This window comes from Pseudomonas linyingensis (assembly GCF_900109175.1).
Taxonomy (GTDB): Bacteria; Pseudomonadota; Gammaproteobacteria; order Pseudomonadales; family Pseudomonadaceae; genus Geopseudomonas; species Geopseudomonas linyingensis.
The window spans coordinates 109,758-155,537 of the sequence record NZ_FNZE01000012.1 but is presented as its reverse complement, the minus strand read 5'-3'; the positions used below and the strand labels follow the sequence as shown (position 1 = coordinate 155,537).

Here is a 45,780-nt window from a genome sequence, read left to right as displayed (position 1 = left end):
ACATGAACGTGCTGCTCGCCGAGGCCGAGGTGCCCTACGAGCAGGTGTTCGAGATGGACGACATCAACGCCGAGTTCGGCCAGACCGACGTGGTGCTGGTGCTCGGCGCCAACGACGTGGTCAACCCGGCGGCGAAGACCGATCCGCACTCGCCGATCGCCGGCATGCCGATCCTCGAGGCGTACAAGGCGCGCACCGTGATCGTCAACAAGCGCTCGATGGCCAGCGGCTACGCCGGTCTGGACAACGAGCTGTTCTACATGGACAAGTCGATGATGGTGTTCGGCGACGCCAAGAAGGTCATCGAGGACATGCTCAAGGCGGTTGAGTAACCCCGCCGCAAAACCGCGCAACAGACGCCGCCGCCCCCGGGCGGCGGCTTTTTGTGCGGCAAAAGGTCGCGAATGCGGCGAAAAACCGTTCAGCGCATTACGACCTTAGTATTAAAGGCGTAACGATGGCGAATCCTTAGACTCGGAGGACTGTGTTCGTCCCAGGCCGTATCAAAGGAACCGCTCCATGTCTCAGTACTCCGATCGTATTCGTCTGCAATCCCTGACCGACAAGATCACCACTGCAGCCGAAGCTGCCAAGCTGGTCAAGAACGGCATGACCGTCGGCATGAGCGGCTTCACCCGCGCCGGCGAAGCCAAGGCCCTGCCGATCGCCCTGGCCGAGCGCGCCCGCCACGAAGAGCTGAAGATCACCCTGATCACCGGCGCCAGCCTGGGCAACGACATGGACAAGCTGATGGCCGAATCCGGTCTGCTCGCCCGCCGCATGCCGTTCCAGTCCGACGCCGGCCTGCGCAAGGCGATCAACAGCGGCGAAGTGATGTTCATCGACCAGCACCTGTCCGACACCGCCGAGCAACTGCGTGCCGGTAGCCTGCCGAAGGTCAACGTAGCGATCATCGAAGCCTGCGCCATCACCGAAAACGGCGGCATCGTGCCGACCACCTCCGTGGGCAACTCGGCCAGCTTCGCCGAAGCCGACGTGGTCATCGTCGAGCTGAACCTGGCCCACCCTGCCGCCCTGGAAGGCCTGCACGACATCTACCTGCCGCCCAAGCGCCCGGGCCGCACCCCGATCCCGCTGATCAACGGCCAGGACCGCATCGGCACCACCTACATCCCGGTCGACCCGGCGCGCATCGCCGCCATCGTCATCACCGACCAGGAAGACTCCTACTCCGCCGTCCTGCCGTCCGACGACGAAACCCAGGCCATCGCCAACCACCTGATCGCCTTCTTCGAGCAGGAAGTCGAGCGCGGCAACCTGACCGAGAGCCTGCTGCCGCTGCAGGCCGGCGTCGGCACCATCGCCAACGCCGTGATGAGTGGCCTGCTGAAGTCCAACTTCAGCGGCATGACCATGTACTCCGAGGTGCTGCAGGATTCCACCTTCGAGCTGTTCGATGCCGGCAAACTGGCTGCCGCTTCGGGTTGCTCCTTCACCCTGTCCGAGCGCATGTGCCACCACGTGATGGCCAACCTCGACACGTACAAGGACAAGCTGGTGCTGCGCCCGCAGGAAATCTCCAACCATCCGGAGATCGTCCGCCGCATCGGCATCATCGGCATCAACACCGCGCTGGAGTTCGACATCTACGGCAACGTGAACTCCACCCATGTCAACGGCACCCACATGATGAACGGCCTCGGCGGCTCGGGTGACTTCACCCGCAACGCCCACCTGGCCATCTTCGTCACCAAGTCCGTGGCCAAGGGCGGCGCCATCTCCAGCGTCGTGCCGATGACCCCGCACGTCGACCACAACGAACACGACGTCGACATCCTGGTCACCGAGCAGGGTCTGGCCGACCTGCGCGGCCTGGCCCCGCGCGAGCGCGCCCAGGTGATCATCAACCACTGCGTACACCCGGACTTCCGCCCGGCGATGCAGGACTACTTCGATCGCGCCTGCGCCACCGTCGGCGGCCAGACCCCGCACATCCTCAGCGAGGCCTTCTCCTGGCACACCAACATGCAGCAGACCGGCCACATGCTGGGCAAGAAGTAATCGGCTCCGCCTGATTCACTGAACGCTGCACCACTGCGCCGCCTTCGGGCGGCGCAGTCGTTTCCGGGTTCCCGTGCCGCCATGCCTGCCGTTGCCCGCCTGCGCGCGCTGCGGCAATCTGAACGCACACCAACCGCCAGGCCGCGAACCCGGCACGCCTCCAGCTGTCCAACCTACCGACTCACTCTGCACAGGACTTGCCCCCCATGACCCGCCTCCCACTGCTTGCCGGCGCCGCCCTGCTGGCACTCGCCAGCCACGCCTCCGCCACCAGCTTCGTCGCCACCACCGATACCCTCGGCGGCCTGATCGCCAACGCCAGTGAAAGCACCAGCGACATCTCCTCCTCGTTCGATGACGACAAGGTCGTCCTCGCCGCCCGCGACGACGCCGCCAGCTTCGTCGCCAGCGCAGGCAGCATCCGCGGCGCCCGCCTGGAGGCCGCGCTGCGCCACATCCGCACCCAGGCGCCGCAGATCCAGGCCGATGACCAGCAGCTGGCCCGGGCGATCCTCGCCCTGTAAGCGCGCCAGCGCCGTGCAGACGCCACCCAGCTCACGCCGCGGCGCTGCACGTCTGGCACAGAGCCCTGCGAATCAATACATTACGCGCCTCGTCCACGCCCTCAGGAATACCGACATGCGCCGTTCGCTCATCGCCGCCACCCTCGTCCTGCTCGCCGCCGGCAGCGCCCAGGCCCAGACCCTGGTCGCCACCAGCAACATCGTGATCCGCGCCCTCGAGCGCAGCTTCGACTTCACCTCCGACACCACCACCTCGGTTCGCGACATGAAGGTGGTGCAGGCCGCCCGCGACGACGCCGCCAGCTTCGTCGCCAGCGCAGGCAGCATCCGCGGCGCCCAGCTGGAAGCCGCCCTGCAGGTAGTGCGCGAGCGCGTACCCGAGGCCCGCCAGGCCAGCGACGCCGAACTGGCGCAGGCCCTGCTCGCCCTGTGACGAACTGGCGTGCGGCGCTGGGCGGTCTCGCCCTGCTGCTCGCCGGCCTCGCGCCGGCCAGCGCGAGCGCCGCGCCGCCGTCCCTGCAGTTGCAGCTGCACGCTGCCGGCCTGAGCGCCGGCGAACGCCAGGCCAGCCAGGCCCTGCTCGACGAGGCGCTGGTCGCCCTGCCGCCGCGCCTGCGCCGGCAAGTGCCGCGCACGGTCGCGGTGCGCTGGAGCCACAAGCTGCCGACCGAGGTCTACGGCCGCCTGACCCGCCTCGACGCCTTCGAACTCAACGCCCGCCTGCTGCCGGCGCTGGCCGACGGCAGCGCGGCGAGCCAGGCCAGCGGCCGTCCCCACGGCACCCTGCGCCGCGAGCTGCTGGCCACCCTGCTCCACGAACTGACCCACCTGTACGACCGCAGCCGCACCTGGCCGGCCGCCGAGGCGCAGCTGATCCAGCGCTGCCGCCGGCAGCTCGCCAGCCGCGGCGAGGTCGGCCTGCCGGCCGAGTGCCGCGGGCAGACGCAGCGGCGCTTCACCCTCTCCGACGCCCCGCGCCTGCTCGATCTGGCCGGCTGGGCCCAGCGGGTCGGCCAGCGCGGCGCCCGCGAGGCGGACAACCCGCAGTGGCTGCGCAGCCCGGACGCCTACGAGCTGAGCAACCCGCGCGAGTTCCTCGCCGTGAACCTGGAGTACTTCCTGCTCGACCCGCAGTACGCCTGCCGCCGACCGAGCCTGCACCGCTACCTGGCCGAACACTTCGCCTGGACGCCGCCAGGCGCCGCCGACTGCGCCGGCGAACTGGCCTTTCTCAACGCCGGCAGCGACTTCGCCCGTCAACCACTCGGCCGCCTCGACCCCGAGCGGATCTACGCGGTCGACTACCTGTTCGCCGAGGCCAACGACCAGTGGGTCAGCCGCTGGGGCCACAGCATGCTGCGCCTGGTGGTCTGCGCCCCCGGCCGGCCGCGCGGCCCCGACTGCCGGCTGGACCTCGACCAGCACCTGGTGCTGTCCTACCGCGCCTTCGTCGGCGACGTGCAGCTGTCCAGCTGGGACGGCCTGACCGGCGCCTATCCGTCGCGGCTGTTCGTCCTGCCGCTGGGCCAGGTGATCGACGAATACACCAAGGTCGAGCTGCGCAGCCTGGCCTCCATCCCGCTGCGCCTGTCGCACGCGCAGATCCGCGCCCTCGGCCAGCGCGCCGCCGAACTGCACTGGAGCCACGACGGCGACTACTGGTTCATCGGCAACAACTGCGCGGTGGAGACCCTCAAACTGCTCAGAAGTGGCAGCGCCGACCCACGCCTCACCGACCTCGACAGCATCACCCCCAGCGGTCTGCTCGCCCTGCTCGAGGGGCGCGGCCTGGCCGACCGCAGCGTGCTGCGTGATCCGCGCGAGGCGCTGCGCCTGGGCTATCGCTTCGACTCCTTCCGCGAGCGCTACCAGGCGATGTTCACCATCGCCCGCGAGCGCCTGGCGCTGCCGCAGGAAACGGTGGAAGACTGGCTGGGCCGGCCGGCCAGCGAGCGGCGCCGCCATTTCGCCGCCGCCGACCTGCGCGCCAGCGCCGCCCTGCTGCTGCTCGAACAGGCTGCGCGGCGCCGCCAGCTGCAGCTGGCCCAGGACGACCTCAAGCAGGCCTACCTCGGCCGCCGCGAACGCGGCCAGAGCAACGCCAGCGCCGACCGCACCCTCGAACAGCTGCTGGCCCACAGCGGCTTCCTCAGCCGCCCGGCCGAGCTGCTCGACGGCGGCTACGGCCTGCCGCAACCCGGCGAATGGCAGAGCCTGGAGCGCGAGAGCAGCCAGCGCCAGGCGCAGCTGCGCCAGCTCAGCGACCAGCTCGACAGCCAGCTGCTGGCCCTGCTCACCACCGAACGCCGCCGCGAGCTGGACGACGGCGAAGCCAACCTCAGGCAGCTCGGCACCCAGCTGCGCGAACTGCACCGCGCCGGCGGCGGCCTGCAGCTGCCCTGACCGCGGCGTTTGCCGCTAGACTGCCGACTCACATCCCCTCGGACCTGCGGCACCCGCGCCGCCCTGCAACGGAGCTGCCATGTCGCCCCTGCTGCTCGCCCTCTGGCCGCTGTTCGCGCTGATCGTCGCCGGCTACCTGCTGCGTCGCAGCGACTTCCCCGGCGAGGCGTTCTGGCCCGGTGCCGAGCGACTCAACTACTTCGTGCTGTTCCCCGCCCTGCTGCTGAGCAGCCTCGCAACGGCGCCGCTGGACAACCCGGCGCTGCCGCGCCTGGCGCTGGCGGTGCTGCTGGCCCTCGGCCTCGGCTGGCTGGGGCTGCTGGCGCTGCGCCGCCTGCGCGGCTGGCCGGCAGCGCGCTTCGGGGCCATCGTCCAGGGCGCCCTGCGCTTCAACACCTACCTCGGCCTGGCCACCGTGGGCAGCCTGTTCGGCGCAGCGGGGCTGACCCTGGCGGCGCTGATGCTCGCCCTGCTGGTGCCGGCGGTGAACGTGCTGTCGGTGTGGGCGCTGAGCGCCGAGCGCGGGGTCAGCGTGCGCGGCCTGCTGCTGCCGATCGCCAGGAACCCGCTGATCCTCGCCTGCCTGGGCGGCGCGCTGCTCAACCTCTCCGGCCTCGGCCTGCCGGGCGGCAGCGAGCGCCTGCTCGGCCTGCTCGCCGCCGCCAGCCTGCCGCTGGGTCTGCTCTGTGTCGGCGCCGCGCTGCGCCCGGACCAGCTGCGCGGCGAAGGCCCCGCGCTGCTCGCCAACAGCCTGGCGCGCCTGCTGCTGATGCCGCTGCTGGCCTTCGGCGTGGCGCGCGCCCTGGCCCTGCCGGCCATGGAGAGCACCCTGCTGGTGCTGTTCTTCGCCCTGCCCACCGCCCCCACCGCCTACGTGCTGACCCGCCAGCTGGGCGGCGACAGCCACCTGATGGCCGGCATCATCACCCTGCAGACCCTGCTCGCCGCCCTCAGCCTGCCGCTGCTGCTGGGCTGGCTGTCCTGAGCGGGCGGGCTGCTAAACTGCGCCACTCACTCTCGCTACCGTAGTCGCCATGACCCTGCACCCCTGGTCCCACCCTACTTCGGCCGGCTTCACCCTGCGTGGCTGGCACAGCGCGCCCTCGGGCAAGCCGCTGCTGCACTTCCTGCACGGCAACGGCTTCTGCGGGCGTACCTACGAACCGCTGCTGGCGCTGCTGAGCCGGGATTTCGACCTGTGGCTGTGCGACGTCCAGGGCCACGGCGACAGCGACCACGGCGGGCGCTTCCACGGCTGGAACCGCAGCGCCGAGCTGGCGGTGGAAGCTTTCGCCGCCGGCCGCGAACGCTTCGGCGCGGTACCGCGCTTCGCCTGCGGACACAGCTTCGGCGGAGTGCTCAGCGGCCTGATCCTCGCCAGCGAGCCACAACTGTTCCAGCGCGCGGTGCTGCTCGACCCGGTACTGTTTCCACCGGCGATGATCGGCGTGATGGCGCTGTCCGAACTGCTCGGCCTGCAGGAGCGCCGCGCACTGGCACGCCAGGCGCGAGAGCGGCGCAGCCAGTGGCCGGACCGCGCCGCGGCCTGGGCCGGGCTGCACGGGCGGGGGATCTTCCGTGGCTGGAGCGATGCCGCGCTGCACGCCTATGTCGAGCATGCGCTGCAGGCGGTCGGCGACGGGGTCGCGCTGAAGTGCCGGCCGAGCCGCGAGGCGGAGATCTTCGCCTCCTACCCGCGCCGCCTGTGGCGGTCGCTGGCCGCGGTGAGCACGCCGACTCTGGTCGTGCATGGCGGGGACAGTTACCCCTTCGTCGGCAAGGGCGTGGCGCGCTGGTGCGCGCTCAACCACCACGTCAGCGCGCAGCGCATCGCCGGTGGCCACTGCTTCATGCAGGAGCAGCCGGACGAGTGTGCCGTGCGGGTGCGCGACTACCTCCTCGGCGGCTAGCTAGCTGCCGAGCTGGTGGCCTTGCGGGTTTCGTGAGAGTGGCGCGTGCTGGATCGCGGCGCCGGAGGCGTCAGCGCCCCTGCGGCGGATGGCGGCGGCGCCATTCGTCCAGCTTGACCACCCGCTCCGCCTCGCCCTCGGCGGAGTCCGCCGGCTCGCGGAACGGATGCGGTGCCAGCTCGATCTGCGCCGGGCTGCGGCCGAGCAGGACCAGGCGGCCGGGATGACGCTGCTCGCCGGTCACCGTGAACTCGAAGCCGTACTCGCGCGCCAGACGCAGGCGCCCGCTGCGGTCGCGCAGCAGACGCAGGCGGCGGAAGGCCACGTTGTCATCGAGCAGCAGCACGTCCTCGCGCAGGCAGGCCTGGCGCACCAGCTTGAGGGCGTGCTCGTGCACGCCATGGGCATGCCATAGCCAGGCGCAGACGCCGCCGGCCAGCAGCAGCAGGGTCAGTTCGCCGAGCGTCAGCATGCGCCGCCCCGCACGAGCACCAGGCAGCAATACGGGCAGCGCGATACCGGCATAGGAAACCTCAGTCGTGGCCCATGATTGCCTTGTAACGCTCCTCCAGCTCGCGGCGGATCTGCCGGCGCTGCTGGGCTTGGGCGAAGCGGCGTTTTTCGTCGGCGGTCTTCGGATCGAGCGGCGGTACCGGTACCGACTTGCCGTGACCATCGACCGCCACCATGGTGAAGTAGCAGCTGTTGGTGTGACGTACCGACTGGTTGCGGATGTCCTCGGTGATCACCTTGATGCCGATTTCCATCGAGGTGCTGCCGGTGTAGTTGACCGAGGCGAGGAAGGTGACCAGCTCGCCGACATGGATCGGCTGGCGGAAGATCACCTGGTCCACCGACAGGGTCACCACGTAGCGACCGGCATAGCGGCTGGCACAGGCGTAGGCCACTTCATCGAGATACTTGAGCAGCGTGCCACCATGCACATTGCCGGAAAAATTGGCCTTGTCCGGAGTCATCAGGACGGTCATGTTCAGCTGTGCGTTACCGGATTGCATGGGTAGTTCAAGCTCGTCGGCTGGTGGTGAGGTCGCTACTTTAGTCGAATGCACAGCGGCTGTGTCGAGCAATTTCGCCAGCGCGCCGGAGCGCGTCCGCCGCGACTTTGCGGACCTCGCGGGGGCATGTGACGAACGTTGGGACAACGTGCGGCAAACTGCGGCGAATTGTCGCGTTTGCGAAGCCTTGCCAGTTGAGCTATGGCGGCCATGGTGCGCGACTGTCCCGACTTGCGGCAAGGACATTTTACCCCTGGCGCAATAGTGCGCCGCCCTTCTGCCCCGCCGCTCGCCGCGTCTCAGGCATGTCCCAGGTACCAGCGCCAGTCCTGCTCGCCCACCTCGCCCATGAACTGGCGGTACTCCTCCTGCTTGATCGCCAGGTACACGCGGTGGAAGTCCTCGCCCAGCGCCTCGCGCGCCCAGGTCGAGTGCTCCAGCGCGCGCAGTGCGGTGAGCCAGTCGGTGGGCAGGGTCTCACGGGCCTGCGCGTAGCCGTTGCCCGCGATCGGCGCGCCGGGGTCGAGCCGCTCGCGCAGGCCGTGGTGGATGCCGGCCAGCAGCAGGCTGGCGGCCAGATACGGATTGGCGTCGGCGCCGCAGATGCGGTGCTCGATGTGCCGGCTGGCCGCCGGACCGCCCGGTATGCGCAGCGACACGGTGCGGTTGTTGATCCCCCAGCTTTTCGCCAGCGGCGCGTAGCTGTTGGCCTGGAAACGGCGGAACGAGTTGGCGTTGGGACAGAACACCGCCAGGCCGTCCTCGAGGGTGTCGAGCAGGCCGGCGACGGCCTGGCGCAGCAGCGGGGCTCCCGTCCCGGCGGCAGAGACGCCGCCTTCAAGGCCAGAAAGCTCGCTGGCGAACAGGTTGTTGCCCTCCGCGTCGGCCAGGCTGACGTGCATATGCAGGCCGCTGCCGGCCAGCTCGCCAAACGGCTTGGCCATGAAGCAGGCCTGGTAGCCATGCTGGTTGGCCACCCCGCGCACCAGGCGCTTGTAGCGCACCGCCTCGTCCATCGCCTGCAGCGCGTCGCTGCGGTGCTCGAGGGTGATTTCCACCTGGCCGGGCGCGTACTCGGAGATCGCCGTGCGCGCCGGCAGGCCCTGGGCGGTGCAGGCGGCGTAGAGGTCGTCGAGGAACGGCGCCAGCTGCTCCAGTTCGAGCACGCCGTAGACCTGTGGCGCCTGCGGGCGCACGCCGTTGCCCTGGCGTGCCGGCTGCGGCCGGCCCGTGGCGTCGCGCTGCTGGTCGAGCAGGTAGAACTCCAGCTCGGCGGCCATCACCGGATGGTAGCCGGCGGCCTTGAGCCGCTCGACCTGGCGGGCCAGCACGTGGCGCGGATCGGCGACGCTGGCCGGCAGGCCCTGCTCGGGGTGCATGCTGACCTGCAGCTGGGCGGTCGGCGTGGCGCGCCAGGTCTGCAGCTGCAGGCTGCCGGGCAGCGGGAAGGCCCAGCAGTCGGCGTCGGCGACCTCCCAGACCAGGCCGGTGGCGTCGACGTCCTCGCCGCGGATGGTCAGGCCGAGGATGCTGCTCGGCAGCGGCCGGCCGTTCTGGTAGACGGCGCGCAGCTCCTCGCGGCGCAGCAGCTTGCCGCGCGGCACGCCGCAGGGGTCGATGATGAACAGCTCGATGCTGTGCACCTCGGGGTGGGCGGCGAGAAAGGCGTCGGCTTCGGCAAGATCGGCGAAAGGCATGCTCATTCCTCCCGCGCGCCGGGAAGCGCCAGCAGCTCGGCGAGCGCCGCATCGAGGCTGGCGAGCAGGCGGTCGACGTCGCCGGCAGTGGTTTGCGGGCTGCACAGGGTCATGTTGTGGAACGGGGTGATCAGGATGCCGCGGTTGATCAGGTACAGGTGCAGGGCCATCTGCAGGCTGTCGTGGAAGGCCGCCTCGGCCTCGGCGCCGTTCTGTGGCGGCTGCGCACAGAACTGGAACTCGCAGCGCGCACCCAGCTCGGTCACCGACCAGGGCAGGGCGTGCCTGGCGATCAGGCTACGCAGCCCCTCGGCCAGACGCGCCGCCAGCCAGAGCATGTGCTCGTAGGCCGCCGGCGTCATCACCTGCTCCAGGTTGGCGCGCAGGCAGTGCATGGCCAGGGCGTTGGCCGACAGGGTGGTGCCCATGCCGCTGTGGCCGTGGCCCGAACTCAGCTCGCTGGCGTGCTCGCGGGCGATCTGCATGGCCTGGGCCATCGCCGCGCTGCAGCCGTACACCGCGCAGGGCACGCCGCCGGCGACGGCCTTGCCGACGGTGAGGAAGTCCGGTTCGAGATGCCAGGCGCGAGTGCAGCCGCCGGGGCCGGTGGACAGGGTGTGGGTCTCGTCGACGATCAACAGGGTGCCGACCTGGCGGGTCAGCTCGCGCAGGCGCGCCATGAAGCCGGGCGCCGGCAGCACCATGCCGATGTTGGTCAGCGCCGGCTCGCAGAGCACCGCGGCCACGTCGCCGGGGGCCAGCGCCGCCTCCAGCGCGGCCAGGTCGTTGAACGGCACCACGCGGCTGTGCTGGGTCAGGTTGCGCGCCTGGCCGATCAGCCCCGGACGGTGCACGGTGTGGCCGTCGCGGGTGCGCACCATGGCCTCGTCGACGGTGCCGTGGTAGCAGCCATCGAACACCAGGATCACCTTGCGCCCGGTGATCGCCCGCGCCCAGCGCAGGACGAAGCGGTTGGCGTCGGTGGCGGTGGTCGTCACCTGCCAGAACGGCAGGCCGAAGCGCTCGGCCAGGCGCTCGCCGCAGACCACCGCATCCTCACCGGGCAGCATGGTGGTCAGGCCGCGCCCGGCCTGCTCGCGCAGGGCCGCGGCAATCGGCGCCGGCGAGTGGCCGAACATGCTGCCGGTATCGCCCAGGCAGAAGTCGACGTACTCGCGGCCGTCGACGTCGACGAAGCGCGCGCCCTCGGCGCGCTCGACGAACAGCGGCACCGGCGTCGACCAGTCGCTCATCCAGTGCATCGGCACGCCGCCGAACAGCGCATGGCGAGCGCGCCCGGCCAGCGCCACGGACTGCGGATGCTGCTCGAGAAAGCGCTGGCGCTCGCGTGCGGCAAGGGCTTGCACCGCCGTTTCGGCGATTCCACTGGAGTTCATGCTTGAACACCTCGTTGAATTTTTCACACATCTTCGAGCGGCACAGCGCGCAAAGTCAATCCAGGCGCCAGACCAGCCGACCCCGCCAAACAAACCGCCCGTCCAGCCCCGGCGCGGCGACGCCCGGCGAAGCGTGAAATCCGCATCAGCCGGGCGCTGCAGAGACGATTTGGAACCGACAGGCCGGCAGGCGTTCTCTATACTGTGAACACTAGCAAGGACCGCTGCCCCGACCTCATTTCCACGCGAAACAGCGAGCCACCTTCCATGAAAATCCGTTCCTCGATATTCGGTCTGTTACTGTCATGCGCATGCATTGCCTTGGCCCCGAATGTCGGGGCTGCCGATGGCCGTGCCGCCCGTGACCCGGCCCGTCTGGAGCTGGCCTCCAGCAGTGCCTTGGTGGTCGATCTGAACAGCGACCAGGTGCTGTTCTCCAGCCATCCGGACGCGGTGGTGCCGATCGCCTCGATCAGCAAGCTGATGACCGCGGTGGTGAGCCTCGACGCCAACCTGCCGCTGGACGAGGTGATCCCGGTGGCCATCCACGACACCCGCGAGCTGCGCGGCGTCTACTCGCGGGTGCGGGTCAACAGCCGGATCAGCCGCAAGGAGATGCTGCGCCTGGCGCTGATGTCCTCGGAGAACCGCGCCGCCTCCGCGCTGGCGCACAACTATCCGGGCGGCCATGCCCGCTTCGTCGCGGCGATGAACGCCAAGGCCAAGGCCCTCGGCATGACCCGTACCCGCTTCGTCGAGCCCACCGGCCTGTCCGAATTCAACGTCTCCACCGCCCGCGACCTGGTGCGCCTGCTCAAGGCCGCGCGGCAGTACCCGCTGATCCGCGAGCTGAGCACCACACCGAGCCGCAGCGCGCACTTCCAGAAGCCCAACTATGTGCAGGGCTTCAACAACACCAACCCGCTGGTGCGCAATCCCGGCTGGGACATCGAGGTGACCAAGACCGGCTTCATCAACGAGGCCGGCCACTGCCTGGCCATGCTGGCCCGCGTCGACCAGCGCCCGGTGGCCATGGTGCTGCTGGGCACCTACGGCAAGCGCACCCACATCGGCGACGCCACCCGCGTGCGCCGCTGGCTGGAAACCGGGCAGAGCACGCCGATCCCGGCGGCGGCGCGCTCCTACAAGCAGCAGCGCATCCAGCAGCAGCGCCTGGCCGGCCAGCCGGGCTGAAGCGAACACGGGGCGCACTGGGGCTGCCGCAGGGCGGCCCCGGTTGTTTTCGGGAGTCCACAGCAGTGCCGGGATGGCCTGCCGGGCAGGCCTACAGGTCCGCTTCCTCGACCGGACGCACGCTGTCGGCGTCCAGCGCATAGGCGGCGTCGGCCAGATCGTTGCTGACCGGTTCGACCTGCAGGGTGCCGCTGACCCATAGCGGCGCGTAGATGTCGTCGAGGGCCACGCCTTGCGGGTAGCGCACCAGGACGATCTGGTTCGGCGGCGGCGGCGGCACGTGGATGCAGGCGCCGGGATAGGGCACCAGGAAGAAGGTGTGGAAGCGGCCGTCGGCGGTGGTTTCCAGCGGTACCGGATAGCCGCCCAGGCGCAGCGCCTTGCCGTCCAGCGCGGCCACGGTACGCGTCGAGTACATCACCGCCGGCAGGTCCGCCTGCTGCTTCAACCCACCGGCGCCGTAGAAGGCGCTGTCCCCCTCGGCGCCTTGGTGGTCGATTTCCGGCATCGCCTCCAGCGCCGCCAGATCCTCGGCCGGCAGCAATTCCAGCCAGTCGGTTTCCGCCGGCTCGGCGTGGCTCAGGGTAGCGATCAGGGTCAGGCAGAGGGCGAACAGGCGCATGCGGATCTCGCAGAAGGCAGACGGCGCCGGGACGCCGCGTCAGGATTTTCTCAGGTAACCGGCCACGATCAGCAGGATGATGGCGCCGATCACCGCGCCGATGAAGCCCGCCGCCTGCCCGGCGCGGTAGATGCCCAGTGCCTGACCGCCGTAGGTGGCGAGGACCGAGCCGCCGATGCCGAGCAGGATGGTTATGATCCAGCCCATCGGCTGGTGGCCCGGCTTGAGAAAGCGTGCGATCACGCCGACCAGCAGGCCGATGAGGATGGTGCCGAGGATGCCCATGACGAGTTCTCCGCGCAAGGTGAGCCTGTCAGCAGCCTAGTCGGCGGGAACGGCGGACGCCATGGGCGTCTTGTCCTGTGGAAGGCCCGATCTCGGGGCGAAGCTTTTGCTTCTGGGCGGGCCGTTGGCCGGCATCGCCGTGAGAGTGGGCCTTCCACAGAGGGCCGCGATCAGCCTTCGATCAGCGCCTCGACATCCTTGATGCGCGCCTGGAGGGTCGCCAGGTCCTTGCTGCGCAGGGTGGCGTGGCCGACCTTGCGCCCGGCCTTGAAGGCCTTGCCATAGTGGTGCAGATGGCAGTCGTCGATGGCCACCACCTTGTCCACCGGCGGCACGCTGCCGATGAAGTTGAGCATCGCGCTCTCACCGACCTTGGCGGTCGAGCCCAGCGGCAGGCCGGCGACGGCGCGCAGGTGGTTTTCGAACTGGCTGCACTCGGCGCCTTCGATGGTCCAGTGCCCGGAGTTGTGCACCCGCGGGGCGATCTCGTTGGCCTTCAGGCCGCCGTCGACCTCGAAGAACTCGAAGGCCAGCACGCCGACGTAGTCCAGCTGCTTCAGCACGCGGCCGACGTAGTCCTCGGCCAGCGCCTGCAGCGGGTGGTTGCTGCTGGCCACCGACAGGTTGAGGATGCCGTTCACGTGGGTGTTGTGCACCAGCGGGTAGAAGCGCGTCTCGCCGTCGCGACCGCGCACCGCCACCAGCGACACCTCGCCGCTGAACGGCACGAAGCCCTCGAGGATGCACGGCACGCTGCCCAGCTCGGCGAAGGCGCCGACCACGTCCTCGGGCTTGCGCAGGACCTTCTGGCCCTTGCCGTCGTAGCCCAGGGTGCGGGTCTTGAGCACCGCCGGCAGGCCGATCTCGATCACCGCATGGTCGAGGTCGGCCTGGTCCAGCACGTTGGCGAAGGCCGGGGTGGGGATGCCGAGGTCCTTGAACAGCGACTTCTCGAACCAGCGGTCGCGGGCGATGCGCAGCGACTCGGCGCAGGGGTACACCGGCACGAACTGGGAGAGGAAGGCCACCGTCTCGGCCGGCACGCTCTCGAACTCGAAGGTCACCAGATCGACCTCGTCGGCCAGCTGGCGCAGATGGTCCGGGTCGCTGTAGTCGGCGCGCAGGTGCTCGCCCAGCGCGGCGGCGCAGGCGTCCGGCGCCGGATCGAGGAAGGCAAAGTTCATCCCCAGCGGAGTGCCCGCCAGAGCCAGCATGCGACCCAGCTGGCCGCCACCGATTACGCCGATCTTCATGGGAGTTCGCCTCAGATTTCGCGGGGGTCCGGGTTTTCCAGCACCGATTCGGTCTGCTGGGCGCGGAAGGCCTTGAGCGCCTCGTGGAACTGCGGGTGCTTGCCACCGAGGATGCTCGCCGCCAGCAGCGCGGCGTTGATCGCGCCGGCCTTGCCGATGGCCAGGGTGGCGACCGGAATGCCGCCGGGCATCTGCACGATCGACAGCAGCGAGTCGACGCCGGAGAGCATCGACGACTGCACCGGCACGCCGAGCACCGGCAGGTGGGTCTTGGCCGCGCACATGCCCGGCAGGTGGGCGGCGCCGCCGGCACCGGCGATGATCACTTCCAGGCCGCGCTCTTCCGCCTGTTCGGCGTACTGGAACAGCAGATCCGGGGTGCGGTGGGCGGAGACCACCTTGACCTCGTGGGGAATGCCGAGCTTTTCCAGCATGTCGACGGTGTGGCTGAGGGTGCTCCAGTCGGATTTGGAGCCCATGATCACGCCTACCAGTGCGCTCATCGTCGTGCCTCTTGTTCTGCGCCAGCCTGGCGCGACAAAAACCAACAAGCCACGCCGGAAAACCGCGCGTGGCTTGTCTGCGAAAGAGTGTGGACCGGACTGCGTGACCGGTCGAAAGTCGCGCAGTATATCGCAAAGGTTCGCGTGACGGGCAGACCCGCCTATCATCGAACAGGGCGCCCGGTGCGGCCATTCGCACGCTGCCGGGCGACCCGCGGCAGAGGAGCGCGCGCCATGCATGCCATCGCCTTCATCCAGGATCTCGCCGTGCTCATGCTGGTGGCCGGCCTGGTGACGGTGCTCTGCCACCGCCTCCGGCAGCCGGTGGTGCTCGGCTACATCGTCGCCGGCTTTCTCATCGGCCCGCACACCGGGCCGGTCGCCCTGATCAGCGACGAGGACACCATCCGCATCCTCGCCGAGCTGGGCGTGGTGTTCCTGATGTTCGGCCTCGGCCTCGAGTTCCGCCTGCGCAAGCTGCTCAAGGTCGGTCCCACCGCGATCCTCGCCGCCTTCTTCGAGATCGTGGCGATGATCTGGCTCGGCTACCACATCGGCCGCCTGTTCGCCTGGAGCCCCATGGATGCGCTGTTTCTCGGCGCGATCCTGGCGATCTCCTCGACCACCATCATCGTCAAGGCCCTCGGCGACCTGAAGATGAAGCACGAGCCCTTCGCCCAGCTGATCTTCGGCATCCTGATCGTCGAGGACATCCTCGGCATCGGCCTGATCGTCCTGCTCTCCGGGGTTGCCGCCAGCGGCACGGTGGAGCCGGCCGAGGTGCTCGCCACCCTCGGCAAGCTGCTGCTGTTCATCCTCGCCTCGCTGGTGGTCGGCCTGCTGCTGGTGCCGCGCATCCTCGCCTACGTGGCGCACTTCGAAAGCCACGAGACCCTGCTGATCGCCGTGCTCGGCCTGTGCTTCGGCTTCTGCCTGCTGGTGATCAAGCTGGACTACAGCCTGGTGCTGGGCGCCTTCCTGAGCGGCGCGATCATGGCCGAGTCGCGCCAGCTGGCGCAGATCGAGCGGCTGGTCGAGCCGTTGCGCCACATGTTCAGCGCCATCTTCTTCGTCACCATCGGCCTGCTGATCGACCCCGCCGTGCTGCGCGAGCATGCCTGGCCGATCGCCGCGATCAGCCTCGCCGTGGTGCTCGGCAAGATCCTCAGCTGCAGCCTCGGCGCCTTCGTCACCGGCCACGACGGGCGTACCTCGCTGCGCGTCGGCATGGGCCTGTCACAGATCGGCGAGTTCTCCTTCATCATCGCCGCGCTGGGCGTCAGCCTGAAGGTCACCAGCGACTTCCTCTACCCGGTGGCGGTGGCGGTATCGGCCATCACCACCCTGACCACCCCCTACCTGATCCGCGCCGCCGCACCGCTGTCGCGGCGCCTGTCCGACGCCGTGCCGAGCAGCGTAGCGCGGGTGTTCAGCGCCTACGGCGCCTGGCTGCGCAGCATCCAGCTGCCGGGCCAGAACGCCGTGCTGGCGGCACTGATCCGCCGCAGCCTGCTGCATGCCGTGGTCAACCTGGCGCTGGTGGCGGCGATCTTCCTCGCCGGCGGCTACTTCGCCGAACCCATCGACCTCTGGCTCGACCGGTGGCTGCCGCAGCCCAACCTGCACAAGGCGCTGATCTGGGGCGCGGCGCTGCTGCTGTCGCTGCCGTTCCTCCTCGCCGCCTACCACCGCCTCAAGGCGCTGTCGCTGTTCCTCGCCGACCTTGGCGGGCACAGCCACCGCCCGCCACGGGTGCGCCGGGTGCTCGCCGAGCTGATTCCGCTGCTGACCTTCGGCAGCTTCCTGCCGCTGCTCGCCGCGTTCAGCTCGAGCATCCTGCCGCCAGGCGAGTGGCTGCTGCTCATCGGCCTGCTCGCCGCGGTGCTGCTCGCCCTGCTCTGGCGCTGGTTCGCGCGCGTGCATGCCCGCCTGCACAGCGCCCTGCAGGAAACCCTCGACCAGCACGAGCCGCCCGAACCACCCGTGCCCTGATGCACCCGCTCAGCGCCGCCACAGCTGCACCCGCAGCAGGCGGGCTGCCTCCAGCGCTTCCAACAGCAGGATGCCGCCGTCCCGCTCGTCCTCGCCGAACAACAACCCCTCGCCGGCCGCCAGGGAGAACGGCCTGGCATCCGCCAGCCAGCCGTCGAGGTTCCCGGCTGCGCAGTAGAGCAGCTCCAGCTCGGCCTCGCGACGCAGGGCCTGCCGGCCGTGCAGCACCCACACCTCCAGGCGGTGGCGCCAGCGCACGCGCCGGGTCATCACGTTGAAGTCGCCGACCGCGCCGCCCAGCAGCTCGGCGCTCACCGCCTGCTCGCCGGCGAACTGCAGCGGCGCGCAAACCGCGCCCAGCGCCACTGGCGCGCCACCGGCGAAGTCGAGGCGCAGGCCAGCGCCGTCGAGCACCGCCAGACTGCGGTCGACGCCGGGAAAGGCCGAGAACGCTCCGCCGCTCGCCACCTGCGCGCAGCTGATGCGCCAGTCGAAGTCGTCGATACCGGCGCCGGCCGGCGCGATGGCCAGTTCGCGGGTCACCCCGCCGCCGTTCTTCCACGGCATGGGCGGCGCCGCGGCCAGGCTGACTTTGCGCATGCTCCTGCACTCCTCTCTATATGGACATGGTCGATGATCGCTGTCGCGCAAATGTATATACATAGACTGATGCCGCGCAACCGCAAGACGTCCCGCCGCCCGTCACCCGCCGCCCGGTCGATGACAAGCAGACTGCCGTACGGCTGCCCACGGCAAGCCGTCAAAGCCGCGGCACATCAGGGCACCTTGGGGTTTCCCGGCCAGCGCCTGGGCGGCTCGCCGGACCAACGGCGATTGCAATGCTTGACGGCCTGCGCCCTCGCTCATATTGTATATACAAACAACGCCAGCCGAAGGTCATCCACCCATGCCCGCACTTCCCCACCAGCGCCTGCTGTGGCGCGACGTCAGCGTCTTCGACGGCCTGCAGGAGCTGCCCGCGCCGATGGCCGTGCTGGTCGAGGACGGCCGCGTCGCCCTGCTCTGCCCGATGGTTGCGCTGGACGAGGCCCGCGTCGCCGGCGCCACGCTGGCCGGCCGCGGCGGGCTGCTGACCCCCGGGCTGGTCGACTGCCACACCCACCTGGTGTACGCCGGCAATCGCGCCGGCGAGTTCGAGCAGCGCCTGGAGGGCGCCAGCTACGCCGAGATCGCCCGCGCCGGCGGCGGCATCCTCGGTACCGTGCGCGCCACCCGCGCCGCCAGCGAGGACCAGCTGTTCGCCCTGGCCCACCCGCGCCTCGAAGCGCTGCTCGCCGACGGCGTGACCACCGTGGAGATCAAGTCCGGCTACGGCCTCACCCTCAAGGACGAGCTGAAGATCCTGCGCGTCGCCCGCCGCCTCGGCGCGGAACTGCCGGTACGGGTGGTCACCACCCTGCTCGGCGCCCACGCCCTGCCGGAGAAGTACGCCGGCCGCAGCGATGCCTACATCGAGCTGGTCTGCGCGGAGATGATCCCGGCAGCCGCCGCCGAGGGGCTGGCCGATGCGGTGGACGTGTTCTGCGAGAACATCGCCTTCAGCCCGGCACAGTGCGAACGGGTGTTCGCCGCCGCCGCGCGCCACGGCCTGGCGGTCAAGGCGCACGCCGAGCAGCTGTCCAACCAGGGCGCCAGCGCGCTGGTGGCCAGGCACAAAGGCCTGTCCGCCGACCATATCGAATACCTCGACGAAGCCGGCGTCGCCGCCCTGGCCGCAGCCGGCACCGTCGCCACCCTGCTGCCCGGCGCCTTCCTGGTGCTCGGCGAGACCCAGCGCCCGCCGATCGAACTGCTGCGCCGCTACGGCGTGCCGATGGCGGTGGCCAGCGACGCCAACCCCGGCACCTCGCCGCTGTTCCTGCCCACCCTGCTGCTCAACCTGGCCTGCAGCCTGTTCCGCCTGACCCCATGCGAGGCGCTCTCCGGCATGACCGCCCATGGTGCACGCGCCCTCGGCCGCCCGCAGCTGGGGCGCATCGCCGAGGGCCTGCCCGCCGACCTGTGCCTGTGGAACGTCGAGCACGCCGCCGAGCTGGCCTACGCGGTGCAGGCCGGGCGCCTGCGCCAGCGCATCTTCAATGGAGTCGTTACGAATGAACGTTGATCGCCTGAACCTGGAGGCCTGGAGCGGCCGCGTCGACCCCGAGGCCGACAGCCCGCGCTGGCACCAGCGCATCCAGCCGCTGGGCGAGAGCCGGCAGCCGGGCCTGGTCCTGCTCGGCTTCGCCTGCGACGAGGGCGTGCGCCGCAACCAGGGCCGTGTCGGCGCCGCCAGCGCCCCGGCGGCGATCCGCAAGCTGCTGGCCAACCTGGCCTGGCACCGCCAGGGCCAGGCCTTCGACGCCGGCGACGTCTGCTGTCTGGATGGCGACCTCGACGGCGCCCAGCAGCGTCTCGGCGCCAGCGTCGCCGAGCTGCTCGACGCCGGCCATCTGCCGGTGGTCCTCGGCGGCGGCCACGAGGTGGCCTACGGCAGCTGGCAGGGCATCGCCGCGCACCTGGCCAACAAGCTGGGCCGCGCGCCGCGCCTGGCCATCGTCAACTTCGACGCCCACTTCGACCTGCGCGACCCGGCCCATATCCACTCCTCGGGCACGCCCTTCGCCCAGATCGCCGAGGCCTGCGCCGTACGCGGCTGGCCGTTCCGCTATGCCTGCCTCGGCGTCAGCCGTGCCGCCAACACCCGCGCGCTGTTCCAGCGTGCCAGCGAGCTGGGCGTGCTGGTGCGCGAGGACTTCGAGATCCGCGAGAGCAGCCTGGAGAGCATCGGCGCCGAGCTGGACGCCTTCATCGCCGATTGCGATGCGGTGTACCTGACCGTCGACCTCGACGTGCTGCCGGCCTGGGAAGGCCCCGGCGTCAGCGCGCCGGCCGCCCACGGCGTCTCGGTCGCCCTGCTCGAGCCCTTGATCGAGCGCCTGCAGGCCAGCGGCAAGCTACTGCTCGCCGAGCTGGCCGAACTGAATCCCGAGCACGACCAGGACCACCGCACCGCCCGGGTGGCGGCGCGCCTGATCCACAAGCTGTCCCTGCACGGCTGAACCCAACCCCCACGCCCCGACAACAACAAGCGAAAGAGGAACCCCGATGAGCACCGTCGATCCCCGCCACGACCCGAGCCGCCAGATCGCCGCACCGACCGGCACCACCCTGCGTTGCAAGAGCTGGCTGACCGAAGCGCCGCTGCGCATGCTGATGAACAACCTGCACCCGGACGTGGCGGAAAAACCCGAGGACCTGGTGGTCTACGGCGGCATCGGCCGCGCCGCGCGCAACTGGCAGTGCTACGACAAGATCGTCGAGGTGCTCGAGCGCCTGGAGGACAACCAGACCCTGCTGATCCAGTCCGGCAAGCCGGTCGGCGTGTTCGAGACGCACAAGGACGCCCCGCGCGTGCTGCTGGCCAACTCCAACCTGGTGCCGCACTGGGCCACCTGGGAGCACTTCAACGAGCTGGACCGCAAGGGCCTGGCCATGTACGGGCAGATGACCGCCGGCAGCTGGATCTACATCGGCAGCCAGGGCATCGTCCAGGGCACCTACGAAACCTTCGTCGAGGCCGGCCGCCAGCACTACAACGGCGACCTGACCGGGCGCTGGGTGCTCACCGCCGGCCTCGGCGGCATGGGCGGCGCCCAGCCGCTGGCCGCCAGCCTCGCCGGCGCCTGCTCGCTGAACATCGAGTGCCAGCAGTCGCGCATCGACTTCCGCCTGCGCACCCGCTACGTCGACGAGCAGGCCAGCGACCTAGACGACGCCCTGGCGCGCATCGACCGCTACACCAGCCAGGGCAAGGCGGTGTCCATCGCCCTGTGCGGCAACGCCGCCGAGATCCTCCCGGAACTGGTGCGCCGCGGCGTGCGCCCGGACATGGTCACCGACCAGACCAGCGCCCACGACCCGCTGCACGGCTACCTGCCGCTGGGCATGAGCTGGGACGAGTACGTCGAGCGCGGCAAGACCGAGCCGCAAGCGGTGGCCAAGGCCGCCAAGCGCTCGATGGCCGTGCACGTGCAGGCCATGCTCGACTTCCAGAAGATGGGCGTGCCGACCTTCGACTACGGCAACAACATCCGCCAGATGGCCCTGGAAGAGGGCGTGCAGAACGCCTTCGACTTCCCCGGCTTCGTCCCGGCCTACATCCGCCCGCTGTTCTGCCAGGGCATCGGCCCGTTCCGCTGGGTGGCGCTGTCCGGCGATCCGGAGGACATCTACAAGACCGACGCCAAGGTCAAGGAACTGATCCCGGACAACCCGCACCTGCACCGCTGGCTGGACATGGCCCGCGAGCGCATCAGCTTCCAGGGCCTGCCGGCGCGCATCTGCTGGGTCGGCCTGAAGGACCGCGCGCGCCTCGCCCAGGCGTTCAACCAGATGGTCGCCAACGGCGAGTTGAAGGCACCGATCGTCATCGGCCGCGACCACCTGGACTCCGGCTCGGTGGCCAGCCCCAACCGCGAGACCGAGGCCATGCTCGACGGCTCCGACGCCGTGTCCGACTGGCCGCTGCTCAACGCCCTGCTGAACACCGCGGGCGGCGCCACCTGGGTGTCGCTGCACCACGGCGGTGGCGTGGGCATGGGTTATTCGCAACACTCCGGTGTGGTGATCGTCGCCGACGGCACCCCGGACGCCCACGCCCGCCTCGGCCGCGTGCTGCGCAACGACCCGGGCACCGGGGTGATGCGCCACGCCGACGCCGGCTACCAGATCGCCATCGACTGCGCCCATGAGCAGGGTCTCGACCTGCCGATGATCAACACTGTGAAGGAAGCCTGAGCCATGACCTACAACCTGCACCTCGTCCCCGGCCAGCTGACCCTCGCCCAACTGCGTTCCGCCTACCAGCAGCCGCTGCGCGTGACCCTCGACAGCGGCTGCCACGCCGCCATCGACGCCAGCGTGGCCTGCGTCGAGGCCATCATCGCCGAGGGCCGCACCGCCTACGGCATCAACACCGGCTTCGGCCTGCTGGCCTCGACCCGCATCGCCCCGGCCGACCTGGAGAAGCTGCAGCGCTCGCTGGTGCTGTCCCACGCCGCCGGCGTCGGCGAGCCGCTGGACGACGCCATGGTGCGCCTGATCATGCTGCTCAAGGTCAACAGCCTGGCGCGCGGCTTCTCCGGCATCCGCCGCAAGGTGATCGACGCGCTGCTCGCCCTGATCAACGCCGAGGTCTACCCGCACATCCCGCTGAAGGGCTCGGTCGGCGCTTCCGGCGACCTCGCCCCGCTGGCGCACATGTCGCTGGTGCTGCTCGGCGAGAGCAAGGCGCGCTACCAGGGCCAGTGGATCGACGGCCGCGAGGCGCTGGCGGTGGCCGGCCTCGAGCCTTTGACCCTGGCCGCCAAGGAGGGCCTGGCCCTGCTCAACGGCACCCAGGCGTCCACCGCCTACGCCCTGCGCGGCCTGTTCGAGGGCGAGGACCTGTTCGCTGCCGCCACCGTGTGCGGCGGCCTCAGCGTCGAGGCCATGCTCGGCTCGCGCGCCCCGTTCGATGCGCGCATCCACGCCGCCCGCGGCCAGCGCGGGCAGATCGACGTGGCGAGCGCCTACCGCGACCTGCTCGGCGCCAGCAGCGAGATCGCCCAGTCCCATGAGAAGTGCGACAAGGTCCAGGACCCCTACTCGCTGCGCTGCCAGCCGCAGGTGATGGGTGCCTGCCTGACCCAGCTGCGCCAGGCCGCCGAGGTGCTGGAGATCGAGTCCAACGCCGTGTCGGACAACCCGCTGGTGTTCGCCGCCGAAGGCGACGTGATTTCCGGCGGCAACTTCCACGCCGAGCCGGTGGCCATGGCCGCCGATAACCTGGCGCTGGCCATCGCCGAGATCGGTTCGCTGTCCGAACGCCGCATCTCGCTGATGATGGACATGCACATGTCGCAGCTGCCGCCGTTCCTGGTCGCCAACGGCGGGGTCAACTCCGGCTTCATGATCGCCCAGGTCACCGCCGCGGCGCTGGCCAGCGACAACAAGGCCCTGTCCCACCCGCACAGCGTCGACAGCCTGCCGACCTCGGCCAACCAGGAAGACCACGTGTCCATGGCGCCGAACGCCGGCAAGCGCCTGTGGAGCATGGCCGACAACGTGCGCGGCATCCTCGCCATCGAATGGCTGGGCGCCTGCCAGGGCCTCGACTTCCGCACCGGACTGAAGACCTCGCCGAAGCTGGAACAGGCGCGCGGCCTGCTGCGCGCCCAGGTGCCCTACTACCAGGAAGACCGCTTCTTCGCCCCGGACATCGAGGCGGCCAGCATGCTGCTTGCCGCGCGCGGCCTCAACGCGCTGATGCCGGCCGGCCTGCTGCCCTCCCTGGGCTGACCCGCAAGCGATCACGCCCCCGGCCACCGCGCGAGCAGCTCACCGCTGCCGCCGGCTGGCCGGGGGCGCGACTTTGCATGGCGTTTCCAGAGACAATAAAAACAATCCAACTGGTGGAATGAAACATGAATGCAATTGTTCTCGCGGTGGTGGTCATGGTCGCGCTGTCGATGCTGCGCGTTTCCGTGGTCTTCGCCCTGATCATCGCCGCGGTGGTCGGCGGCCTGGCCGCCGGCCTGCCGATGGACAAGATCGTCGCGGCCTTCAACGACGGTCTCGGCGGCGGCGCCTCGGTGGCGCTGGCCTACGCCGCCCTCGGCGCCTTCGCCGTGGCGCTGTCGCGCACCGGCATCGCCCAGCGCCTGTCGGCGCGGGTGGTCGAGCACGTCAGCCACAGCCATCACGCCGGCGGCGAGCTGGCGCTGGTCAAGTGGGGCATGCTCGGCGCGCTGATCGTCGCCGGCGGCCTGGCCGAGACGCTGATCCCGGTGCACATCGCCTTCATCCCGATCCTGGTGCCGCCGCTGCTGCACGTGATGAATCGCCTCAAGCTGGATCGCCGCCTGGTCGCCTGCGCCATCACCTTCGCCATCACCACCCTGTACATGGCGCTGCCGGTGGGCTTCGGCGCGATCTTCCTCAACGACATCCTGATCGCCAACATCAACCAGGCCGGCGCCGCCGAGGGCTTCAGCGTCACCCGTAACCTGGCCCCGCAGGCCATGCTGCTGCCGGCGCTGGGCATGGTGGCGGGGCTGGCCATCGCCACCTTCAGCTACCGGCGCAAGCGCAGCTACCAGGAAGTCGCGGTGGCCGGCGAGCATCTCGGCCACGCCGAGCAGAAGCTCAGCCGCCGCCAGGTGTGGATGATCGCGCTGTCGCTGCTGCTCGCCCTGGTGGTGCAGCTGTGGACCGACTCGATGATCTTCGGCGGCCTGGTCGGCTTCGCGGTGATCTCGCTGAGCGGGGTGATCCGCTGGCGCGAGCAGGACCACGTGGTCACCCAGGGCATGCACCTGATGGCCCAGGTCGGCTTCATCATGATCGCCGCCGCCGGCTTCGCCGCGGTGATGAAGGCCACCGGGGCGATTCCCGAACTGGTCGCCGGCTCGGTGGAGCTGATCGGCGACAACCGTGGCATGGCCGCGCTGATCATGCTGCTGGTCGGCCTGTTCATCACCATGGGCATCGGCTCGTCGTTCTCCACCGTGCCGATCATCACCGCGATCTACGTGCCGCTGGCGCTGGGCTTCGGCTTCTCGCCGCTGGCCATCATCGCCCTGGTCGGCACCGCCGCGGCGCTCGGCGACGCCGGCTCGCCGGCCTCCGACTCGACCCTCGGCCCGACCGCCGGCCTCAACGCCGACGGCCAGCACGACCACATCTGGGACACCGTGGTGCCGACCTTCCTGCACTTCAACCTGCCGCTGATCGCCTTCGGCTGGGTGGCGGCCATGGTGCTGTAAGGGGATGCCGGGCCGGCCGCAGGAGCGCGACCGGCCCGCGCTTGGGTATCATCGCCCCAGCAGCGAATACAAAGGGACCCACCGTGACCAGCACACCGCGCTACAAGCAGATCGAGGAGCACCTGCTCGAGCGGATCGACAGCGGCGCCTACCCGGCCCACCACCAGATCCCGCCCGAGGAGCAGCTGGCCCGCGATTTCGGCGTCAGCCGGATGACCGCCAACAAGGCGATCCGCGACCTGGTGCAGAAGGGCTACCTGATCCGCCAGGCCGGTCTCGGCACCTTCGTCACCGACCGCAAGGCCGAGTCCTCGCTGCAGGAAGTGCTCAACATCGCCGCCGAGGTGCGCGGCCGCGGCCATGCCTATCGCAACGACGTGATGCGCTGCGAGGCCATCGACGCCGACGACGAGGTGGCCCTGCAACTGGGTGTGCGCCTGGGCAGCCGGGTGTTCCACACCATCCTCGTGCACCGCGAGGACGAACTGCCGATCCAGCTCGAGGAGCGCTTCGTCAATCCGCGCTGGGTGCCCGACTACCTCACCACCGACTTCACCCAACACACCCCCAACGAGGTGCTGGTCGCCGCCTGCCCGATCTCCGACGTCGAGCACGTGGTCGAGGCGGTGCTGGTCGACCAGCTCACCGCCAACGCGCTGGGCATCGACAGCGCCACGCCCTGCCTGAGCGTGATCCGCCGCACCTGGTCGGGGGAGAACCTGATCAGCTATGCGCGGCTGATCCATCCGGGGGATCGCTACAAGCTGCGCTCGTCGATGCGGGGGTTGCAGGGGTAGGCAGTGCCCTGCACCTCCATACCGCTCTGCATCCCTGGTAGTCCGAAACTCCTGCCCCGGCTGGGAGTATCGGTCGATGCCCAATTCCCCGGCGCTTATTCATAGTCATGTTCTGTAGCAAAGAACGGTCATCGGCCAGGCGCAGATGACCGGCACTCCTCAGGAGGACATCATGGCTATCGAACTGAACCCAGGCGTCACAGTTACCGTTGATGAAACAGATGGCTTGCAGAACCTGACCGCCACACCAAGCCCTGCAGAGGACGCTAACGACAACGACATTCTGCTGGCATCCCTACCCTCGGCCTTCTCCAGCCGCTTGACGACACTTGGGGCAGGCACCGCATCGGCATTGGATGCGGCCTTGAGTGGCTATACCGGTGCCGCAGGCAACACTGGCAGCAATGCGTTCACCATCACCGCTGACCCGGGAGCAGGCATTACCGATATCAGCTTCGTCGACAGCGGTGGCGTGCCGCTCAATGGCCTGGACAGCGGGCTGGACACCCTCGATGGCACCAGTATCTATCTCTACACGGATGCCACCAACAACAACATCCTGCTGGGCCGCGCCGGAGGCGCAACCGGCGACATCGTGTTCGCGGCCTACATCGAGGAAACCGGATCGCCGGTCACCGGCGGCAAGATCTGGACCGTACTGTACGAACCGCTCAAGCATCCGGACACCAGCAACCCCGATGACGCGCTCAATCTGCTGGACAAGGTCTTCATCGGCGCCAGCCAGAACCTGGAATTCAGTCTGGCCAACGCGCCCTCCGGGCAGAACCTGTTCCTGATGTTCACCACGGCGGACCCGACGGTGGTCGAGGTCGCTGGTGTCATGCGGATCACCGATCCGACCATCATCGCCACCGGCAAGGATCCGGCCAACCAGTCGACCGGCGTCAACATCACCACGGGCGACACGATCAATACCAGCCAGGCGGGCGGCCCGACCACCTTCGGCACCAACAACCAGATGATCGTGGAACAGGAAGGCATCCGTTTCACCTTCGTCACCGGTGCCCGACAGGATGTGACCATTCCCAACCTGGATCAGAACGAAGCCGATCTTGAGTCCAACATCGACTTCACCGCCATGTTCAATGCGAGGAAGGCCGATTTCGACGTCGTGCAGTTGCAGAGCGGCAAGAGTGCTCAGGTAAAAATTAGCGCATTCACCACCGCTGCCGAACCTGGCGTGAACTTCATCGACGGATATGCGAACGATACGGCGGTTGCAATCACCAATGTTCGCGTCATCGACAACAACACCGGACTGGAAGTCACCACGGGCATTGCCATCAGCATTGTTGGTGGGGTTGCAAGCATCACCGGCGTCAAGGCCGACTACAAGATCGAATACACCACGGCGACGGATCACAACCGCGTACTGATCGAGAACGGCGCAGCTGTCGACGCCAAGGGCAATAACCACGCCGATTTCGATATCGGTGGCTTCACACTGCTCCAGGTCTCTACTGCGACCGCCGAAATCGGCTCCAGGATGATCTTCGAGGACGATGGTCCGTCGCTCGCCTTCGGCAACCTGGTCGGCACCGGTACGGACCTTGCGCAATACGGGTTCTGGAACATGGATGCCGGCGCTGACGGGCCTGATGCCGACGATCTGCAGATCGCGCTGACCGGATTCCAGCTCGGCGGCGTCGCCCAGGCCGCCGGGAGCTTCTCGCTCACCGAAGGGTCGCCTTCGCCGGACGGGAGTGGCAACTACATCTGGAACGGCTCGCTGTCGGGCGACTTCAACAACGACGGGACGGTGGACGCCGATCCCTTGACCTTCACGCTGACCGCGCTGTCGGACGGCACGTACGCGCTCGACCTGACAACGCCGGTGCAGTCGACGACGACGATCGACACCGCGGACGGCGGGCTGGGGGCCGGTGGCCCGGACCCGGTGCAGACGCTGTTCATTCCTGAGCCGCCGGCCACCCCCACGGAGACCGTCGTCTTCTTCTCGGCGAAGATCGATGCTTCGGCGGCCAGCATCGCCGCAGGGATTATCCTGGGGGCAACCGATCCCACGGAAGCACAGCTGGAAGGCCCCCCGCCGGCATCGTTCATCGACCCGCGCAGCATGAACGTCAGCACCTCGGGCATCGGGGTGGACAACAACAACCTGAACGGCTACGGCGCGAGCGGCAACCTCGCGGTAATCGATGATCCCGATGGTCCGGACAACACCGATGGTGGGCAGAACATCCCGTCGGACGACAGCTTTGTCGTCAACCCGGGCACGTTGGTCGACATGGTGCGCGTGTTCATCGACAACTCGGTGACCGGCTACGACTACACCGGCGGCGAGCGGCTGCAGTACCGGGTCTTCTATGCAGACGGTACCTGGTCGAACTATACGACGGTGGTCGGCGACCTCGGCAAGGGGGCGTTGCCGCAATTCTTCGAGATCGATGGTGCGGGTCAGAAGATCGACGCGGTGCAGCTCACGATGCTGTACGGCGAGATCAAGATTCCCAACATCCAGTTCGTCACCGTGACGGAGAGCCTCGCGAAGGACATCAGCCTGGACTTCACCGCGTCCTTGACCGATGCGGACGGCGATATGGTGTCGAGCAACTTCTCTGCCGATCTGTTCACGAACGAGGCGGCCGGCGCGACTTACGACTACGAGCTGATCGGCACGACGCTCGTGGAAGAGGCCTTCGATGTCGATCTGGCGTCGACGCGGAACGACTACCTGATCAACGGCTTCGATGCGAGCCTAAACCTGCGCGACACGCTGGTGCTCATCGGCGACCCGAACGTCCAAGCGAGCGACATCAACATCGACATCAGCGGCGCTGATAGCATCGTGACGGTTGCCGAGTCTGGCGGGCAAACAACCACCATTACCTTGGTCGGCGTCGACCTTCTGGCCAGCGACATAGTCATTGCCTGATGGATCGAGCGCGTGAACGGATGCGAGGGTGGCGTAGGAGCCACCCTCGCATTGCTTCTGGCAGCTCCAAGCAGCGCCAATATGGGTTCTGCACGATCGTAGCCGCCGTGAACTCCAGAGCCCGCAAGACTGGGAGAGCATGGCGGGTGCATACAGGTTCATGCGGCAGGAAACAACGCGAACGCGACCTGGGAACCCTGCGGCAGGCCACCGACAAGCGCGGCGACACGCTGACGGCCTGGGTGCCTCAAAGGAGGCTCAGACCGTCTTGTCTTGATGTGAAGTTCTGTCCAATTCCACCCAACTGGACTCGGGCGGATCGTCGTCGTCGTTGGTGAGCCCATGCTTCAACGCGTACATCAGCAAGTCGACGCGATTGACGAGCTTGAGCTTGTGATAAATGTTGCTGAGGTGGTTATGCACGGTGTGCTCGCTGATACCCAGGCGCACGGCGATGCTCATGTACTTGGCAGACGGGTCCCCGACGATGGCGCGAATCAGCTCCCTCTCGCGCAGCGTCAGCTGCGCCTGTTTCTCCTGCTCCACATTGCACTTCAAGGGTATGTGCCCGCTCGCGGCATAGCCGGAAAGTCCACCGGCCCAGGCTCTATCCAGCCCGATGTCTCGACGGTGGACCTTGATGATGGCCTGGACGATCGATTCCGTCGGGTCTTCGGCCAGCACGATGCCGCGTGCGCCCAACTCTATCGCCTGTGCAACGGGGGCGGCCTCGTACAGTCCCTTGAGCACCAGCACTTTCGTTTCGGCGCTGCGGGCGAGTCCCGTGATGACCTCCAGCGGATCCAGCGCATCCGGAAAGAAACTGAAAAAAATGACATCGGGGCTCAACTGATCGGCAAGATCCAGCGCCCTGGTATAGGTGGTGGCCTCACCGCACACCTCCATCCAGGGCCTCTTGGCATTGATCAAGTCGTGAAGCCCCATGAGGACGAGGGGACGACAATCGATCAGCATCACGCGTATCGGTTTTCTGCGGGCCGGCATTACCTTCCTCGCTCCCCTGAAAAATGAACTATGGCCTCAACCAATTGCACTGGCGGGGTTGCGGACGTGTCCAAAAGCCGAGTAAAGCCACCGAAGATTCGGGAAACAAACACCTGCCAATAGCCAGAATGTGATGTCCATCACCTTTTGGCCAACGAGCTGAGTCTAGGCCAGCCCGGCGCGCTGGCAGCCCGCCCATCCGCCCGTCGTTGACTCAAGCCCCGTGCGGACAACCCGGCCGGCGCCCAAAGACGAGCCATAAACCCTATTAAATGAATGGCTTATGCTCGCCGCAAGCGACCTGCGGCGACAGTCTGCCCCTGGACCTAATTGTCAATCGACCGACGAGTGGAGCACAAGAAAGTACAAAAGCAACACCACCGTCAATCTGCCGGCAAACCCTGCCTCGCCGAGCCACCCAAGGGGCCAGACCTTGGCGAAATCCGCGAATAGCACTTACCGCCCCTGTCCTGCGGGTTCGCAATTCAGCTCATCGTGACCTCCGCGGCCTATCGGCCACCCGGCATCGCCCCGCCAGGCTCCTCCGTCTTGCCCTCCTCCAGCGCCTTCCACAACCGCCTTACCGCCGGCTTGTGGCGCAGGGCGCAGCGGTGCAGGCGGATTTCCAGCGGCACCTGCCAGTGCTCGCCGCCGCACACCACCAGCTCGCCGCGCGCCAGTTCGGCGGTCACCGACAGCCGCGGCACCCAAGCCACGCCGAGGCCCTGCAGGGCCATGCTTTTCAGGCTGTCGGCCATCGCCGTCTCGTACACGGTGGTCGAGCGCAGGCCGCGCTGGCGCAGCAGCAGGTTGACCGAGCGGCCGAGGAAGGCGCCGGCGCTGTAGGCCAGCAGCGGCACGTTCTGCCCGCTTTCGAGATCGAACAGCGGCTGGCCGGCGTCGTCCACCGCGCACACCGGCAGCATCGCCGTGGTCCCCAGGTGCAGCGAGGGGAACAGCTCCGGGTCCATGCGCAGGGCGGCCTCCGGATCGTAGTAGGCGAGCACCAGGTCGCAGGCGCCGTCGCGCAGGGCGTGCACCGCATCGCCGACGTTGGTCGCCACCAGCCGGCTGCTGATCGCCAGGCCGGCGCGGCGCAGGCCGGCGATCCACGCCGGGAAGAAGCCGAGGGTCAGCGAATGGGCGGCGGCGAACTGGAGCACCTCGCCCTGCTGGCCTTCGAGGTTGTGCAGGTGGCGCACCACCTCGCCGAGCTGCTCGACCAGGCTGCGCGCGGTGATCAGGAACAGCTGGCCGGCCTCGGTCAGCTCCACCGGGGTGCGCGCGCGGTTGACCAGGGTCAGCCCCAGCGCCTCTTCCAGGGTCTTGATCCGCCGGCTGAACGCCGGCTGGGTCACGCAGCGCTGCTCGGCCGCCCGCGAGAAGCTGCGGGTCGCGGCCAGGGCGACGAAGTCCTCCAGCCATTTGGTTTCCAGGTTCATCGCGCCTCCAGCGGCCGCTGCCGGATTCCCCGGCGTCAATTTGTCGTTACAGCGCCATTATGCCGATTCGGCATGACCCAGCAAGCAACAGCATTGGCCGCCATGGCGCGCAAGCCCTTAGTCTAAGGGCATCGCGGCGCTGCCCGCATTAACCCAGAGACTGATCGCATCATGTCCGCTGCTGCATCCTTCCGCACCGAAAAAGACCTGCTCGGCACCCTCGACGTCCCCGCCGAGGCCTACTACGGCATCCAGACCCTGCGTGCGGTGCAGAACTTCCGCCTGTCCGGCGTGCCGCTGGCGCACTACCCCAAGTTCGTCACCGCCCTGGCCATGGTCAAGCAGGCAGCCGCCGACGCCAACCGCGAGCTGGGCCACCTCAGCGCGGCCAAGCACGCGGCGATCAGCGAAGCCTGCGCACGGATCGTCCGCGGCGATTTCCACGAGCAGTTCGTGGTCGACATGATCCAGGGCGGGGCCGGCACCTCGACCAACATGAACGCCAACGAGGTGATCGCCAACATCGCCCTGGAAGCCATGGGCCACGCCAAGGGCGAGTACAAGTACCTGCACCCGAACAACGACGTGAACATGGCGCAGTCGACCAACGACGCCTACCCGACCGCGATCCGCCTCGGCCTGCTGCTCGGCCACGACACCCTGCTGGCCAGCCTCGACAGCCTGATCCAGGCCTTCGCCGCCAAGGGCGAGGAGTTCGCCCACGTGCTGAAGATGGGCCGCACCCAGCTGCAGGACGCCGTGCCGATGACCCTCGGCCAGGAATTCCACGCCTTCGCCACCACCCTCGGCGAGGACCTCGACCGTCTCAAGCGCCTGGCGCCGGAGCTGCTCACCGAGGTCAACCTCGGCGGCACCGCCATCGGCACCGGGATCAACGCCGACCCGCGCTACCAGCAGCTCGCCGTCGACCGTCTGGCGGCGATCAGTGGCCAGCCGCTGGTCCCGGCCGCCGACCTGATCGAGGCCACCTCGGACATGGGCGCCTTCGTGCTGTTCTCTGGCATGCTCAAGCGCACCGCGGTCAAGCTGTCGAAGATCTGCAACGACCTGCGCCTGCTGTCCAGCGGCCCGCGCACCGGCATCAACGAGATCAACCTGCCGGCGCGCCAGCCGGGCAGCTCGATCATGCCGGGCAAGGTCAACCCGGTGATCCCCGAGGCGGTCAACCAGGTGGCCTTCGAGATCATCGGCAACGACCTGGCACTGACCATCGCCGCCGAGGGCGGCCAGCTGCAGCTCAACGTCATGGAGCCGCTGATCGCCTACAAGATCTTCGATTCCATCCGCCTGCTGCAGCGCGCCATGGACATGCTGCGCGAGCACTGCATCGTCGGCATCAGCGCCAACGTCGAGCACTGCCAGGCGATGGTCGAACACAGCATCGGCCTGGTCACCGCGCTCAACCCCTACATCGGCTACGAGAACGCCACGCGCATCGCCAAGCTGGCGCTGGACAGCGGGCGCGGCGTGCTGGAGCTGGTGCGCGAGGAGCAGCTGCTCGACGACGAGATGCTGGCCGACATCCTGCGTCCGGAAAACATGATCGCCCCGCGGCTGGTGCCGCTGAAGGGCTGACCCATCCCCGCCCGTCACGGGCGGGACACCCCGTTCCAGGCGCCGCCGGCCTGCTTATTGTCGGCAAACATGACCAGCCGGCGGCGTCTGACACTCTCCTACTCGATCTCGAACAGGCCGTCGCGGATATGCGCGCCGGCCAGGCGCTGGCGGATGTCGGCGTCGATACGCGGGTCGTCCGGCCGGTAGAGCATCAACTGGCGATAGGCGTTGACCCGGTTGATCTCACTGCCGAGGTAGTCCCACACCACCCGGGTGCAGGCCGGCGTACGCCGGTCGCCGCTGGAGACGCCGGTCTTCAGGCCGTTGAGGCGGGTGATGCGACTCTTGAAGCTGGGAATGAGGATGGTCTGGCTCATCTCGTTGCTGGTCAGCGACTCGTAGTCGATCAGGAACAGACGGTCCTGCAGGTAGAAGGCCGCGCCCAGGTAGCGACAGCGCGCCCACTCCTCGCCTTCGCTGGCGAGGGCCGGGGCCTGGCGCTCCTGACGCTCGAACAGGTAGCTGCCGCGCTCGGCGCGCAGGTGCACCAGCGAGACCAGGATGTAGCCGGGCACCGACATGCAGTTGGCGTATTCGAAGTAGTAGCCGCAGTAGCGATCCAGGCTGGAGGCGTGGTCGCGCAGCGGCTGCAGCAGGTCGAGCAGCGGATCGCTCGCCGGCTGCGGGTCCGTCGCGCCAGCGCGCACGCCGATCAGGCGGGCGAACTGTTCGGCCGGCAGACCCAGCTCGTACTCCTCGACCCCGAAAAAGTCGCAGATGCGCTTGAGGTTGTAGGGAGTCGGGCGGCTCTGGCCGCCGAGGTACTTGTTGAACTGGGCGCGGTTGATGCCCAGCTTGCGGCAAACCTCGGCGATCGAGCGGTAGTGGCTGCAGAGCAGCTTGAGGTTGTGACCGAGATGCTCGGACATGGCGCTGCTCCTGTGGCGCGAGTGACGCGATTGTAGCGCCAACCAGCGCCAACTCGCCGTCACCCGCGAAATTGTCTGACCGGTGGACTTGGTCAACCATTGCCGCTTGCGCGGCAGACACTTGTAACACCTGGCAACACTCCTACTAGAACAACAAGAGAGGCACCCCCATGCTCGATCTTCTCAACGACCTGCTCTGGAGCAAGGTCCTCATCGTCGCCCTGGTCGGTATCGGCCTGTTCCTCACTCTGCGTTCGTCCGTGGTGCAGATGCGTTACTTCGGCGACATGTTCCGCATCTTCGCCAGCGCCACCCAGCGCAAGGAAGGCCAGCTCAGCTCGTTCCAGGCGCTGATGCTCAGCGTCGCCGGTCGCGTCGGCGCCGGCAACATCGCTGGCGTGGCGGTAGCGATCATGCTCGGCGGCCCCGGCGCAATCTTCTGGATGTGGGTCGTCGCCCTGCTCGGCATGGCCACCAGCTATTTCGAGTGCTCGCTGGCGCAGCTGTACAAGCGCCGCAGTGCCGACGGCACCTATCGCGGCGGCCCGGCCTTCTACATCCTCCACGGCCTCGGTCAGCGCTGGATGGCGGTGCTGTTCTCGGTACTGCTGCTGGTGACCTTCGGCTTCGGCTTCAACGCCCTGCAGTCCTTCACCGTGGCCAGTTCGATGCACGACGCCTTCGGCGTGCCGACCATCGTCAGCGGCGCGGTCCTCGCGGCGGTCATGGCGCTGATCATCTTCGGCGGCATCAAGCGCATCGCCAGCATGGCCGATGTGCTGGTGCCGATCATGGCGGTGTCCTACATCGGCATGGCGCTGTTCGTGGTCGGCAGCAACATCGGTGAAGTGCCGGCGACCCTGGCGCTGATCGTCAAGAGCGCGTTCGGCCTCGAGGAAGCCTTCGCCGGCAGCGTCGGCGCGGCGATCCTGATGGGCGTCAAGCGCGGCCTGTTCTCCAACGAGGCGGGCCTGGGCAGCGCGCCCAACGTCGCCGCGGTGGCCGAGGTTGCGCACCCGGCCGCCCAGGGCATCGTGCAGTCGCTCAGCGTGTTCATCGACACCATCCTGGTGTGCACCAGCACCGCGCTGATCATCCTGCTCTCCGGCGTTTACCAGCCGGGCACCGAGATGGCCGGCGTGGTACTGACCCAGACCGCCCTGGCCGCCCTGGTCGGTGAGTGGGGGCGGATCTTCGTCAGCACGGCGCTGCTGCTGTTCGTGTTCACCACCCTGGTCTACAACTACTACCTCGGCGAGAACGCGCTGGGCTTCTTCAGCCAGAAGCCGGCGCTGGTCAAGGTATACCGCGCCCTGGTGATCGCCCTGGTGCTGTGGGGCTCGGTGCAGGACCTGTCCACCGTGTTCGCCTTCGCCGACGTGACCATGGGCCTGCTGGCGCTGGTCAACCTGGTGGCCCTGGTCCTGCTGTACAAGACCGGCCTGCGCCTGATGCGCGACTACGACGCGCAGATCAAGGCCGGTGTCGAGCAGCCGGTGTTCGACCGCCGCCAGTACGCCGACCTCGACCTCGACCAGGCCGCCTGGCCGCTGCCCCCGACCACCGGGCCGGCCGCCAGCGCCGCACCGGCCAGCGTCGCCGCCCAGCGGGGCTGAGTCATCCGGCCGGCAGCCTCTGCCGGCCGTCCTTTGCGGGTCCCCGCTGGCCAAATTGTTGTCGGCAGCCTTACCGGCCAGCGGGGCCTTTTTACAATCTCTGCGGAGAACTCACCATGCCGAAGATTCTGGGCTGGCTCCTGCTGCTCGCCCTGTTGCTGGGCCCCGGTGCCACCCATGCCGGACTCCCCGCCGGTTACCGCATCAATCTGCTGACCGAGAACTTCCCACCCTTCAACATGGCCGCCAACGGCCGCAACTTCGCCCGCGACGCCAAGATCCAGGGCCTGTCCACCGAACTGGTGCGCGAGATGTTCGTGCGCGCCGGTCTCGACTACAGCCTGACCCTGCACTTCCCCTGGGATCGCATCTACCGCCAGGCCCTGGAAACCCCGGGCTACGGGCTGTTCTCCACCTCTCGCCTGCCCGAGCGCGAAGCACTGTTCAAGTGGGTCGGGCCGATCGCCCAGTACGACAGCGTGCTGGTCGCCGCGCCCGAACGCCGCTTCGAGCTGGGCAGCCTCGAGCAGGCCCGCGCCTACCGCATCGGCGCCTACAAGAACGCCGCGGTCAGCCAGCACCTGCAAGGTCAGAAGATCAACGCCATCGACACGCTGAGCGACCAGGGCAACATCGACAAGCTGCTGCGCGGACAGATCGACCTGTGGGCCACCTCGTCCCCGGTCTGGCAGCATCACGCCCGCGCCGTCGGCGCCGAGGGCCTGCATGAGGTGCTCAAGTTCCACAGCGACCCGCTGTACCTGGCCCTGCACAAGGACACCCCCGACGAGGTGGTGCAGCGCCTGCAGCGCGCCCTCGACGAACTGCGCCGCGAGGGCTGGAGCGCCTGCACCGCTGAGCCGCAGCTGTGCCAGTGAACCCGACGCAGGGCGGCAGCGGCTAATGGCTAGCTGCCGTCGGCCCGTCCATGCTGCGACAATCCCGACCTTCCGTTGACGCGCGTCCAGGAGTCGATGCCATGAACGCCCCCCACAAGCTGCTGGTGCTCTACACCGGCGGCACCATCGGCATGCAGATGAGCGCGGACGGCCTGGTGCCGGCCGCCGGCTTCGAGGCGCGCCTGCGTGCCGAGCAGGCAGCCCATCCCGAGCGTCCGGCGCCGGACTGGGTGTTCCGCGAACTCGCGCCGCCGATCGACAGCGCCAACATGACCCAGAGCCACTGGCTGGCGATGCGCGATGCCATCGTCGCCGCGGTCGAGGAGGACGGCTGCGACGCCGTGCTGCTGCTGCACGGCACCGACACCCTGGCCTACAGCGCTGCAGCGCTGTCCTTTTTGCTGCTCGGCCTCGGCGTGCCGGTGCTGCTGACCGGCTCCATGCAGCCGGCCGGCGTGCCCGGCAGCGATGCCTGGCCCAACCTGTTCGGCGCCCTCGCCGAACTGGCGCGCGGCGTCACCCCCGGCGTGCACCTGTACTTCGCCGGCCATCTGCTGCACGGCGCACGCACCAGCAAGCTGCGCAGCGAGGACTTCGACGCCTTCGCCGAAGTCGCCCGCCCGCGCCACGGCCAGGCGGCGGCCGAGCTGCCGGCCACCCTCACCTGGCGCCAGCCCCGCCAGCCGGCGAATGTCGCCGCCCTGCCGCTGTTCCCCGGCCTGCAGGCCGCCCACGTGCAGGCGCTGCTGGCCAGCGGCGTGCAGGCCCTGCTGCTGGAGTGCTACGGCAGCGGCACCGGCCCGTCCGACGACGAGGCGCTGCTCGCCGCGCTGCGCGAGGCGCACGCGCGCGGCGTGGTGCTGGCGGCGATCAGCCAGTGCGCCGAGGGCCACGTCGAGTTCGGCGTCTACGCCGCCGGCAGCCGCCTGGCCGCCACCGGCCTGGTCAGCGGCGGCGGCATGACCCGCGAGGCGGCGCTGGCCAAGCTGTTCGCCCTGCTCGGCGCCGGCCTGGCGCCTGCCGAGGTGGAACACTGGTTCGCCCTGGACCTGTGCGGCGAGCTGCGCGACTGATCCCCCGCGATGAGGGCGGCGCGACCGCCGCCCCTCTCTCCATTCAGAACACCGACCAGCCGATCCGCTCGCTGAGCTTCTCCAGCGCCGCCATGCCGGCCAGCGAGTTGCCCGAGGCGTTCAGCTCCGGCGACCACACGCAGACCACGAAGCGCCCCGGCACCACCGCCACCAGCCCGCCGCCGACGCCACTCTTGCCCGGCAGGCCGACCCGGTAGGCGAAGCTGCCGGCCTCGTCGTACAGCCCGCTGGTGGCCATCACCGCGTTGACCTGGCGGGTCTGCTGCGCCGTCAGCACCTGCTCGCCGCCGTGCGGGCAGACGCCCTGGTTGGCGAGGAAGGCGCAGGCGCGGGCCAGGTCCACGCAGCTCATCGCCAGCGCGCAGTTGTGGAAGTAGCTGCGCAGCACGGCCTCCACCTCGTTGTCGAAGTTGCCGAACGACTGCATCAGGTAGGCCATGGCCGCGTTGCGCGCCCGGTGCTGGTATTCGGAGTCGGCCACCTTGGCGTCGGAGAGGAGCTGCGGGTTGCCGGACAGGCGACGGACGAAGTCGCGCATCGACAGCGCCGGCGCGGCGAAGCGCGACTGGTTGAGGTCGCTGATCACCAGCGCGCCGGCGTTGATGAACGGGTTGCGCGGCTTGCCGCGCTCCAGCTCCAGCTGCACCAGCGAGTTGAACGGCTGCCCGGACGGCTCGTGACCGAGGCGCTGCCAGATCGCCTCGCCGGAATGCTGGATGGCCTGGACCAGGGCGAACACCTTGGAAATGCTCTGGATGGAAAACGCCGTATCGGCATCGCCGGCGCTGTACAGCTGCCCGTCCACGCCGTACACGGCGATGCCCAGCTGGTTGGCCGGCACGCTGGCCAGCGCCGGAATGTAGTCGGCTACCTTGCCCTGCCCAAGCAGCGGGCGGACCTCGTCGAGAATCTCGTTCAACAGCTGTTGCATGACCGGCGTGGACTCGTGCGGTGGGGGAGGAAAATAGACGCCTCCACCCTATCGCGAGAGCACGGCCGGCGGGCTCTTTCCGGCAAAAAAAACGCCCCCCGTCGGCCCGGCAGTCGCCGCTCGCCGCAGCCCCGCCGACTATGCGCTATGGTCCTTTACAGGTCCTGCGCACTTGCCGGAGAACGTCATGCGCCGTCCATTGCTCTTCCTGCCACTCCTGTCCCTCCTCCTGCTCGGCGCCTGTGCCAACCGCCTGCCGCCACACGACCCGCAACAGGCATGGATCGACCTGCGCGGCCCAGCGGGCAGCCAGGTCGGCGCCGACCGCCTGAACGACCAGCGTTGGCCCGACCACCGCTATTTCCAGGTCAGCCCGGGCGAACACAGCCTGCAGACCCGAGTCGGCTTCGAGGTGTCGAGCAGCAACCTCGGCCGCGCCGACGCGGAAGTCTGGCGCACCTGCATTGTGCAGGTGGACTACGACGGCTTCAGCGCCGGCCAGCGCTACCAGCTGGAAGCCCGCCCGTACGGCTTTCGCGCCATGGCCCGGCTGCGCGACAGCAGCGGCCAGGTGGTGGCCCGTGGCCGGCTGGTGCGTTGCGGGATCTAGCGCGGGATCCGGGAAGCGGCGGGAGCGGTTGACCGCGCCCCCGCCACGCCGACTCAGCTGCCGACGATGCGGAAGCCGATCTTGACGCTCACCTGCCAGTGGCCGACCTTGCCGTTGGTGATATGTCCGCGGGTCTCCACCACCTCGAACCAGTCCATGTTGTGCACGGTCTTCGCCGCTTCGGCCAGGGCGTTGTTGATCGCGTCCTCGATGCTGACGCGCGACGAACCGACCAGCTCGATCTTCTTGTAGACGTGGTTATCCGACATGACGGGCGCTCCTTTGCGCAGGGGGTCTCCTGAACGCTAGTCAAGCCTGGGCGAGCCGGCAAATCAGTCGGCTGGCTGCAGGAAGGCCAACCTGCGCCGGCGCTCCTCTTCCGGCAGACGGGCCAGCTCGCCGACCCGGGCGTAGAAGCGCCGCCAGTCGCCGCCACTCTCGCGAAACAGCGCGGCGAAGGCCGGTACCCACTGCTCGTAGAGACCGAACGGCAGCAGACGGGCGTTGTTCAGCGGACGGGCGAACCAGTCGTCGAAGCGCCCGTCGCCCTGCCAGGGACCGTCGCGCAGGGCCACATAGTCGTGGCGCAGGCGCTGGAACTCGGCCTGCTTGGCCTCACGCAGGTGCTCCGTGGCGAGCGGCTGGGCGTAGAGCTTTGCCAGGCGCGCGCGGCTGGCCAGCACCAGCTCGACGAACTGCTCGCGCTGGCGCGCCAGGTGCGCAGCCGGTGGCGGCAGATTGCGCGCGCGGCGCCACTGGCGCAGGCCCTCCTCCTCGACGAAGCGGGCGAAGGATTCGTTGAACGCGGTGTCGCCGGGCAGGTACAGGCGCTGGTGGGCCAGCTCGTGGAAGATCAGCCCCGCCAACCGCTGGTCGTTCCAGGCGAGCATGCCGCCCAGCAGCGGGTCGTCGAACCAGCCGAGGGTGGAATAGGCCGCGACCCCGGCCACCTCGGTGTCCAGCCCCTGGACCCGCAGCAGCGCGGCGGCGCCGCGGGCGCGCTGCTCGTCGAAGTAGCCGCGATAGGCCACGCAGCCGGCAATCGGGAAGCAGTGGGTCAAAGGCTCCAGGGAGAACTCGGCGCTGGCGAACAGGTTCCACACCACGTAGGGGCGCTGGAGATCGGCGTACAGCCGATAGCTGCGGTTGTCCGGCAGGGCCAGCCGATTGCTGGCGAAGTCGCGGGCTTGCTGGGCGCGCTGCAGGCGCTGGCGCAGCTCGGCCGGCTGGGCGGGATCGGCGAGCAGCTCGTCCACCGGCTGGCGTGCCTGCAGCAATTGCCACTGACCGCCGGCCAGCTGCGCGTAGTAGCCGAGGCTGGAGCAGCCGCTGAGGAGGACGAGCAGGGGAAGCAGGCGCAGCATCGACATGGGGGTCCAGGCGAAGGTCGTTTGCCGGCACGCTAACCGATCGTCCCAGCTGCCGCCAGCCGCGCTGCGGCGCTATGCTGAACACTCAGTCACCACGGCAGAGCCCGCCATGCGCTCCCTGACCCTGCTTGCCGCCCTGGCGCTGCTCGGCGCCTGTGCCAGTCCCCTGCCCTCACCCGACCCGCAGCAGGCGTGGATCGAGCTGCGCACCGAGCCCGGCGAACTGCTGATGGCCGACAGCCTGGACGGCAATACCCTCGCCGACGGCCGCTACTTCCAGGTCAGCCCCGGCGCCCACCGCCTGCAAGCCAGCTACCGCTTCGAGCTCTACGTCGGCTCGCTGTTCGCCCGCGACCCGCTGCAGATGCTCTGCTACCTGCGTTTCGACTACGACGGCTTCGTCGCCGGCCAGCGCTACCGCCTCGAGGCACGCCACCAGCTGCAGCAGACCGAATCCTGGCTCAGCGACGCCAGCGGCAAGCGCCTGGCCGACGGCCAAGAGTGGCACTGCATTCACCAGTAGGGGCGAATTCATTCGCCATTACGCGGCATTCTGGCGAATGAATTCGCCCCTACGGGTTCGGCGCCAGCTCCGCCCGCAGCCAGTCGGCCAACTCCACCGCACGCCGGTCGGCGCCGCGCGCCGGCACCCACAAGGCGAGGCGCGCCGGGGTTTCGACGAAGCCCCAGGGCGCCTCCAGACGCCCGGCGGCCAGGTCGTCGGCGACCAGCAGCTGCGGCGCGATGGCCACGCCGAGGCCGGCCACCGCCGCCTCCAGCAGGTAGTAGAGATGCTCGAAACCCTGGCCGAGGACCAGCCCGGCCGGGTCCAGATTCTGCGCCTGCGCCCACTGCGGCCAGGCCTGCGGGCGCGAGGCAGTATGCAGCAGCGGCTCGCCGAGCAGCGCGCTCGCCGGCGCCGCGCGCAACGCCGCGTAGCGCGCATGGCGGGCGGACAGCACCGGGCCGATGCGCTCCTCGGCCAGCTCGAACACCTGCATGTCCGCCGGCCACGGCGGCGCGGCGAACCACAGGGTGGCGTCCAGCCCCGGCCGGCGCGGGTCCAGCTCGCCCTCGCTGGCAGAGAGCTGCAGGCGCAGCTGCGGCAGGTCGCGCTGCAGGCGGTCGAGGCGCGGGATGAACCAGCGCGCCAGCAGGCTGCCCGGACAGCCGAGCACGAACGGCGCCTGCTCGCGGCCTTCGCGCAGCTCAAAGCACACCTCGCGCAGCGCGGCGAAGGCATCGCCGGCCACGCCGCTCAGGCGTAAACCTGCATCGGTGAGTTTCACGCCGCGTCCGTCCTTGACCAGCAGGACCACGCCGAGGTGTTCCTCCAGCGCGCGCAGCTGGCGGCTCACCGCACCGTGGGTGACGTGCAGTTCCTCGGCCGCGCGGCTGACGCTGCCGAGGCGCGCGGTGGCCTCGAAGGCGCGCAGGGCATTCAGCGGCGGGAGGTCGCGGGACTGGCTCATCTGTGAGTTTTCCTGACAGGTTGTGGCGATCTTATCGCTTTTCTCGCCGCCCGCCATTGGTTAGTTTGTCGCCATCGGCAAGACTTGCCCGCAGCCACCCCAGGCGCCTGCCCTCGCCCCCTACAGGAGCACCGCATGACCCAGACTTATTCCCACGGCCCCGACCCGCGCGGGCTGTTCGGCCCGTTCGGCGGCCAGTTCGTCGCCGAAACCCTGATGCCGCTGATCAACGACCTGGCCGCCGAATACGAGAAGGCCAAGAAGGATCCGGCCTTCCTCGAAGAGCTGGCCTACTTCCAGCGCGACTACATCGGCCGCCCGAGCCCGCTGTACTTCGCCGAGCGCCTGACCGAGCACTGCGGCGGCGCGAAGATCTACCTCAAGCGCGAGGAGCTGAACCACACCGGCGCACACAAGATCAACAACTGCATCGGCCAGATCCTGCTGGCCCGGCGCATGGGCAAGAAGCGCATCATCGCCGAGACCGGCGCCGGCATGCACGGCGTGGCCAGCGCCACCGTCGCCGCACGCTTCGGCCTCGAGTGCGTGGTGTACATGGGCACCACCGACATCGACCGCCAGCAGGCCAACGTCTTCCGCATGAAGCTGCTCGGCGCCACGGTCATCCCGGTCACCGCCGGCACCGGCACCCTCAAGGACGCCATGAACGAGGCGCTGCGCGACTGGGTGACCAACGTCCACGACACCTTCTACCTGATCGGCACCGCCGCCGGCCCGCACCCCTACCCGGCCATGGTCCGCGACTTCCAGTCGGTGATCGGCAAGGAAACCCGCGCGCAGATGCTCGCCCAGGAAGGCCGCCTGCCCGACTCGCTGGTCGCCTGCATCGGCGGCGGCTCCAACGCCATCGGCCTGTTCCACGAATTCCTCGACGAGCCGAGCGTGAAGATCGTCGGCGTCGAGGCGGCCGGCCACGGTGTCGACACCGGCAAGCACGCTGCCAGCATGGCCGGCGGCGCGCCGGGCGTGCTGCACGGCAACCGCACCTACCTGCTGCAGGACGCCGACGGCCAGATCACCGACGCCCACTCGATCTCCGCCGGCCTCGACTACCCCGGCGTCGGCCCCGAGCACGCCTGGCTGCACCAGGTCGGCCGCGTCGAATACGTGCCGATCACCGACGACGAAGCCATGCAGGCCTTCCAGAAGTGCTGCCGCCTGGAGGGCATCATCCCGGCGCTGGAGTCGTCCCACGCCCTGGCCGAAGCATTCAAGCGCGCGCCCAGCCTGCCCAAGGACCACCTGATGGTGATCAACCTGTCCGGCCGCGGCGACAAGGACATGCAGACCGTGATGCACTACCTGTCACTTGATGAACAAGCCGCCGCCGAGGAGACCCGCGCATGAGCCGCCTGCAGAGCCGCTTCGCCGCACTGAAGCAAGAGAACCGCGCCGCCCTGGTCACCTTCGTCACCGCCGGCGACCCGGACTACGCCACCTCGCTGGAAATCCTCAAGGGCCTGCCGGACGCCGGCGCCGACGTGATCGAGCTGGGCATGCCGTTCACCGACCCGATGGCCGACGGCCCGGCCATCCAGCTGGCCAACATCCGCGCCCTCGGCAACGGCCAGAACATGGCGAAAACCCTGCAGATGGTCCGCGAGTTCCGCGCCACCAACCAGGACACCCCGCTGGTGCTGATGGGCTACTACAACCCGATCTTCTGCTACGGCGTGGCGCGCTTCGTCGCCGACGCCAAGGAAGCCGGCGTCGACGGCCTGATCGTGGTCGACCTGCCGCCGGAGCACAACGACGAACTGTGCGACCCGGCCCAGGCCGCTGGCATCGACTTCATCCGCCTGACCACCCCGACCACCGACGATGCCCGCCTGCCGACCGTGCTCAACGGCAGCTCCGGCTTCGTCTACTACGTCTCGGTCGCCGGCGTCACCGGCGCCGGCGCGGCGAGCATGGAACAGGTAGAAGAAGCGGTCGTCCGCCTGCGCCGCCACACCGACCTGCCGCTGTGCATCGGCTTCGGCATCCGCACCCCCGAACACGCCGCCGAAGTGGCCAAACGCGCCGATGGCGCGGTAGTGGGGTCGGCTTTGATCGACAGGATTGCCAAGGCTGCTTCGCCGGCTGAGGCGGTGAGTGGGGTGTTGGGGTTGTGTCGGGAGTTGGCGGAGGGGGTAAGAGGGGCGAGGAGGTAAGCCCTCACTTCACCTGCGCTTGAGGTAAAAGAAAGCCGCTACTTCCGGGAGGGAGCAGCGGCTTGTTCGTAGATGTTGACTCTTACCACACGGAATTGACCGCCTGAACAGAGTTCATTACTCCTCAACCAAATCGATAACCCTACGCCTTGCCAAAGCGACATCCAGTTTCCTTGACTCGACAAGACGGATGATCCCACCTGCAATCTCTTTCTCGATCTTCCCGGCCGTCACGAGAATCCCTACAGACTCAAAGAGCTCCGATTTTTCGTCGACAATAACCGTTAACGATTGACTTTCATGAGTCACACAAATTTTTTTCGAGATTGATTTTATGTAGCCTTCACGAACAGCATCCTGACGCGCACCAGAACGGATCAGTTTGGATACTCCATAGCCCGCCAATCCTGCGACTGCCGCAGCGCCAACCACCCAGCCAATCGGAGTGGTTGTAACAAAAACACCACCCAAAGCACTTGCAAGCGTACTCGAGCCTAACAAGGTAGTTGCACCTACCGAACTGGCGATAGCACCTGCAGAAGCTGCACCTGCAACAGCTGCACCTGCAGTTACACCGACTTCGCCAGCAAGACCAACCCTGTCACGCCTTTTAAGCTTTTCTATGGCGTTACGGTAGTCGGATTCTGTTAGCTCCTTTCTCGCAGCGTCCTGACTATCACTCATCAGGGCACCTCCTAGGCATCAATCATTCAGATGGCTTTTGACAGCCTTGAATATAGCGACAAACAAGCCAAAAAAACTCTCAGCAAGAGTAATAAGTCCAGACTCTATGCTTCCGTCAGCTTTGGGGGTCTGCATTGCTGCACCCACAGCTGCTCCTGTCAGTGCACCAATGGCCGCAACATATGGGGCGATAATCGCGCCGACAAATGGAATACCAGAAGCCAACACACTGAAGGCAGCACCAACCGCAGCTCCAACAAATACTTTCGGATTATTCTCCACGAATTCAAAAACTTTCATGAGAATGATTTTTCCAATGGCAACGGACTCCCCTGCCATCCTCTTGGTCACACCCCAGAGCCCCTCTAGTCTAGTCATCAACTCCGGCGGCCAGCCAGAGCTAATCTTAGAAACCATGACTTCCTCAAAGTCCGCATCAACAACCTCGGCATTCAGCATGCTGAGCCTGATTAGAGCTTGTTTTTCTGTCAGTTCCATATGCTCTCCCATTTGAGCAATTGATATCAAAGACCATCGACAGCTGACCACAGCCTATACAACTGCCGGATCGGTAGGAAGTAGGGTGGACAACGGCGCAGTCTTGTCCACCGATCCGTCTCGGCAGAGGCGGACAATCGCTGCGCGAGTTGTTTGATCGTGCCCCCCGCGTGGGCACTCACGCTGAGCCGCTCCTGTGGCTGGACGCGGAGCGTCCAGAACTCAGGCTCCCACACCGGAGCGTGGGAGCCATCAGGAGAAGTTACCCACAGCGGAGCGCGCGGCTTTTGACCTTCTCCCCACCACAGCAAATAATCCCGCTCCCTTTCCCTCCCCGCAGGGCGCCGGACCATGTGGCACCAATACCGCCTCCAGCTCAAACCCCGCCATCGCGGCTTCCATCTGGTCACCGACGAAATCCTCGCCCACTGCCCGGCGATCCGCGAGATGCGCGTCGGGCTGATGCATGTGTTCATCCAGCACACCTCCGCCTCCCTGACCCTCAACGAAAACGCCGACCCGACGGTGCGCAGCGACTTCGAGGCCTGGTTCAACCGCGCCGTCCCCGAGGACGAGCCCTACTACCAGCACACCCTCGAAGGCAGCGACGACCTCCCCGCTCACATCAAGAGCAGCCTGCTGGGCAACAGCCTGAGCCTGCCGATCAGCAACGGGCGGCCGAATCTGGGTACCTGGCAGGGCATCTACCTGTGCGAGCACCGCGATCATGGCGGGGCGCGGACAGTGGTGGTGACCTTGCACGGGGAATGAGCCGCTCTAGGTCGAGCCTGCAGCCGGGTGGCGCTTGCGCAACGTATCCACTCGGATACACTTGACGCATGGCCTACCTCATCTAGCAAACCGACACCTTCGCCAACTGGCACACCGCGTTGCGCGACCTGCGCGCCAGGATCGCCATCGCCCGGCGCATAGACCGTGCTGCGGCCGGCAATCTGGGCGACGTGAAGCCGGTGGGCGAGGGAGTTTCGGAGATGCGTGTGGATGTTGGACCGGGCTACCGGCTGTACTTCACGCGGCGTGGCGAGATGCTGATTCTGCTGCTGTGCGGTGGGGACAAGTCCTCGCAGTCGCGTGACATTGCGCTGGCCAAGAGGCTGGCTGGAGAGATCGAATGAAA

Annotated in this window: 44 protein-coding genes and 1 pseudogene (1 of these 45 cut by a window edge); 27 read left to right on the top strand and 18 right to left on the bottom strand. The window is 68.2% G+C overall.

Going from position 1 to position 45,780, the window contains the following annotated elements; genetic code table 11:
• The 7 genes from BMZ19_RS15575 to BMZ19_RS15545 form a co-directional block, all read left to right on the top strand.
• The coding region (locus tag BMZ19_RS15575) for an NAD(P)(+) transhydrogenase (Re/Si-specific) subunit beta (RefSeq protein WP_139214695.1) at positions 1-332 on the top strand (332 nt) is incomplete at its 5' end.
• Positions 333-519: 187 nt separating this feature from the next.
• Entirely contained in the window at positions 520-2,022 is a 1,503-nt protein-coding gene (locus BMZ19_RS15570) for a succinyl-CoA:acetate CoA-transferase ScpC (RefSeq protein ID WP_090312470.1), read from the top strand.
• Between the two features lie 206 nt (positions 2,023-2,228).
• Positions 2,229-2,546, top strand: a complete 318-nt coding sequence (locus BMZ19_RS15565) for a DUF2388 domain-containing protein (protein WP_090312468.1) — start codon at positions 2,229-2,231, stop codon at positions 2,544-2,546.
• Positions 2,547-2,661: 115 nt separating this feature from the next.
• Positions 2,662-2,979 carry a DUF2388 domain-containing protein gene (locus BMZ19_RS15560; RefSeq protein WP_090312466.1) on the top strand — a complete coding sequence of 106 codons (318 nt, stop codon included), beginning with the start codon at positions 2,662-2,664 and terminating at the stop codon, positions 2,977-2,979.
• Complete coding sequence (locus BMZ19_RS15555) at positions 2,976-4,949, top strand: DUF7844 domain-containing protein (protein WP_090312465.1); 1,974 nt, start codon at positions 2,976-2,978, stop codon at positions 4,947-4,949. The genes BMZ19_RS15560 and BMZ19_RS15555 overlap by 4 nt, the downstream gene beginning before the upstream one ends.
• Before the next feature lie 79 nt (positions 4,950-5,028).
• Positions 5,029-5,934, top strand: a complete 906-nt coding sequence (locus BMZ19_RS15550; protein WP_090312463.1) for an AEC family transporter — start codon at positions 5,029-5,031, stop codon at positions 5,932-5,934.
• A 49-nt stretch (positions 5,935-5,983) separates the two neighbouring features.
• Entirely contained in the window at positions 5,984-6,859 is an 876-nt protein-coding gene (locus BMZ19_RS15545) for an alpha/beta fold hydrolase (RefSeq protein ID WP_090312461.1), read from the top strand.
• A 70-nt stretch (positions 6,860-6,929) separates the two neighbouring features.
• Here the strand turns inward: BMZ19_RS15545 and BMZ19_RS15540 are convergent, their stop codons facing one another.
• From BMZ19_RS15540 to BMZ19_RS15525, 4 genes are all read right to left on the bottom strand, one after another.
• A complete protein-coding gene (locus BMZ19_RS15540; protein WP_090312460.1) occupies positions 6,930-7,331 on the bottom strand; it encodes a DUF3301 domain-containing protein in 402 nt (133 codons plus the stop codon).
• 61 nt (positions 7,332-7,392) lie between these two features.
• On the bottom strand, positions 7,393-7,875 hold the full coding sequence (locus BMZ19_RS15535) for an acyl-CoA thioesterase (protein WP_090312458.1): 483 nt from the start codon (positions 7,873-7,875) through the stop codon (positions 7,393-7,395).
• 299 nt (positions 7,876-8,174) lie between these two features.
• Entirely contained in the window at positions 8,175-9,572 is a 1,398-nt protein-coding gene (locus BMZ19_RS15530; protein WP_090312457.1) for a glutamine synthetase family protein, read from the bottom strand.
• 2 nt (positions 9,573-9,574) lie between these two features.
• Entirely contained in the window at positions 9,575-10,969 is a 1,395-nt protein-coding gene (locus tag BMZ19_RS15525; protein ID WP_090312455.1) for an aspartate aminotransferase family protein, read from the bottom strand.
• Between the two features lie 267 nt (positions 10,970-11,236).
• On the opposite strand from BMZ19_RS15525, the gene pbpG reads away from it, so the two are divergent.
• Positions 11,237-12,163, top strand: coding sequence for a D-alanyl-D-alanine endopeptidase (pbpG, locus tag BMZ19_RS15520; protein WP_090312453.1), 927 nt, complete (start codon positions 11,237-11,239; stop codon positions 12,161-12,163).
• Positions 12,164-12,254: 91 nt separating this feature from the next.
• Here the strand turns inward: pbpG and BMZ19_RS15515 are convergent, their stop codons facing one another.
• The 4 genes from BMZ19_RS15515 to purE form a co-directional block, all read right to left on the bottom strand.
• Positions 12,255-12,785, bottom strand: a complete 531-nt coding sequence (locus BMZ19_RS15515; protein ID WP_090312452.1) for a DUF3299 domain-containing protein — start codon at positions 12,783-12,785, stop codon at positions 12,255-12,257.
• A gap of 39 nt (positions 12,786-12,824) precedes the next feature.
• The gene (locus tag BMZ19_RS15510; RefSeq protein ID WP_090312450.1) at positions 12,825-13,070 is read right to left on the bottom strand and encodes a GlsB/YeaQ/YmgE family stress response membrane protein; all 246 of its coding nucleotides are present in this window, start codon (positions 13,068-13,070) and stop codon (positions 12,825-12,827) included.
• Between the two features lie 170 nt (positions 13,071-13,240).
• Positions 13,241-14,323, bottom strand: a complete 1,083-nt coding sequence (locus BMZ19_RS15505) for a 5-(carboxyamino)imidazole ribonucleotide synthase (RefSeq protein ID WP_090312447.1) — start codon at positions 14,321-14,323, stop codon at positions 13,241-13,243.
• 11 nt (positions 14,324-14,334) lie between these two features.
• Positions 14,335-14,826: a 5-(carboxyamino)imidazole ribonucleotide mutase gene (gene purE / locus BMZ19_RS15500; RefSeq protein ID WP_090312445.1), complete on the bottom strand. Its 492-nt coding sequence runs from the start codon at positions 14,824-14,826 to the stop codon at positions 14,335-14,337.
• Positions 14,827-15,060: 234 nt separating this feature from the next.
• On the opposite strand from purE, the gene BMZ19_RS15495 reads away from it, so the two are divergent.
• The gene (locus BMZ19_RS15495; RefSeq protein WP_090312444.1) at positions 15,061-16,818 is read left to right on the top strand and encodes a cation:proton antiporter; all 1,758 of its coding nucleotides are present in this window, start codon (positions 15,061-15,063) and stop codon (positions 16,816-16,818) included.
• 9 nt (positions 16,819-16,827) lie between these two features.
• Here BMZ19_RS15495 and BMZ19_RS15490 read toward each other — a convergent pair whose 3' ends face one another.
• Complete coding sequence (locus tag BMZ19_RS15490; RefSeq protein WP_170847788.1) at positions 16,828-17,418, bottom strand: HutD/Ves family protein; 591 nt, start codon at positions 17,416-17,418, stop codon at positions 16,828-16,830.
• A gap of 307 nt (positions 17,419-17,725) precedes the next feature.
• On the opposite strand from BMZ19_RS15490, the gene hutI reads away from it, so the two are divergent.
• The 7 genes from hutI (at position 17,726) to BMZ19_RS15455 (ending at position 28,340) form a co-directional block, all read left to right on the top strand.
• A complete protein-coding gene (hutI, locus tag BMZ19_RS15485; protein ID WP_090312441.1) occupies positions 17,726-18,943 on the top strand; it encodes an imidazolonepropionase in 1,218 nt (405 codons plus the stop codon).
• A complete protein-coding gene (hutG, locus tag BMZ19_RS15480) occupies positions 18,933-19,880 on the top strand; it encodes a formimidoylglutamase (protein ID WP_090312439.1) in 948 nt (315 codons plus the stop codon). The genes hutI and hutG overlap by 11 nt, the downstream gene beginning before the upstream one ends.
• A 46-nt stretch (positions 19,881-19,926) precedes the next feature.
• The gene (gene hutU / locus BMZ19_RS15475) at positions 19,927-21,618 is read left to right on the top strand and encodes a urocanate hydratase (protein WP_090312438.1); all 1,692 of its coding nucleotides are present in this window, start codon (positions 19,927-19,929) and stop codon (positions 21,616-21,618) included.
• A gap of 3 nt (positions 21,619-21,621) precedes the next feature.
• Positions 21,622-23,160 carry a histidine ammonia-lyase gene (hutH, locus tag BMZ19_RS15470; RefSeq protein ID WP_090312436.1) on the top strand — a complete coding sequence of 513 codons (1,539 nt, stop codon included), beginning with the start codon at positions 21,622-21,624 and terminating at the stop codon, positions 23,158-23,160.
• Positions 23,161-23,285: 125 nt separating this feature from the next.
• Positions 23,286-24,626, top strand: a complete 1,341-nt coding sequence (locus BMZ19_RS15465) for a Na+/H+ antiporter family protein (RefSeq protein ID WP_090312434.1) — start codon at positions 23,286-23,288, stop codon at positions 24,624-24,626.
• 83 nt (positions 24,627-24,709) lie between these two features.
• The gene (hutC, locus tag BMZ19_RS15460; RefSeq protein WP_090312432.1) at positions 24,710-25,423 is read left to right on the top strand and encodes a histidine utilization transcriptional repressor HutC; all 714 of its coding nucleotides are present in this window, start codon (positions 24,710-24,712) and stop codon (positions 25,421-25,423) included.
• A gap of 172 nt (positions 25,424-25,595) precedes the next feature.
• A complete protein-coding gene (locus BMZ19_RS15455) occupies positions 25,596-28,340 on the top strand; it encodes a DUF5801 repeats-in-toxin domain-containing protein (protein WP_244517255.1) in 2,745 nt (914 codons plus the stop codon).
• A 258-nt stretch (positions 28,341-28,598) separates the two neighbouring features.
• Here BMZ19_RS15455 and BMZ19_RS15450 read toward each other — a convergent pair whose 3' ends face one another.
• Together BMZ19_RS15450 and BMZ19_RS15445 are read right to left on the bottom strand one after the other, a co-directional pair.
• Complete coding sequence (locus BMZ19_RS15450; protein ID WP_090312429.1) at positions 28,599-29,345, bottom strand: response regulator transcription factor; 747 nt, start codon at positions 29,343-29,345, stop codon at positions 28,599-28,601.
• Between the two features lie 509 nt (positions 29,346-29,854).
• The gene (locus BMZ19_RS15445) at positions 29,855-30,787 is read right to left on the bottom strand and encodes a LysR substrate-binding domain-containing protein (RefSeq protein WP_090312428.1); all 933 of its coding nucleotides are present in this window, start codon (positions 30,785-30,787) and stop codon (positions 29,855-29,857) included.
• A 171-nt stretch (positions 30,788-30,958) separates the two neighbouring features.
• On the opposite strand from BMZ19_RS15445, the gene BMZ19_RS15440 reads away from it, so the two are divergent.
• Positions 30,959-32,383 carry an aspartate ammonia-lyase gene (locus BMZ19_RS15440; protein WP_090312426.1) on the top strand — a complete coding sequence of 475 codons (1,425 nt, stop codon included), beginning with the start codon at positions 30,959-30,961 and terminating at the stop codon, positions 32,381-32,383.
• Between the two features lie 98 nt (positions 32,384-32,481).
• Here BMZ19_RS15440 and BMZ19_RS15435 read toward each other — a convergent pair whose 3' ends face one another.
• Positions 32,482-33,294, bottom strand: a complete 813-nt coding sequence (locus tag BMZ19_RS15435) for a helix-turn-helix domain-containing protein (RefSeq protein ID WP_090312424.1) — start codon at positions 33,292-33,294, stop codon at positions 32,482-32,484.
• A gap of 170 nt (positions 33,295-33,464) precedes the next feature.
• On the opposite strand from BMZ19_RS15435, the gene BMZ19_RS15430 reads away from it, so the two are divergent.
• From BMZ19_RS15430 to BMZ19_RS15420, 3 genes are all read left to right on the top strand, one after another.
• Positions 33,465-34,910, top strand: coding sequence for an alanine/glycine:cation symporter family protein (locus BMZ19_RS15430; RefSeq protein ID WP_090312422.1), 1,446 nt, complete (start codon positions 33,465-33,467; stop codon positions 34,908-34,910).
• A 116-nt stretch (positions 34,911-35,026) separates the two neighbouring features.
• The gene (locus tag BMZ19_RS15425; protein ID WP_090312421.1) at positions 35,027-35,788 is read left to right on the top strand and encodes a substrate-binding periplasmic protein; all 762 of its coding nucleotides are present in this window, start codon (positions 35,027-35,029) and stop codon (positions 35,786-35,788) included.
• Between the two features lie 101 nt (positions 35,789-35,889).
• Complete coding sequence (locus BMZ19_RS15420; protein ID WP_090312419.1) at positions 35,890-36,882, top strand: asparaginase; 993 nt, start codon at positions 35,890-35,892, stop codon at positions 36,880-36,882.
• Between the two features lie 43 nt (positions 36,883-36,925).
• Here the strand turns inward: BMZ19_RS15420 and glsB are convergent, their stop codons facing one another.
• Positions 36,926-37,834 carry a glutaminase B gene (gene glsB, locus BMZ19_RS15415; protein WP_090312417.1) on the bottom strand — a complete coding sequence of 303 codons (909 nt, stop codon included), beginning with the start codon at positions 37,832-37,834 and terminating at the stop codon, positions 36,926-36,928.
• Between the two features lie 187 nt (positions 37,835-38,021).
• On the opposite strand from glsB, the gene BMZ19_RS15410 reads away from it, so the two are divergent.
• Positions 38,022-38,444, top strand: a complete 423-nt coding sequence (locus BMZ19_RS15410) for a PA0061/PA0062 family lipoprotein (protein ID WP_090312416.1) — start codon at positions 38,022-38,024, stop codon at positions 38,442-38,444.
• 53 nt (positions 38,445-38,497) lie between these two features.
• On the opposite strand, the gene BMZ19_RS15405 is transcribed toward BMZ19_RS15410, so the two are convergent.
• Positions 38,498-38,713, bottom strand: a complete 216-nt coding sequence (locus BMZ19_RS15405; protein WP_090312414.1) for a dodecin — start codon at positions 38,711-38,713, stop codon at positions 38,498-38,500.
• 63 nt (positions 38,714-38,776) lie between these two features.
• Positions 38,777-39,814: an aminopeptidase gene (locus tag BMZ19_RS15400; protein ID WP_425287176.1), complete on the bottom strand. Its 1,038-nt coding sequence runs from the start codon at positions 39,812-39,814 to the stop codon at positions 38,777-38,779.
• A 109-nt stretch (positions 39,815-39,923) separates the two neighbouring features.
• On the opposite strand from BMZ19_RS15400, the gene BMZ19_RS15395 reads away from it, so the two are divergent.
• A complete protein-coding gene (locus BMZ19_RS15395) occupies positions 39,924-40,337 on the top strand; it encodes a PA0061/PA0062 family lipoprotein (RefSeq protein WP_090312412.1) in 414 nt (137 codons plus the stop codon).
• Positions 40,338-40,386: 49 nt separating this feature from the next.
• On the opposite strand, the gene BMZ19_RS15390 is transcribed toward BMZ19_RS15395, so the two are convergent.
• Positions 40,387-41,286, bottom strand: coding sequence for a LysR family transcriptional regulator (locus tag BMZ19_RS15390; protein ID WP_244517254.1), 900 nt, complete (start codon positions 41,284-41,286; stop codon positions 40,387-40,389).
• Between the two features lie 135 nt (positions 41,287-41,421).
• Here BMZ19_RS15390 and trpB point away from each other — a divergent pair, with 135 nt between their 5' ends.
• Both trpB and trpA read left to right on the top strand, forming a co-directional pair.
• Positions 41,422-42,654 carry a tryptophan synthase subunit beta gene (trpB, locus tag BMZ19_RS15385; protein WP_090312408.1) on the top strand — a complete coding sequence of 411 codons (1,233 nt, stop codon included), beginning with the start codon at positions 41,422-41,424 and terminating at the stop codon, positions 42,652-42,654.
• A complete protein-coding gene (gene trpA, locus BMZ19_RS15380) occupies positions 42,651-43,460 on the top strand; it encodes a tryptophan synthase subunit alpha (protein ID WP_090312407.1) in 810 nt (269 codons plus the stop codon). The genes trpB and trpA overlap by 4 nt, the downstream gene beginning before the upstream one ends.
• 117 nt (positions 43,461-43,577) lie before the next feature.
• Here trpA and BMZ19_RS22225 read toward each other — a convergent pair whose 3' ends face one another.
• Together BMZ19_RS22225 and BMZ19_RS15370 are read right to left on the bottom strand one after the other, a co-directional pair.
• Positions 43,578-44,144 (bottom strand): hypothetical protein, encoded by a 567-nt coding sequence (locus BMZ19_RS22225; RefSeq protein WP_139214694.1) that lies wholly within the window; start codon positions 44,142-44,144, stop codon positions 43,578-43,580.
• A gap of 18 nt (positions 44,145-44,162) precedes the next feature.
• Positions 44,163-44,642, bottom strand: coding sequence for a hypothetical protein (locus BMZ19_RS15370; protein ID WP_090312403.1), 480 nt, complete (start codon positions 44,640-44,642; stop codon positions 44,163-44,165).
• Between the two features lie 351 nt (positions 44,643-44,993).
• Here BMZ19_RS15370 and BMZ19_RS15365 point away from each other — a divergent pair, with 351 nt between their 5' ends.
• The 3 genes and pseudogenes from BMZ19_RS15365 to BMZ19_RS15355 all read left to right on the top strand — a co-directional run.
• Positions 44,994-45,413 (top strand): secondary thiamine-phosphate synthase enzyme YjbQ, encoded by a 420-nt coding sequence (locus BMZ19_RS15365; protein WP_090312401.1) that lies wholly within the window; start codon positions 44,994-44,996, stop codon positions 45,411-45,413.
• Positions 45,414-45,499: 86 nt separating this feature from the next.
• Positions 45,500-45,778, top strand: a pseudogene (locus tag BMZ19_RS15360) (type II toxin-antitoxin system RelE/ParE family toxin); the annotation flags it as partial.
• Positions 45,775-45,780, top strand: the 5' portion of a protein-coding gene (locus tag BMZ19_RS15355; RefSeq protein ID WP_090312399.1) for an addiction module antidote protein. It continues 285 nt past the right edge of the window; 6 of the gene's 291 nt are visible here — the first part of the coding sequence; the start codon lies at positions 45,775-45,777; its stop codon lies beyond the right edge, outside the window. The pseudogene BMZ19_RS15360 and the gene BMZ19_RS15355, both read left to right, overlap by 4 nt.

Bases quoted from the DNA above. Each gene is read 5' to 3' on its own strand.
- pbpG (WP_090312453.1), top strand. From the start codon at position 11,237: ATGAAAATCCGTTCCTCGATATTCGGTCTGTTACTGTCATGCGCATGC.
- BMZ19_RS15535 (WP_090312458.1), bottom strand. From the start codon at position 7,875: ATGCAATCCGGTAACGCACAGCTGAACATGACCGTCCTGATGACTCCG.
- BMZ19_RS15505 (WP_090312447.1), bottom strand. From the start codon at position 14,323: ATGAAGATCGGCGTAATCGGTGGCGGCCAGCTGGGTCGCATGCTGGCT.
- trpA (WP_090312407.1), top strand. From the start codon at position 42,651: ATGAGCCGCCTGCAGAGCCGCTTCGCCGCACTGAAGCAAGAGAACCGC.
- purE (WP_090312445.1), bottom strand. From the start codon at position 14,826: ATGAGCGCACTGGTAGGCGTGATCATGGGCTCCAAATCCGACTGGAGC.
- BMZ19_RS15565 (WP_090312468.1), top strand. From the start codon at position 2,229: ATGACCCGCCTCCCACTGCTTGCCGGCGCCGCCCTGCTGGCACTCGCC.
- BMZ19_RS15530 (WP_090312457.1), bottom strand. From the start codon at position 9,572: ATGCCTTTCGCCGATCTTGCCGAAGCCGACGCCTTTCTCGCCGCCCAC.
- BMZ19_RS15365 (WP_090312401.1), top strand. From the start codon at position 44,994: ATGTGGCACCAATACCGCCTCCAGCTCAAACCCCGCCATCGCGGCTTC.
- BMZ19_RS15545 (WP_090312461.1), top strand. From the start codon at position 5,984: ATGACCCTGCACCCCTGGTCCCACCCTACTTCGGCCGGCTTCACCCTG.
- BMZ19_RS15440 (WP_090312426.1), top strand. From the start codon at position 30,959: ATGTCCGCTGCTGCATCCTTCCGCACCGAAAAAGACCTGCTCGGCACC.
- BMZ19_RS15390 (WP_244517254.1), bottom strand. From the start codon at position 41,286: ATGAGCCAGTCCCGCGACCTCCCGCCGCTGAATGCCCTGCGCGCCTTC.
- hutU (WP_090312438.1), top strand. From the start codon at position 19,927: ATGAGCACCGTCGATCCCCGCCACGACCCGAGCCGCCAGATCGCCGCA.
- BMZ19_RS15465 (WP_090312434.1), top strand. From the start codon at position 23,286: ATGAATGCAATTGTTCTCGCGGTGGTGGTCATGGTCGCGCTGTCGATG.
- hutH (WP_090312436.1), top strand. From the start codon at position 21,622: ATGACCTACAACCTGCACCTCGTCCCCGGCCAGCTGACCCTCGCCCAA.
- BMZ19_RS15445 (WP_090312428.1), bottom strand. From the start codon at position 30,787: ATGAACCTGGAAACCAAATGGCTGGAGGACTTCGTCGCCCTGGCCGCG.
- BMZ19_RS22225 (WP_139214694.1), bottom strand. From the start codon at position 44,144: ATGAGTGATAGTCAGGACGCTGCGAGAAAGGAGCTAACAGAATCCGAC.
- glsB (WP_090312417.1), bottom strand. From the start codon at position 37,834: ATGCAACAGCTGTTGAACGAGATTCTCGACGAGGTCCGCCCGCTGCTT.
- BMZ19_RS15560 (WP_090312466.1), top strand. From the start codon at position 2,662: ATGCGCCGTTCGCTCATCGCCGCCACCCTCGTCCTGCTCGCCGCCGGC.
- BMZ19_RS15490 (WP_170847788.1), bottom strand. From the start codon at position 17,418: ATGCGCAAAGTCAGCCTGGCCGCGGCGCCGCCCATGCCGTGGAAGAAC.
- BMZ19_RS15540 (WP_090312460.1), bottom strand. From the start codon at position 7,331: ATGCTGACGCTCGGCGAACTGACCCTGCTGCTGCTGGCCGGCGGCGTC.
- BMZ19_RS15395 (WP_090312412.1), top strand. From the start codon at position 39,924: ATGCGCTCCCTGACCCTGCTTGCCGCCCTGGCGCTGCTCGGCGCCTGT.
- trpB (WP_090312408.1), top strand. From the start codon at position 41,422: ATGACCCAGACTTATTCCCACGGCCCCGACCCGCGCGGGCTGTTCGGC.
- BMZ19_RS15495 (WP_090312444.1), top strand. From the start codon at position 15,061: ATGCATGCCATCGCCTTCATCCAGGATCTCGCCGTGCTCATGCTGGTG.
- BMZ19_RS15370 (WP_090312403.1), bottom strand. From the start codon at position 44,642: ATGGAACTGACAGAAAAACAAGCTCTAATCAGGCTCAGCATGCTGAAT.
- BMZ19_RS15425 (WP_090312421.1), top strand. From the start codon at position 35,027: ATGCCGAAGATTCTGGGCTGGCTCCTGCTGCTCGCCCTGTTGCTGGGC.
- BMZ19_RS15430 (WP_090312422.1), top strand. From the start codon at position 33,465: ATGCTCGATCTTCTCAACGACCTGCTCTGGAGCAAGGTCCTCATCGTC.
- BMZ19_RS15400 (WP_425287176.1), bottom strand. From the start codon at position 39,814: ATGTCGATGCTGCGCCTGCTTCCCCTGCTCGTCCTCCTCAGCGGCTGC.
- BMZ19_RS15420 (WP_090312419.1), top strand. From the start codon at position 35,890: ATGAACGCCCCCCACAAGCTGCTGGTGCTCTACACCGGCGGCACCATC.
- hutI (WP_090312441.1), top strand. From the start codon at position 17,726: ATGCCCGCACTTCCCCACCAGCGCCTGCTGTGGCGCGACGTCAGCGTC.
- BMZ19_RS15570 (WP_090312470.1), top strand. From the start codon at position 520: ATGTCTCAGTACTCCGATCGTATTCGTCTGCAATCCCTGACCGACAAG.
- BMZ19_RS15525 (WP_090312455.1), bottom strand. From the start codon at position 10,969: ATGAACTCCAGTGGAATCGCCGAAACGGCGGTGCAAGCCCTTGCCGCA.
- BMZ19_RS15455 (WP_244517255.1), top strand. From the start codon at position 25,596: ATGGCTATCGAACTGAACCCAGGCGTCACAGTTACCGTTGATGAAACA.
- BMZ19_RS15510 (WP_090312450.1), bottom strand. From the start codon at position 13,070: ATGGGCATCCTCGGCACCATCCTCATCGGCCTGCTGGTCGGCGTGATC.
- hutG (WP_090312439.1), top strand. From the start codon at position 18,933: ATGAACGTTGATCGCCTGAACCTGGAGGCCTGGAGCGGCCGCGTCGAC.
- BMZ19_RS15405 (WP_090312414.1), bottom strand. From the start codon at position 38,713: ATGTCGGATAACCACGTCTACAAGAAGATCGAGCTGGTCGGTTCGTCG.
- BMZ19_RS15515 (WP_090312452.1), bottom strand. From the start codon at position 12,785: ATGCGCCTGTTCGCCCTCTGCCTGACCCTGATCGCTACCCTGAGCCAC.
- BMZ19_RS15450 (WP_090312429.1), bottom strand. From the start codon at position 29,345: ATGCCGGCCCGCAGAAAACCGATACGCGTGATGCTGATCGATTGTCGT.
- BMZ19_RS15435 (WP_090312424.1), bottom strand. From the start codon at position 33,294: ATGTCCGAGCATCTCGGTCACAACCTCAAGCTGCTCTGCAGCCACTAC.
- BMZ19_RS15550 (WP_090312463.1), top strand. From the start codon at position 5,029: ATGTCGCCCCTGCTGCTCGCCCTCTGGCCGCTGTTCGCGCTGATCGTC.
- BMZ19_RS15410 (WP_090312416.1), top strand. From the start codon at position 38,022: ATGCGCCGTCCATTGCTCTTCCTGCCACTCCTGTCCCTCCTCCTGCTC.